Annotated in this window: 57 protein-coding genes and 4 pseudogenes (1 of these 61 cut by a window edge); 34 read left to right on the top strand and 27 right to left on the bottom strand. The window is 70.8% G+C overall.

The annotated features are described in order from the left end of the window. The 3 genes and pseudogenes from ACH4FX_RS36285 to ACH4FX_RS36275 form a co-directional block, all read right to left on the bottom strand. Positions 1-341 (bottom strand): annotated as a pseudogene (locus tag ACH4FX_RS36285) (DUF4255 domain-containing protein) (it extends 389 nt beyond the left edge of the window). A gap of 163 nt (positions 342-504) precedes the next feature. Beyond that, the gene (locus ACH4FX_RS36280) at positions 505-1,161 is read right to left on the bottom strand and encodes a LuxR C-terminal-related transcriptional regulator (protein ID WP_398485728.1); all 657 of its coding nucleotides are present in this window, start codon (positions 1,159-1,161) and stop codon (positions 505-507) included. Positions 1,162-1,580: 419 nt separating this feature from the next. Beyond that, positions 1,581-2,033: a winged helix-turn-helix transcriptional regulator gene (locus ACH4FX_RS36275; RefSeq protein WP_398485727.1), complete on the bottom strand. Its 453-nt coding sequence runs from the start codon at positions 2,031-2,033 to the stop codon at positions 1,581-1,583. 125 nt (positions 2,034-2,158) lie between these two features. On the opposite strand from ACH4FX_RS36275, the gene ACH4FX_RS36270 reads away from it, so the two are divergent. Continuing rightward, entirely contained in the window at positions 2,159-3,472 is a 1,314-nt protein-coding gene (locus ACH4FX_RS36270; RefSeq protein ID WP_398485726.1) for an MFS transporter, read from the top strand. On the opposite strand, the pseudogene ACH4FX_RS36265 reads toward ACH4FX_RS36270, so the two are convergent. Beyond that, positions 3,409-4,062, bottom strand: a pseudogene (locus ACH4FX_RS36265) (TetR/AcrR family transcriptional regulator); the annotation flags it as partial. The gene ACH4FX_RS36270 and the pseudogene ACH4FX_RS36265 sit on opposite strands and share 64 nt — an antisense overlap. Positions 4,063-4,176: 114 nt before the next feature. On the opposite strand from ACH4FX_RS36265, the gene ACH4FX_RS36260 reads away from it, so the two are divergent. Next, positions 4,177-5,133, top strand: coding sequence for an NAD(P)-dependent alcohol dehydrogenase (locus ACH4FX_RS36260; protein WP_398485725.1), 957 nt, complete (start codon positions 4,177-4,179; stop codon positions 5,131-5,133). Between the two features lie 243 nt (positions 5,134-5,376). Then, positions 5,377-5,643, top strand: coding sequence for a nuclear transport factor 2 family protein (locus ACH4FX_RS36255; protein WP_398485724.1), 267 nt, complete (start codon positions 5,377-5,379; stop codon positions 5,641-5,643). A gap of 499 nt (positions 5,644-6,142) precedes the next feature. Here the strand turns inward: ACH4FX_RS36255 and ACH4FX_RS36250 are convergent, their stop codons facing one another. Beyond that, entirely contained in the window at positions 6,143-6,901 is a 759-nt protein-coding gene (locus ACH4FX_RS36250; RefSeq protein ID WP_398485723.1) for an ANTAR domain-containing protein, read from the bottom strand. Positions 6,902-7,085: 184 nt separating this feature from the next. On the opposite strand from ACH4FX_RS36250, the gene ACH4FX_RS36245 reads away from it, so the two are divergent. Continuing rightward, positions 7,086-7,598, top strand: a complete 513-nt coding sequence (locus tag ACH4FX_RS36245; RefSeq protein WP_398485722.1) for a hypothetical protein — start codon at positions 7,086-7,088, stop codon at positions 7,596-7,598. A gap of 52 nt (positions 7,599-7,650) precedes the next feature. On the opposite strand, the gene ACH4FX_RS36240 is transcribed toward ACH4FX_RS36245, so the two are convergent. Then, positions 7,651-8,376 (bottom strand): ANTAR domain-containing protein, encoded by a 726-nt coding sequence (locus tag ACH4FX_RS36240; protein ID WP_398485721.1) that lies wholly within the window; start codon positions 8,374-8,376, stop codon positions 7,651-7,653. Positions 8,377-8,905: 529 nt separating this feature from the next. Further along, positions 8,906-9,583, bottom strand: coding sequence for a type III effector protein (locus ACH4FX_RS36235; RefSeq protein WP_398485720.1), 678 nt, complete (start codon positions 9,581-9,583; stop codon positions 8,906-8,908). Between the two features lie 141 nt (positions 9,584-9,724). On the opposite strand from ACH4FX_RS36235, the gene ACH4FX_RS36230 reads away from it, so the two are divergent. From ACH4FX_RS36230 to ACH4FX_RS36220, 3 genes are all read left to right on the top strand, one after another. After that, positions 9,725-10,168: an Hsp20/alpha crystallin family protein gene (locus ACH4FX_RS36230; RefSeq protein ID WP_398485719.1), complete on the top strand. Its 444-nt coding sequence runs from the start codon at positions 9,725-9,727 to the stop codon at positions 10,166-10,168. 228 nt (positions 10,169-10,396) lie between these two features. Further along, positions 10,397-10,792, top strand: a complete 396-nt coding sequence (locus ACH4FX_RS36225; RefSeq protein WP_398485718.1) for a DUF2267 domain-containing protein — start codon at positions 10,397-10,399, stop codon at positions 10,790-10,792. Positions 10,793-10,956: 164 nt separating this feature from the next. Then, positions 10,957-11,676 carry a GAF and ANTAR domain-containing protein gene (locus ACH4FX_RS36220; RefSeq protein ID WP_398485717.1) on the top strand — a complete coding sequence of 240 codons (720 nt, stop codon included), beginning with the start codon at positions 10,957-10,959 and terminating at the stop codon, positions 11,674-11,676. Between the two features lie 74 nt (positions 11,677-11,750). On the opposite strand, the gene ACH4FX_RS36215 is transcribed toward ACH4FX_RS36220, so the two are convergent. Next, a complete protein-coding gene (locus ACH4FX_RS36215) occupies positions 11,751-11,897 on the bottom strand; it encodes a hypothetical protein (protein ID WP_398485716.1) in 147 nt (48 codons plus the stop codon). A gap of 514 nt (positions 11,898-12,411) precedes the next feature. On the opposite strand from ACH4FX_RS36215, the gene ACH4FX_RS36210 reads away from it, so the two are divergent. From ACH4FX_RS36210 to ACH4FX_RS36190, 5 genes are all read left to right on the top strand, one after another. After that, positions 12,412-13,497, top strand: a complete 1,086-nt coding sequence (locus ACH4FX_RS36210) for a hypothetical protein (protein ID WP_398485715.1) — start codon at positions 12,412-12,414, stop codon at positions 13,495-13,497. 197 nt (positions 13,498-13,694) lie between these two features. Continuing rightward, entirely contained in the window at positions 13,695-14,783 is a 1,089-nt protein-coding gene (locus ACH4FX_RS36205; protein WP_398485714.1) for a hypothetical protein, read from the top strand. A 20-nt stretch (positions 14,784-14,803) separates the two neighbouring features. Next, positions 14,804-15,532, top strand: coding sequence for a hypothetical protein (locus ACH4FX_RS36200; RefSeq protein ID WP_398485713.1), 729 nt, complete (start codon positions 14,804-14,806; stop codon positions 15,530-15,532). 11 nt (positions 15,533-15,543) lie between these two features. Beyond that, positions 15,544-16,311 (top strand): hypothetical protein, encoded by a 768-nt coding sequence (locus ACH4FX_RS36195; protein ID WP_398485712.1) that lies wholly within the window; start codon positions 15,544-15,546, stop codon positions 16,309-16,311. Positions 16,312-16,411: 100 nt separating this feature from the next. Then, on the top strand, positions 16,412-17,515 hold the full coding sequence (locus ACH4FX_RS36190; protein WP_398485711.1) for a M14 family metallopeptidase: 1,104 nt from the start codon (positions 16,412-16,414) through the stop codon (positions 17,513-17,515). A gap of 75 nt (positions 17,516-17,590) precedes the next feature. Here the strand turns inward: ACH4FX_RS36190 and ACH4FX_RS36185 are convergent, their stop codons facing one another. Continuing rightward, positions 17,591-18,838 carry an ATP-grasp domain-containing protein gene (locus ACH4FX_RS36185; protein WP_398485710.1) on the bottom strand — a complete coding sequence of 416 codons (1,248 nt, stop codon included), beginning with the start codon at positions 18,836-18,838 and terminating at the stop codon, positions 17,591-17,593. A gap of 67 nt (positions 18,839-18,905) precedes the next feature. After that, positions 18,906-20,261, bottom strand: a complete 1,356-nt coding sequence (locus ACH4FX_RS36180; RefSeq protein WP_398485709.1) for an MDR family MFS transporter — start codon at positions 20,259-20,261, stop codon at positions 18,906-18,908. A 597-nt stretch (positions 20,262-20,858) separates the two neighbouring features. Between ACH4FX_RS36180 and ACH4FX_RS36175 the strand changes: the two genes are divergently transcribed. The 6 genes from ACH4FX_RS36175 to ACH4FX_RS36150 all read left to right on the top strand — a co-directional run bounded on the left by ACH4FX_RS36175 (position 20,859) and on the right by ACH4FX_RS36150 (position 27,652). Further along, positions 20,859-22,166 carry a hydroxyacid-oxoacid transhydrogenase gene (locus ACH4FX_RS36175; RefSeq protein ID WP_398485708.1) on the top strand — a complete coding sequence of 436 codons (1,308 nt, stop codon included), beginning with the start codon at positions 20,859-20,861 and terminating at the stop codon, positions 22,164-22,166. Positions 22,167-22,242: 76 nt separating this feature from the next. Next, positions 22,243-23,700, top strand: coding sequence for an aldehyde dehydrogenase family protein (locus tag ACH4FX_RS36170; protein WP_398485707.1), 1,458 nt, complete (start codon positions 22,243-22,245; stop codon positions 23,698-23,700). Between the two features lie 236 nt (positions 23,701-23,936). After that, positions 23,937-24,329 (top strand): LuxR C-terminal-related transcriptional regulator, encoded by a 393-nt coding sequence (locus ACH4FX_RS36165; protein WP_398485706.1) that lies wholly within the window; start codon positions 23,937-23,939, stop codon positions 24,327-24,329. A gap of 77 nt (positions 24,330-24,406) precedes the next feature. Next, the gene (locus ACH4FX_RS36160) at positions 24,407-25,381 is read left to right on the top strand and encodes a GlxA family transcriptional regulator (RefSeq protein ID WP_398485705.1); all 975 of its coding nucleotides are present in this window, start codon (positions 24,407-24,409) and stop codon (positions 25,379-25,381) included. 31 nt (positions 25,382-25,412) lie between these two features. Continuing rightward, the gene (locus tag ACH4FX_RS36155; protein ID WP_398485704.1) at positions 25,413-26,462 is read left to right on the top strand and encodes an aspartate-semialdehyde dehydrogenase; all 1,050 of its coding nucleotides are present in this window, start codon (positions 25,413-25,415) and stop codon (positions 26,460-26,462) included. Next, on the top strand, positions 26,459-27,652 hold the full coding sequence (locus ACH4FX_RS36150) for an aspartate kinase (RefSeq protein WP_398485703.1): 1,194 nt from the start codon (positions 26,459-26,461) through the stop codon (positions 27,650-27,652). The genes ACH4FX_RS36155 and ACH4FX_RS36150 overlap by 4 nt, the downstream gene beginning before the upstream one ends. 24 nt (positions 27,653-27,676) lie before the next feature. On the opposite strand, the gene ACH4FX_RS36145 is transcribed toward ACH4FX_RS36150, so the two are convergent. From ACH4FX_RS36145 to ACH4FX_RS36135, 3 genes are all read right to left on the bottom strand, one after another. After that, positions 27,677-28,342, bottom strand: a complete 666-nt coding sequence (locus ACH4FX_RS36145; protein ID WP_398485702.1) for a DUF1345 domain-containing protein — start codon at positions 28,340-28,342, stop codon at positions 27,677-27,679. A 217-nt stretch (positions 28,343-28,559) separates the two neighbouring features. Then, complete coding sequence (locus tag ACH4FX_RS36140; protein ID WP_398485701.1) at positions 28,560-28,997, bottom strand: RidA family protein; 438 nt, start codon at positions 28,995-28,997, stop codon at positions 28,560-28,562. A gap of 12 nt (positions 28,998-29,009) precedes the next feature. Continuing rightward, positions 29,010-29,840 (bottom strand): phytanoyl-CoA dioxygenase family protein, encoded by an 831-nt coding sequence (locus ACH4FX_RS36135; protein ID WP_398485700.1) that lies wholly within the window; start codon positions 29,838-29,840, stop codon positions 29,010-29,012. Positions 29,841-29,937: 97 nt separating this feature from the next. On the opposite strand from ACH4FX_RS36135, the gene ACH4FX_RS36130 reads away from it, so the two are divergent. Continuing rightward, on the top strand, positions 29,938-30,609 hold the full coding sequence (locus ACH4FX_RS36130; protein ID WP_398485699.1) for a TetR/AcrR family transcriptional regulator: 672 nt from the start codon (positions 29,938-29,940) through the stop codon (positions 30,607-30,609). Positions 30,610-30,736: 127 nt separating this feature from the next. Here ACH4FX_RS36130 and ACH4FX_RS36125 read toward each other — a convergent pair whose 3' ends face one another. After that, positions 30,737-32,026 carry a flavin monoamine oxidase family protein gene (locus ACH4FX_RS36125; RefSeq protein ID WP_398485698.1) on the bottom strand — a complete coding sequence of 430 codons (1,290 nt, stop codon included), beginning with the start codon at positions 32,024-32,026 and terminating at the stop codon, positions 30,737-30,739. Between the two features lie 145 nt (positions 32,027-32,171). Next, positions 32,172-32,912, bottom strand: a complete 741-nt coding sequence (locus ACH4FX_RS36120; RefSeq protein WP_398485697.1) for an ANTAR domain-containing protein — start codon at positions 32,910-32,912, stop codon at positions 32,172-32,174. A gap of 315 nt (positions 32,913-33,227) precedes the next feature. On the opposite strand from ACH4FX_RS36120, the gene ACH4FX_RS36115 reads away from it, so the two are divergent. The 3 genes from ACH4FX_RS36115 to ACH4FX_RS36105 all read left to right on the top strand — a co-directional run bounded on the left by ACH4FX_RS36115 (position 33,228) and on the right by ACH4FX_RS36105 (position 35,460). Next, positions 33,228-33,950, top strand: coding sequence for a GAF domain-containing protein (locus tag ACH4FX_RS36115; protein WP_398485696.1), 723 nt, complete (start codon positions 33,228-33,230; stop codon positions 33,948-33,950). Positions 33,951-33,966: 16 nt separating this feature from the next. Beyond that, complete coding sequence (locus ACH4FX_RS36110) at positions 33,967-34,695, top strand: ANTAR domain-containing protein (protein WP_398485695.1); 729 nt, start codon at positions 33,967-33,969, stop codon at positions 34,693-34,695. A gap of 75 nt (positions 34,696-34,770) precedes the next feature. Next, positions 34,771-35,460: a GAF and ANTAR domain-containing protein gene (locus ACH4FX_RS36105; protein WP_398485694.1), complete on the top strand. Its 690-nt coding sequence runs from the start codon at positions 34,771-34,773 to the stop codon at positions 35,458-35,460. A 368-nt stretch (positions 35,461-35,828) separates the two neighbouring features. On the opposite strand, the gene ACH4FX_RS36100 is transcribed toward ACH4FX_RS36105, so the two are convergent. After that, positions 35,829-36,116: an STAS domain-containing protein gene (locus tag ACH4FX_RS36100; RefSeq protein ID WP_398485693.1), complete on the bottom strand. Its 288-nt coding sequence runs from the start codon at positions 36,114-36,116 to the stop codon at positions 35,829-35,831. A gap of 512 nt (positions 36,117-36,628) precedes the next feature. Here ACH4FX_RS36100 and crcB (ACH4FX_RS36095) point away from each other — a divergent pair. The 3 genes from crcB (ACH4FX_RS36095) to crcB (ACH4FX_RS36085) are packed head-to-tail and all read left to right on the top strand — an operon-like array spanning position 36,629 to position 37,781. Then, positions 36,629-37,066: a fluoride efflux transporter CrcB gene (gene crcB, locus ACH4FX_RS36095; RefSeq protein ID WP_398485772.1), complete on the top strand. Its 438-nt coding sequence runs from the start codon at positions 36,629-36,631 to the stop codon at positions 37,064-37,066. Then, positions 37,063-37,410, top strand: coding sequence for a DUF190 domain-containing protein (locus tag ACH4FX_RS36090; protein ID WP_398485692.1), 348 nt, complete (start codon positions 37,063-37,065; stop codon positions 37,408-37,410). The genes crcB (ACH4FX_RS36095) and ACH4FX_RS36090 overlap by 4 nt, the downstream gene beginning before the upstream one ends. Beyond that, positions 37,407-37,781: a fluoride efflux transporter CrcB gene (gene crcB, locus ACH4FX_RS36085; RefSeq protein WP_398485691.1), complete on the top strand. Its 375-nt coding sequence runs from the start codon at positions 37,407-37,409 to the stop codon at positions 37,779-37,781. Before ACH4FX_RS36090 ends, crcB (ACH4FX_RS36085) begins: the two co-directional genes overlap by 4 nt. A 534-nt stretch (positions 37,782-38,315) precedes the next feature. On the opposite strand, the pseudogene ACH4FX_RS36080 reads toward crcB (ACH4FX_RS36085), so the two are convergent. After that, positions 38,316-39,313: pseudogene (locus ACH4FX_RS36080) on the bottom strand (SulP family inorganic anion transporter); the annotation flags it as partial. Between the two features lie 89 nt (positions 39,314-39,402). Here ACH4FX_RS36080 and ACH4FX_RS36075 point away from each other — a divergent pair. Further along, positions 39,403-39,612: a hypothetical protein gene (locus ACH4FX_RS36075; protein WP_398485690.1), complete on the top strand. Its 210-nt coding sequence runs from the start codon at positions 39,403-39,405 to the stop codon at positions 39,610-39,612. Between the two features lie 133 nt (positions 39,613-39,745). Here the strand turns inward: ACH4FX_RS36075 and ACH4FX_RS36070 are convergent, their stop codons facing one another. Beyond that, positions 39,746-40,432 carry a DUF4328 domain-containing protein gene (locus ACH4FX_RS36070; RefSeq protein WP_398485771.1) on the bottom strand — a complete coding sequence of 229 codons (687 nt, stop codon included), beginning with the start codon at positions 40,430-40,432 and terminating at the stop codon, positions 39,746-39,748. Positions 40,433-40,947: 515 nt separating this feature from the next. Between ACH4FX_RS36070 and ACH4FX_RS36065 the strand changes: the two genes are divergently transcribed. Next, positions 40,948-41,406: a DUF2867 domain-containing protein gene (locus ACH4FX_RS36065; protein WP_398485689.1), complete on the top strand. Its 459-nt coding sequence runs from the start codon at positions 40,948-40,950 to the stop codon at positions 41,404-41,406. A 700-nt stretch (positions 41,407-42,106) separates the two neighbouring features. Here the strand turns inward: ACH4FX_RS36065 and ACH4FX_RS36060 are convergent. Next, positions 42,107-43,348: a hypothetical protein gene (locus ACH4FX_RS36060; RefSeq protein ID WP_398485688.1), complete on the bottom strand. Its 1,242-nt coding sequence runs from the start codon at positions 43,346-43,348 to the stop codon at positions 42,107-42,109. An 843-nt stretch (positions 43,349-44,191) separates the two neighbouring features. Continuing rightward, a complete protein-coding gene (locus tag ACH4FX_RS36055) occupies positions 44,192-44,713 on the bottom strand; it encodes a hypothetical protein (protein WP_398485687.1) in 522 nt (173 codons plus the stop codon). Between the two features lie 415 nt (positions 44,714-45,128). Here ACH4FX_RS36055 and ACH4FX_RS36050 point away from each other — a divergent pair, with 415 nt between their 5' ends. Then, a complete protein-coding gene (locus ACH4FX_RS36050; protein WP_398485686.1) occupies positions 45,129-45,854 on the top strand; it encodes a DJ-1/PfpI family protein in 726 nt (241 codons plus the stop codon). Between the two features lie 160 nt (positions 45,855-46,014). Continuing rightward, positions 46,015-46,716, top strand: coding sequence for a DUF3159 domain-containing protein (locus ACH4FX_RS36045; protein WP_398485685.1), 702 nt, complete (start codon positions 46,015-46,017; stop codon positions 46,714-46,716). A gap of 111 nt (positions 46,717-46,827) precedes the next feature. On the opposite strand, the gene ACH4FX_RS36040 is transcribed toward ACH4FX_RS36045, so the two are convergent. Further along, positions 46,828-47,016, bottom strand: coding sequence for a DUF6355 family natural product biosynthesis protein (locus tag ACH4FX_RS36040; RefSeq protein WP_398485770.1), 189 nt, complete (start codon positions 47,014-47,016; stop codon positions 46,828-46,830). Positions 47,017-47,404: 388 nt separating this feature from the next. Here ACH4FX_RS36040 and ACH4FX_RS36035 point away from each other — a divergent pair, with 388 nt between their 5' ends. Both ACH4FX_RS36035 and ACH4FX_RS36030 read left to right on the top strand, forming a co-directional pair. Then, positions 47,405-47,554 carry a hypothetical protein gene (locus ACH4FX_RS36035; RefSeq protein ID WP_398485684.1) on the top strand — a complete coding sequence of 50 codons (150 nt, stop codon included), beginning with the start codon at positions 47,405-47,407 and terminating at the stop codon, positions 47,552-47,554. Positions 47,555-47,740: 186 nt separating this feature from the next. Beyond that, positions 47,741-48,013 carry a hypothetical protein gene (locus ACH4FX_RS36030; RefSeq protein ID WP_398485775.1) on the top strand — a complete coding sequence of 91 codons (273 nt, stop codon included), beginning with the start codon at positions 47,741-47,743 and terminating at the stop codon, positions 48,011-48,013. A 49-nt stretch (positions 48,014-48,062) separates the two neighbouring features. Here the strand turns inward: ACH4FX_RS36030 and ACH4FX_RS36025 are convergent. The 4 genes and pseudogenes from ACH4FX_RS36025 to ACH4FX_RS36010 form a co-directional block, all read right to left on the bottom strand. After that, positions 48,063-48,314: pseudogene (locus tag ACH4FX_RS36025) on the bottom strand (NUDIX domain-containing protein); the annotation flags it as partial. A 12-nt stretch (positions 48,315-48,326) separates the two neighbouring features. Next, a complete protein-coding gene (locus ACH4FX_RS36020) occupies positions 48,327-48,824 on the bottom strand; it encodes a nucleoside deaminase (RefSeq protein ID WP_398485683.1) in 498 nt (165 codons plus the stop codon). Between the two features lie 116 nt (positions 48,825-48,940). Then, entirely contained in the window at positions 48,941-49,411 is a 471-nt protein-coding gene (gene cynS / locus ACH4FX_RS36015; protein ID WP_398485682.1) for a cyanase, read from the bottom strand. A gap of 138 nt (positions 49,412-49,549) precedes the next feature. Continuing rightward, on the bottom strand, positions 49,550-50,146 hold the full coding sequence (locus ACH4FX_RS36010) for a carbonic anhydrase (protein ID WP_398485681.1): 597 nt from the start codon (positions 50,144-50,146) through the stop codon (positions 49,550-49,552). Positions 50,147-50,271: 125 nt separating this feature from the next. Here ACH4FX_RS36010 and cynR point away from each other — a divergent pair, with 125 nt between their 5' ends. The 3 genes from cynR to ACH4FX_RS35995 all read left to right on the top strand — a co-directional run bounded on the left by cynR (position 50,272) and on the right by ACH4FX_RS35995 (position 52,953). Then, positions 50,272-51,177, top strand: coding sequence for a transcriptional regulator CynR (gene cynR, locus ACH4FX_RS36005; protein WP_398485680.1), 906 nt, complete (start codon positions 50,272-50,274; stop codon positions 51,175-51,177). A gap of 274 nt (positions 51,178-51,451) precedes the next feature. Then, positions 51,452-52,447, top strand: coding sequence for an IS5 family transposase (locus ACH4FX_RS36000; RefSeq protein ID WP_398485679.1), 996 nt, complete (start codon positions 51,452-51,454; stop codon positions 52,445-52,447). A gap of 101 nt (positions 52,448-52,548) precedes the next feature. Further along, entirely contained in the window at positions 52,549-52,953 is a 405-nt protein-coding gene (locus tag ACH4FX_RS35995) for a DUF6896 domain-containing protein (RefSeq protein ID WP_398485678.1), read from the top strand. A gap of 5 nt (positions 52,954-52,958) precedes the next feature. On the opposite strand, the gene ACH4FX_RS35990 is transcribed toward ACH4FX_RS35995, so the two are convergent. Both ACH4FX_RS35990 and ACH4FX_RS35985 read right to left on the bottom strand, forming a co-directional pair. Further along, positions 52,959-53,767, bottom strand: a protein-coding gene (locus ACH4FX_RS35990; RefSeq protein ID WP_398485769.1) for an IS5 family transposase whose coding sequence is annotated in 2 segments (ribosomal slippage) — positions 52,959-53,428 and positions 53,428-53,767 — 810 coding nt in all. Because the reading frame shifts where the segments join, the coding sequence is not laid out codon by codon here. Between the two features lie 242 nt (positions 53,768-54,009). After that, a complete protein-coding gene (locus ACH4FX_RS35985; protein ID WP_398485677.1) occupies positions 54,010-54,597 on the bottom strand; it encodes a hypothetical protein in 588 nt (195 codons plus the stop codon). Positions 54,598-54,775 lie beyond the last annotated feature (178 nt).

Here is a 54,775-nt window from a genome sequence, read left to right as displayed (position 1 = left end):
GCAGTTCGTGGGGCAGCAGCGTGGCCAGCACCGCGGACAGCAGCCGGTGTTCGTCCTGCGGTGTCTTCGTCCAGGCCGTCACCAGATAGGAGAGCCGGGAACCAGCGCGGCGGGCGACGGCGGCGGACGACGATGTCCCGGTCGTCGCGCAGCGCCGTGCGTCCGCGCTGCCGCCGGGACACGTTCTCCTGGACGTCGTACAAGTAGGCGTTGACCACGGGCGCGTTGCGCCGGGCCGCCCAGTCACGGGCGGGCACCTCGAAGGACACCTCGATACCGGATCCGGCCAGGGCCCCGCCGCCGAGGAGGCCCTTGAGGACCTCGTCCACCTCATGAATCACTTACCCGCTCCCACCTGCGGGCCGCCCCGGCCGGCTTCCGGCGCCGGCGCTCCGCGGCCCTGTCGCCGATCGTGACCCCTGCGCCCTCCGGTGCGCACGCACACCGGGGACGGCGGCGGGGCAGCCCTCGTGCCTCAAGGGGCCGCCCCACCTGCCCGGCCGGTCAGATGTAGCCCTCACGGAGCGCGTAGGCCACCGCGTGCGAGCGGTTGCGCAGGTGCAGGCGGGTGGTGAGCCCGTGCATGACGTTCTTGACGGTGCGTTCGGAGTACGACAGCTTGGTGGCGATCTCCGAGGTGTCGAGCCCCTCGGCCACCAGCCGTACGACGTCCACCTCGCGTGACGTGAGGCCCGGGAAGGACCCCGGCCGGTCGGTGCCGCCCCGGTGCAGGCGCCCCACCTGGCCGATGAGCCGGCCCAGCAGGTCGGCGGGCAGGTCCCCGCCGCCCTCGGCCGCGGTCAGCACGGCCTGTACGAGCCGGTGTGCGGTGGCCTCGCGGCGCCAGACGATGGCTCCCGCGCCGCACTCGATCACGTCCAGGAGTTCGTTCTCCCGGATGGTTCCCACGATGAGCACCACCCGCGCTCCCTCACTGCGCACGGCCCGCCGCAGCCGGGCGAGCGCGGCCTCGTCGAGCACGTCCTCCACGAGCACGGCCACGGCGGCGGAACCGGAGTCCTCACGGAGATCGACCTCCGGATGGCGGCGCAGCTGGCTGAGGACACCTTCGCGGCTGATCGGATCGGACGCGGTGACCGCGACCCGCACCCGGCTCGCGGTGGGTACGGAAGCAGTGGCGGCCGGTTGCGAGCTGAGCAAGAGATTCCCCTGTTCTGTTCCCTGGCAGGTCCCCGGCGGGAGCGATCGGCCGGAGGGACGTGTTCCGTGCTCGTGCAACGGCCGCCTAGTGAGCACTCGTTGACGCCCACCGCGTCGCCGAATCCGCGCGGAGCCGGTAATGACTGCGGTACCGACGATGCCGACGGGAAGGGTGGGGCCGCGTCGGCGAGAACTACGTAGCCGGGGCGCTACGTAATCCGGCGTCGGGCGGGCGGGCCGCTTTTCGCGGGGCCACGACGAGGGGGACGCGCGGCTTCCCGGCCTGAGCGTACTCGCGTCCTGTCCGCCGGCGGGGAAGGGCTGGGGCTGGACGCGGAGACGGCCGTGACCGAAACCGGCCCGTGCCGGCTGCACCGCATTCGGGCGGACCGGGGGAGCCGGAGCAACGGGCCGTCCGCTCACTGAGCGGGGACTTTGTGGACGGTGGTGTCCTCGGGGGACAGCAGCCGTCCGTCCGCGGACCGCACTTCCAGTGCGCGCAGGCGCTCTCCCCGCCGGCGGTCGACCAACTCCGAGTGCGATTCGCCGGGGGTGAAGAAGTGCTGTTCGCCCCACTGCCGCAGCGCCACGATGACGGGGAAGAGCGCCTTGCCCTTCGGCGTCAGGACGTACTCGCGGTAGGCGCTGCCGTCCGAGGCCGGGACGGATTCCAGGACACCGCCGGCGACCAGGGCGCGCAGGCGTGCGGTGAGGATGTTCTTGGCGACGCCGAGGCTGCGCTGGAACTCCCCGAAGCGCCGGCTGCCGTCGAAGGCGTCCCGCACGATCAGCAGGGACCACCAGTCGCCGATCGCGTCCACCGACCGGGCGACGGGACAGTCGCTGTCGTCGAAGCGCGTCCTGGTCACCATGGCTCCCTCACTTTCACGCTCACTTGCACGACGGTTGCAACATGCTACCGCCGGAGGCTACCTTCACGCTGGTGGCAAGTTGAAACCGATTGAGATGTGTGAATGAGATGTGTGAAGGAGTGCCGATGACCGGCAACGGTGAGGCCGTGACGCGATCCGAAGCCCACGGCGGGGCAAGCTCCGCGTTCGCCCCGTCCCGCGGTCTCGTCGTCCTGTTCGCCGTCGCCTGCGGGGCCGCGGTGGCCAATGTCTACTTCTCCCAGCCGCTGCTGGTGACCATGGGTCATGACCTCGCCATGAGCCCGGCGCTCGTCGGCAGCGTGGTCACCCTCACCCACGTCGGGTACGGGCTGGGGCTCTTCTTCCTCGTGCCGCTGGGCGACGTGGCCGACCGCAGGCGGCTCGTCGTGGCCCAGTTACTGCTCCTGGTGGCGGCGCTGGCCGTGGTGGCCACCGCCCGCACGGCGGCGATCCTGCTCACGGGTATGGCCGCGACGGGTCTTCTCGCGGTCGTCACACAGACGCTGGTGGCCTTCGCGGCCTCACTGGCCCCGCCCGCCGGGCGCGGACGGGTCGTCGGACTGGTCACCAGCGGCGTGGTCATCGGAATCCTGCTCGCCCGCACCGCGTCCGGCCTCCTGGCCGACCTCGCGGGCTGGCGCTCGGTCTATCTCGCCTCGGCGTCGCTCACCACGCTGCTCGCCCTGATCCTGTACCGGGCGCTGCCACGCCATAACGGCACCCCGCCGCCGGCCCTGCGCTACGCCCAACTCCTGCGCTCCACCCTCACCTTGTTCGCGCGAGAACGACTGCTGCGGCTCCGGGCCCTGTTCGGCCTGCTGATCTTCGCGGCCTTCAGCACCCTGTGGAGCAGCGTCGCCCTGCCGCTCAGCGAGGCCCCGTACTTCCTGCCTCACCGTGCGATCGGGGCGCTGGGGCTGATCGGTGTCGTCGGCGCCCTGGCCGCGACCGTCGCGGGCCGTCTGAACGACCGCGGTCTCTCCCGGCGGACCACCGGCATCGCCCTGGCGCTGCTCGCCGTCTCCTGGCTGCCCCTGGCCTTGACGCGCAGTTCGCTCTGGGCCCTGGTCGCCGGGGTGTTCCTCCTCGACCTCGCCGTGCAGGCGGTCCATGTCACCAACCAGACCCTGATCTACGCACTGCACCCGGCCGCGGGCAGCCGGCTGATCGGCGGGTACATGGTCTTCTACGCGACCGGCAGCGCCACCGGCGCCATCGCCGCGACCTCCCTCTACGCGGTGGCCGGCTGGGGCGCCGTCTGCGTCCTGGGCGCCGCGTTCAGCTGCCTCGGGCTCGTGCTGTGGGCGTTCACCTCGTTCACCCGGCACAGCACCCCGGGCACCCCGGCGCGCGGCTCCATCGCCGCGGGCGGCGGGAGAGGGCCCGGACGCTCTGCCTGGAAGGCCTGGAAGAGGTAGGCGAGCAGGCGCCGGGAGGCGGCGAGGGCGGTTTCGCGCGGTTGTCCGGCGAGGCCGCTGTTGGCCAGGAGCAGCAGGGCGATGTCGGCGAGGTCGAAGTCGTCACGCAACTGCCCGGCGTCACGGGCGCGTTGCACCAGGCGCACCAGTTTCTCCTCGGCCCAGCGGTGTTCGTGGTCGTGATCGAGGGAATCGGGGAACCGGTCCATGAAGACGGTGGCGAAACCCCGGTCGGTGACCTGTGTGGTGCACACCTTCTCCAGCAGGACGTACAGGCCGTGCCCGGGATCGGGGTCGGCGAGGGCCTCGTCCAGCGCCGCCGCGCACAGGCCGAGCTGCTCGGCGAAGGCGGCGTCGGCGAGCGAAGCCCGCGTGGGGAAACGGCGGTAGAGGGTGGCCACACCGACGCCGGCGCGGCGGGCGACGGCGCTCATGGGGGCGTCGACGCCCCGGTCCGCGAACACCTCGCGCGCGGCTTCGAGGATGCGTTCCCGGTTGCGCCGGGCATCGGCGCGCAGGTCCGCCGGGTCCGCGCCACCGGGCGCCTCGCCGACGTGGTCGGACGGCTTGTGAGACGGCTGAGCAGGCAATGTCTCTCACTTCAACCTAAACGGACGATGGCATCCACTTATGGGCCTAGCGTGAGCGTACCAGCGGGCGTACCCAGCCCCTCCGCAGCTCCGGAACATGACAAAGGACCAGCAATGAGCGACATGCGCGCAGCCCTCTTCGACCGCTACGGCCCCCCGGAAGTCCTGTACGTGGGCAGGCGGCCGAGGCCGGTCAGCACGCCGGAGGAGGTGCTGGTCCGGGTGGACGTCGCCAGCCTCAACGGCGGCGAGCTGCTCGACCGGGCCGGGAAGACGCGCCTGGTGACCGGCCGCACCTTCCCCAAGGCGAGCGGCATCGACTTCGCCGGGGAGGTCGCCGAAGCCGGTTCGTCGGTCACCGGAGTACGGGCGGGGGACCGGGTGTGGGGGCTGTTGGGGCGCAAGCCGGGCAGCATGGCCGAGTACGTCGCCGTAAGCCCCCGCAGGATCGCCCCCGCGCCGGAGAACCTCACGCCGGTGCAGGCCGTGTCACTGCTCGCCGGCGGGACCACGGCGGTGACCGCCCTTCGCGAGAAGGCCGCCCTCGAACCCGGTGAGAGGCTCTTGGTGCGCGGGGGCAGCGGAGGCGTGGGCAGCGTCGCGGTGCAGATCGGCAAGCTCTTCGGGGCGTACGTCGTCGCTCTCGCGGGCGCGCGGAACCTCGACTTCGTCCGCGGCCTGGGCGCCGACGAAGTATGGGACTACCGGACGACCGCCCGCTCCGCGCTGGGGCGCTTCGACGTCATCCTCGACACCGTCGGCACACAGCAGTCCGGCTTCCGCCGCCTGCTGGCACCCGGCGGGCGCATGGTCGCCGTCACCATCGACTTCGACAAGCCGCTCGCCGGCCTCGCCGCCATTCTCGCCTCGACCGTCCACGGCACTGGGCGCATACGTTTCTTCAGCGGCAACCCCGACACCGAGCTGTTGACCGAGATCACCCGCTACGCGGAGCGAGGCGCCCTCGTCCCCGTCGTGGACACCGTCCACCCGCTCGACCGCATCGCCGACGCCCACCGGGCCCTGGAAGCCGGCGGCGTCCGCGGCAAGCACGTCATCCAGATCGGGTGAACGGAGAAACTCCACCGCGGCCCCCGTGAACCACTGCGTATACCAGGCCTCCGGCCCGGTGGCTCCCACTAGGCTGCTGCTCATGCCGGGGCTTCCGCAGCACACCCATGTCGAAACGGCTGTCCGCTACCACGAGGCGGTCGCCCGAGGAGCCGTGGGCGAGGAGCTGGCCCGCTTCTTCAACGAGGAGGTGGTGCAGCAGGAGTTCCCCAACCTCCTGTTCCCCGACGCAACCTGCCCGACGTGCTCCAGAGCGCTGAGCAGGGCCGGACGCTCCTCAGCCACCAGCAGTTCGACGTACACAACGCGATCGCGGCCGACGACCAGGTGGCGCTGGAGGTGACGTGGTCCGGGACGCTCGCCACTCCGGTGGGCGGCCTGTCCGCCGGCCATGTACTGCGCGCTCACATCGCGGTCTTCCTCGAATTCCGGGACGGCAGAATCCGTGCCCAGCGCAACTACGACTGCTACGAACGACTGGACCGGAACCCGAGCTCGGTGCAGCAGTGAAGGCTGCTCGCGGGCCGGTCGTCACCCACCCCGTGCGGGCGGGGGGCTTCGCTTCACTTCGCTCGCCGGCGAACACCGTATGGGCGGGCTCCCACCGGCCTGGAACCGATCCCCAGCCCGGCGTTCGCGTGCGGACCGCGGTGTGCGTCATGGGGAGACAGACCGCTCCGACCGCCGACGCCTTCTGATCGTCCGCTTCGCAGGGCTGCCGCTGTTCTGGCGGCCCGGCCTGGATGTCCGCACCGCCTCGGTCGCGGACGACCCGCACTACGGCGTGGGGAGCCCGGCGGCGTGTGCGCGTGAAGGTGAGTGGTCTCGGCCGGCCAGTACCCTGGCCAACCGGGGGGTCGGCCGGATCGGCGAGGATGACCGGGCCACCGGTGCCTGACGCGCGGAATCCCCGAACACTGGTCCTTCTTGGTGTGCCGGTCATCAGGACACGGCGGTTTACCGCTTCTTGTGCGCCGACAGGATGCCGCCCTCCGAGCGTCGGCCGGCTTCACACCCGCGGCCTGTCACTCGTGCGGGCCCGGCGGGGGAAAGGGCCCTGCTGCGGCGGACCCCAGACGATCGTGTGGGCCAGCAGGCGCAGCTTCATGCTCCGGGACCGTGCGTAGCGGCGCATCGACTCGAACGCCTCGTCGACCTGGCATTCCAGGCGTTCCGACACGATGCCCTTCGCCTGCTCGATGACGATACGGCTCTGCAACGCCTCGTTCAGGTGGTCCGCGTGCTTGCGTACGGCCCGCAGGGCTTCGACCTGGGCCCAGCCCTGGGCGGCCGCACGCGCCAGTACCTCCGCTGCCCGGACCTGCTCGCGGGCCAGCGCCCCGTACCGGTGGAAGATGCCCACGGCGCCCAGCGCGCCACCGTGGTGGCGCAGTGGCACCGCGGTGGCGGCCGTCAGACCCGCGGCCAGCGCCTGGGGTGCGATACGCGGCCAGCGGGCCCGCACCGGCAGCTGGGCCAGATCGATGTTCACCAGCGCTTCTCCGCTGCTGACGGCATCACGGCACGGCCCCTGGCCCGCCTCGGCCTGTGCCTGCTCCAGACGTTCGGTGTGCGGGCCGGAGGCGGCCGCACTCACCAGCGTGCCACCGGGCCCGCGCACCAGGACCGTGACCGCCTCCGCCCCCGGCAGACGCGCGATGTGCCCGGCCAGTTCCTTCGCCACCTGCGGCAGGTCGAGCCCACGCGCCGGCGCGTCCGTCAGCGCCAGCGCCATCTCGCTCAGCTCCTCGCCTTCCGCGTCCCACACGGTCTTCCCCTCTCCAGCTGGGCAGCCGGCCACCGTGCCCGGCTGCGTCCCTTCGGGTCTCCCGACCGGAGATCACTACGCTTCGTTTCCGTAGCGCGGCGCTGGCCGTGCGCCCCCCCCCGCTCCGCCGGGGACGGTCGTCACGTACCGGGTGTCGGCGACGATGCACCCGGGGAGCCCGGGCGTGGACGAGGCCGATGGTGGCGGCGTCGGCCAGGACCTGGGCCAGGCGTACGTCGGCATCCGGGGCGGGGGCCGACTGGGTGCGCAGGAGCAGCAGGCAGCCCAGGCTCTGGCGGCGCAGCCGCAGCGGCAGCACGTCGGCGAAGCGGAAACCGGCCGCCCGGGCCCGGGAAGAGAACGCCGGCCAGGGGCGCGTGTCGTGGTGCAGGTCGATGGCGAGCTGGGCGGTGGTGGTCCGGAAACAGGTGGCGGTGGGGCCGTCTGCGCCGACGGCGTCCAGCAGGCCCGCCAGGGCGGGGGAGGGAGTGCAGGGAGCGACGGGGTGCAGGGGCCGGCCGGGCGGTGCGAGCAGGACGGCGGCTGCGGAAACGTCCAGCAGCTGTTCGCAGCGGGTGCACAGGTGCTGGAGGAAGTCGATGACGCCGAAGTCGTCGACGACCGTGTCGGCGAGTTCCACGAAGGTCTCGGCCACCAGGCGTTCGCGGTCCATGGTGCGCATCCTCCAATCCGGTGAGATGTGGGCGCTGGTGTTCGAGGTGGCGTACGGATCTCGGCGGTTGCCCTGGTCAGGGTCGGGCGCGGTCGCGGGGGAGGACCAGCCGTCTGGCCAGGATGTCGCGGGCGACATCGGTGATCGGGCGGCCGATGGCGTAGGCGTGGGCGCGCAGCCGCATCAGGGCGGCGGCCAGCGTGACCTCCAGCTGGACGCTGAGCATGCCGGTGGCCTGGTGCACCTCCACGCGGTGCCACGCTTCCGGCCCCCACAGGCACGAGCGCGCGGGGCTGCGGTCTGCCGTATCCGGCGGTGGGCGGCGGAGCAGGAAGAGGGTCAGGTCGTCGCACAGGGCCAGCGCATCGTCGACCGTCTGTTGCCCCGGCTCATGGGCGCCGCGCCGATGGCAGGTCAGCGTCCCCACCCGCAAGGCCCCCAGTTGCAAGGGGAAGGCGAAGACCGCTCCCACACCCATGGCCTGGGCCTCGGCGGTGAACTGCGGCCACTGGGGGTGCGGGGCCCGCCCGGTGTCGGTGATCAGATTCAGCGATCCGCGCCGGACGGCGTCCAGGCCGGGGCCTTCGCCCAAGGTGAACTGGAGATCGTCCAGGTCCGCGCTGACCTGGTCGCTGAACCACACCAGCTCGGAAACGTCGAGCTCGGCAGCGTCGGCGCGCACGGAAATGGCAGCCCCGTCCGCGTCCAGCAGCTTCGCGCAGCCGGCGCACCACTGGGCCGAGGGACCGGGACCCCCGGGCTGTAGGTCCCGGCGCAACCCGTCGAAGTCGACGTCAACCATGGACGGCCCCCCGCGTCTCGCCTGCTGTCCTTCCCGTTGGCAAGTACGGTCTGTACGGAAATTATTGCCGCAGTGGCGGCGGGATGCACCGGGACTTGGCCAACTGCACGTGTCCGTCGGGCGGGCAGGGGACGGCGGACCGGACCGTGCCCGTACCGCTGCCGCGGCAAGGCCGTTGACCCGAGCGGGCGCCGGCGGCTTCTGCCGGTGGCCGTGTGCGTACAGCGGCACGCCGCGTCCCGGGGCGCGGCTCCTCTCCGCGCCCCGGGCGGGTCCGCGCCGACACAGCCGAGGTGTACGGGAGAGCCCCGGTGCGACGGACGGCGGACATGCCGGATCCGTGCGTCCGCTGCAAGGGCTGCGGATCCGGCGATCTGGGCTGCCGCTCGCATGCCACGGCAGGAGCGAGCGGTCGAAGCGGCTGACCTGGGTCCGGGGCGAGCCAGCCAACAGATTAGAACTGCCGCTCGGGCGGTTCAACAGAGAAGGCGGGCAGGGCCCGCCTGACGGTCCGGCCCGCGGACCGGGCTCACATGGTGCGGCGTTGATGGTGGGCGTCGTGGCGCAGCCGGTCGGTGTGGCTGGTGAGGGTGTGGATACGGTCGGCCAGTTCGGGGTGTGCGCCTCGCAGGTGGGGGCCGGTGGCGGCCAGGGGCGCGATGAGGCGGGCGGCGTCGTTGTCGGCGAGCGCGCGGTCGAGGCGGTCGACGGGGGTGCGGGCCGCTGCGGGGAGGTCGGTCAGAGCGGTGATCTGACCGGCCAGCCGGCGCAGCTCGGACGCGTGGTCGCGGGCCCAGGCGTTGACGGTGCGGTCGGCGGCACGCTGGTTGCGGGTGGCCTGGACGCGCTGTTCGCCGGTGGTGCCGGCGACACCGGGGCGCAGACGCAGGTAACGGCGTTCGGCGGCCTGGCGGCTGGCGACGCCCAGAGGGCGGGCGAGGTCGGCCCAGCTGGCCCCCGCCTCCCGTGCCGTCTCGATGAGGCCGGCCTCCCAGCCGGCGAGCTGTTCGCGTACCTCGCGCAGCAGCAGGAGGGAGGCCAGGGCGTGCTCCGAACGGTCGCTCACATGCGGGTCGGTGTCCGCGCCGGCGTCCGCGGTCTCGGCGGCGCGTACGGCGTCGCCGATGGCTTCCAGAGCCGCCGCGGCCGCGAGGAAGGAAGCCGGGCCGGACTTCGGGGGCGGTGTGGGCTGGTCGGCTGGGGGCACGTCGATCTCCCGCGGCAGTCACATCACTGTGTCGTCGCACTGACGACACGGGGTTTGTCATCGTTCCGACGACATGCTACAACGGTGCTCGCCGAAGCGCATCGGCAGTTCCCACTGTCTGGTTCCCGGAGGTGTTCCGCGATGTTGGTGCGCGCCGTCCCGATGAGTGAACTCGACCGTCTCGTCCAGCAGTGGGCGGGCATCACGGGTACGTGGTCGAGGCCGTCCCCGATCCCGGTCGACGCCTGGCGTGCGGGCGGGGACTACATGATCGCCTTCGACCTCCCCGGGGTGCGCCCGGAGGCCATCGACATCGGCATCGAACGGAACGAGCTGACGGTCACGGCCGAGCGCCGGCCTGCCGGACAGACCGACCAGGTGCGGATGGAGCACTCCGAGCGTCCGCTCGGCGTCTTCTCCCGTCGGCTCGTCCTGTCCGACGCGCTCGACACCGGGCGCATCGAGGCGGATTACGAGGACGGTGTGCTGACCCTGCGCGTCCCGTTCGCCGAGCGCGCCGAACCCCGCAAGATCGCTGTCGGCAGGCGGCCCCGGAGCGCGGAGACCGGCAGGACCGGCGACTGACCACGGCGCCCGGCCGTATCGGTGCCGGGCCGGCGTCCGACCGCCGTACACGGGGACCGCCCGGCGGCTCCGTCCCCGCACCGGCACACCCTGAACCCAGACCCCGCGACGCGGAAGAGACGCGGAAGGGCGGAAACCCCGCGGCGCGAAAACACGAACCCCGCGACGAGAAAGGCGGCACTCCGAGTCATGTCTCACCAGCCAGTTGCGCCCAGGCCGGTACCGGGGATGACGTACCACCAGATGCTGGAGAAGGTGCGGTACGAGGGTGCTTACCCGACCCGGGAGCGGGCCGAGGAGGTCGTCCGCGCCGTGCTGGGCGCACTGGGCCGGCAGGTGACCGGCGACGAACGCGTCGAGCTGGCCGCCCGGCTGCCCGTCGAGGCCGCCCGCGCTCTCACCGCCGAGGCCCCGGACGCCGAGCAGCTGACCGGCTGGGGTTTCGTGAAGGACCTCGCCACCCGCACCGGCGGCACCCCGGCCACCGCCCGCTGGGACGTCGGCGCCGTCCTCACCACCGTCGCCGCCATGATCGGCCCCGACCTCCTCACCCGTGTCCTCGCCCAGCTCCCCTCCGGCTACGCGCTGCTCTTCGGCCGCGCCGAACTCGTACCGGCCGCCTGACGGTCGGCGAACCCGGCCGGGCGGCTGCCGGTACCGGGCAGACCGGGCCCGGCCGGCGGCGCTCGGGCGCGGGCCGGTTCGGCGGAAGAGGCGGGAGAAAGTGTCGGCGCCACCAGACGGGGGACTCGCACCGGGTATGTCGCCGAGGCAGGGGTGGAGAGGGCATGGGATCCGGCTTCGACGTGGTGCGCCTGGTGCACGCGGCTGCTCGCCGGCGTGACCGGGCCCGGCTTCCCCAGCGAGTGTGCCTGGCGCTGTGCCGCGGCCTGCCGGTGGACGAGGTGTCCTTGTGCCTGTCGTCCACCGGCCCGGCCTGCCGGCAGCTGCTGGGGGCCTGCGGGCCAGCGGCACTGCGCCTGGAAGAGGTGCAGTTCGAAACCGGTGAAGGCCCCGGGCCCGACGCGGCAGCCACCGGCCGGCCGGTGCTCTACCCCGACCTGCGCACGCAGCCGATGCCCTACCCCTTCTTCGCCCCGCGCCTGCACGAAGAAGCCGCCCACGTCGCCGCCGTGTACGCCTTCCCCCTCACCCTCGGCACGCGCACCTTCGGCACCGCGCAATGCCTGCGCTTCGCCCCGCTGCGCCTGGACGCGATGGCCTTGGCCCACGCCGCCGCGGCCATGGACGCGGCGGCCGGTCTGGTCGCCGACTTCTGCCTCTCCCACCTCGCCGCCGACGGGGCGCCGCCTTCGGAGCCCGCCGGCACCCTGGACGCCCACTGGGACACCACCTACCGGGCCACCGGCCTGCTGGCCGACATGCTGGACACTTCCGTCACCGACGCCCTCGCACGCCTGCGTGCCCTGGCTTTCGCCACCGGCCGCCCGCTGCCCGCCCTGGCCCAGGACATCCTCCACAGCCGGCCTGCAACCCGACCGGAGTGAGTGCACCGAACGGTGCGCACCGGCCATCCACCGCCCTGTAGACGCCGACGGCGGCCTTCGGCGGCAGCCGCCGGTTACCGGGTCCGGTGGAATTCGGTGATGTGGGCGGTGGCCGCACCGCTGGTGACGAAGGGGCCGCCGGACACGGCGGCTTCCACCGCCGCCCGCAGGGCATGGAGTTGACCGACAGCGGCACGGCGCTGCTGCGAGGTGTCCGGCACGCCTTCGACGCGCTCCAGTGCGCCGTCACCGCCGCCCGCGGCACACCGCGCCCGGTCCGCCTCGGCGCCTGCCGCGGAGTACCGACGAGGTCCTCATCCGGGCCGGGACGCTGCTGACCGGCGCCGGTCTGGGATCGGTGGCGATCGAGCAGATCGACTCCGAGGAACAGGAACGGCAACTGCGCAGCGGCACACTGGATCTTGGGCTGCGGCGCCCCGCCGACGGGACCGCGCTGAGCCTCCACTTCCTGAGCGACCGGCCACTGGCGCGCTCTTGGACCCCGCGGCCGAGGTCCGCGCTCGGCGCGGGAACCGCCTGGCCTGGCGTCCGTACGGTCCTCGTCCGCCGTACGAACGCGTCACCCCGGTCGCGCGGCGTTCGAAGTGCTGCCGACAGTTCTCTCCGTCCCCGCGCCGAACGGGCCGGGCGCGGGTGCAGGGACCATTGTCCTATAGCGGGACGACTCCGCCGTCGGCCAAAGTGATGAGCGCGCCGAGGAAATACGCAGAGGCCATGACGGGAGTGATCGTGTCCGCACAGATAACCATTGATCCGGGCCGTTTCAGCCAGTTCGGTGAAGCCACCGGAAGCAGCTTCTGCCTGGTCACGAATTCCGAGCTGGTCGATCGGTTCGAAGTCGCCGAGACGGCTCCCTACCGGGAGTTCCTCACCATCACGCTGGACCGGGGGGACGATTTCACGGACCTCCTCGACAAGAAGATCCCGGAACCCGCGCATGTGCTGGTGATATCCCCCCACAGATTCTTCGAGTCACCGGACCCCGATCTGGTGGGGCAGCGGAAGATCATGGGTATGGCGTGCAACTCGACGCCCACCGGCCTGGACGAGATCCGGCACTTCCTCGGGGTGATGGAGCGGACCTCGGCGGCCGACCAGGCCGCGTTCTGCGACACGTTCTTCGAACTGGCCGAGGACTCCGACCACCTGGTGTACGCGGACCCGGCGCACGGCACCCGCGCCACCCTCGACCACCTGCGCGACGGCCTGGTCTGGAACCAGCAGGCCGGACCGCTGGACTGGGGCGACCAGCAGATCGTCCCGTCCGGTGAGATCAGCGTGCTGCCGGTCGAGATCAGGGAGTTCGACGAGGCCCTGAAGCTGCCGCTGGAGGGCGAGATCACGCTGCGCGGGTACCCGATCCTGCACAACGGCACGCCCTCCTTCTCCCGCACCGACCAGGCCCGCATCCACTCCCGGCTCTGGACGATGCGCGACAACGCGATCAAGGCCGTCGTCGAGGACGGCAGGATCACGCGGCTGGAGGCGCTGGACGCCGGAGCGGCGCCGGCGGTGGCCATGCTGGAGCAGATGTTCGCGATGGACTCCCGCTACCGGATCGTGTGGGAGATCGGCCACGCCCTGAACGTCTCACACGACATCCTGCCCGGGAACCACGCCATGAACGAGGTGTACGGCGGTACGGAAGGCTGCCTGCACTTCGGCCTCGGACTCACTCCGTACACCCAATACCACCTGGACATCATCGTGCCCGGCACCCGCGTGCTGACCAGCAAGGGCGTCGCGGTGATCGGCCACCCGGACCGCCCCACCGTGGAGCGGGTCGTTCCCGTCTCGTAGCGGAGAACGTGCCGCCCGACCCGGCGGGGTGCACGCAAGAAAACAAAACAAACAGGAGGTGACTTCCATGAAGAAGATCAAGGTGCAGAAGAACCGCAACTACCTGGGCACGCTCCTGGGCTGAGTACCGACCCACGGCGGGGCAGGAACCATGCCCCGCCGTGGGGTTCTCACTGTCTTTTCTAGGGAGTGCCCCCGTGCCACCGCTGGAATTCACGACAAGCGACTTCGGTCAGTTCGGCGAGCCGGCCGAGACATTCTGTCTGCTCACGAGCGAACAGTACGGCGAGCCGCTTTCCCTGCTTCCCGGTGCCGGATGTTCCCGCGTGCTCCCCCTGACGCTGCCGCCCGGCGCGCGCCTGGGCGAGACGATTGCGCGGAGCGTTCCCGCGGACGCGCACGTGCTGGCGGTCTGTCCCGGACGATTTCTCGACTCGCCGACCGAGCGGGAACTCGGCGGGCGCAAACTGGCCGTGCTGCCGGCCGGATCCACGCCGCTGACCGACGAGCACATCCGCTACTTCCTGGGCACCGCCGCCCGCACCGACGCCGGGCAACAGGCCCGGGTGGCCGAGGAGTTCTTCGACCTGGTGGGGGAGAGCGGCCGGCTCACGATCGTCGACGACGCCGCCGGCACCGAGGCCGAGTTCGACCACCGGCTCGGCGCGTGCGTATGGAACCAGCAGGCGGGCGTCCTGGAAGCGGGCGACCAGCAGATCTTCCCGCCGGGAAAGCTCAGCGTCACCGCCGCGGAGATCACCACCTTCGCGCCGGACGCCCGGCTGCTCGGCCTCAACGGCGACCTGACCCTGCGCGGCTGGCCCATCGTCCACCGCCACGAGGACCCGGCCGACGGCCCCGAGCAGCAGCGCCTGTTCGAAGCGCTCTCGCCGCTCGTCGCCAACGCCGTCACACTGCACGTCACCGCCGGACGCATCGAGGGCGTCACCCCGCAGACGACGGCGGCGGCCCCGGCCGCCGCAGAGCTGGACAAGCTCCTCACCGACGACCCGCGCTACCGCGTCATCTGGGAACTCGGCTTCGGGATCAACACCACCATGGAGGTCATACCGGCGAACTGCGGCCCCAACGAGGTGTACGGCGCGACCGGCGGCGTCGTCAACCTCGGGCTGGGCGTCACTCCGGCGACGCGCTTCGCCTTGGCCTTCCTCTGCCCCCGCAGCTCGCTGCTGACATCGGACGGGACCGCCGTGCTCGGCGCCCGCAAGGCGATGCGCCGCGGCCGGATGCAGCGTGTCTCCAGCGCCGGCTGCGGCTGCCACTGACCCAAGGAGGAATGCACGCCATGACCACCAACCCCGCACTGCGCGCGAAGGTCGACGCGGTCCTCGACACGTACATCAAAGACTTCTACGAGACGGTCCCGTACGCCCAGCACCAGAAGAACTCCGCCGAGCTGAACCTCGACTACTACAAGCGCCACAACATCGAGACGATCCTGCGGCTGCGCCGCAAGCGGACCGTGGACGCGCTGGCCATCAAGTACTTCACCAAGGTGGACCCGGTGCAGGCCAAGGCGTGGGCGCACTACACCGACGACGAGATGCTGCACGACCGGCTGTTCGCCGCCGACCTCGCCAAGGTCGGGGTCACCAAGGACCAGATCTACTCCACCGAGCCGATGCTCTCCACCAAGCTGCTCACCGGATACCTCCAGTACGGCATGGAGTTCGAGGACAGCCCGCTGGCGCTGATCACCAGCGTGTACTTCGTGGAGTACGTCACCACCCGCACCCAGCCCGAATGGCTGGACAACCTGGGCGAGGTGCTCGGCGAGGAGAACGTCAAGGGCGCCCGCGCCCACGTCAACACCGATCTCGACGACGACCACGACGACTTCGTGTGGCGGGTGCTGTCCACGCTCATCACGTCGGAGGCCGACGAGCAGAAGGTCATGGAGCACCTCGGCCACATCTACTGGCTGTGGAAGCTGTATTTCGTGGAGCTGCACCAGCTCACCGTGGCCGGCAGGAGCGACGCGCAGATCCCGCTGCCCACCGCGGCCGACGTCTGAGCGGGGGCGCGGTGGCCGACGACGACCGTGCGACGCGGCCGGACGGGCGGCGGGGGGTCGAGATACTGACCCTGCCGCCCGGCCGGGACCTGCCGAGTGAGACCGAGAAGCGGATCGTGGACGGCCTGGTCCTCGCCATGCCCGGACTGCGCACCCGCCAGCTCTTCACCCTCCGCCGCGACATGCTGACCAAGGCCGACTACGTCGTCGTCGGGGTGGACCGGGAGCGCGACCGGGTCGTCGCGCTGCTCACCTCGCGGTGGGCGGAGCTGCCGTCGGGGCGGAGCTGTCTGCACATCATGATCCAGTTCGTGGGCGACGCGTACCGCAACGGTGTGGTCTTCCGGCAGAGCTGGGCGGCGCACTTCGCCCGGCTGCTCGCCGACGGCCGCCCGTTCCCCGAGGTGATCGCGCTCAAGACGTACAACCCCGTGGTGCACTGCGCGATGGCGGCGTTCGGCGGTCATCCGGACATCGGCAGGTACCCGGACCTCACGGGCAAGGACGACAGCCTGGCGGCCCTGGCGGCCGAGGTCGCCGAGACACTTGCCCCCGGAGCGGCCTTCGACCCGGCTCGCGGAGTCGTCCCCGGCATCGGCCGCCCGCTCGACCTGTACCGGGAACGGCCGAGGAGCCATGTGCCGGACGCCAACCGGTACTTCGCCGAGCACGCGGAGCCGGGGGACCGGGTGCTGTGCCTGCTGCACGTCCCCACACCGGCGGGGGCCCACTCGATCCTCACGGCGCTCGGGGTGCCGCTGCCCGCGGCGCAGCGCTGAGCCGCACTCGGCCGACCGGGCCCGGCGTCCCCACGGGGCTCCGGGCCCGTCGGCCGTTCCCCATCACCAGGAACCCCAACCACCAGGAACGCGAGGCAGCATGTCTGACGAGACTCCCCTCGGCCTCGCCCTCGACTACTCGCGGGCGCGCGCGGACTTCCTGGCTGCGGCACGGGAAGCAGGCGCACGCCTGCGGACCTTCGTCCTGCCCGGGCACCGCGGGCCCGACGGCGGCGAACTCGGTGTCGACACCGCTTACCTGGGGCCGCCCGACCCGGCGAAGCTGCTGGTGACGGTCTCCGGGACACACGGCATCGAGGGATTCTGCGGTTCGGCCTGCCAGACCCGGGTCCTGCTGCGGGAAGGTGTCGCGCAGGCCGCCGCGGGGCCCGCCACCGGGGTGCTGCTGGTGCACGGCCTCAACCCGTACGGCTTCGCCTACCTGCGGCGCGTCAATGAGGACAACGTCGACCTCAACCGCAACTTCGTCGACCACGGCGCCCCGCCGCACAACGACGCCTACGACGCCGTGCACGGCACGCTGGTGCCGGCGGCGGGCGGCGAGTTCGTCCCCAGCGAACTGGTCGCGCACCTCACCGCACTGCGCGACCGGCTCGGCCCGCAGCGCCTCCAGGAGGCCGTGACCCGGGGCCAGTACCGCCACCCCGACGGCCTGTTCTACGGCGGGCAGGCGCCGGCCTGGTCCCGGCGGGTGTTCGAGACGGTGGTGGCCGAGCAGATGGCGGGCGCGGCCCACGTCGGTTACATCGACCTGCACACCGGGCTCGGCGCACGCGGTGTCGGCGAACCCATCTTCCGCGGCGGCCGTGACGCGGACGCCCACCAGCGGGCCCGACGCTGGTACGGCGAGGCGCTCACCGCCTCGGAACAGGGCACTTCCTCCTCCACACCGATCGTCGGCAACACCGCGACCGCCGTGGCGGACGGCCTCGGCGCGGACAGCCGGCTGACCGCGATCACCCTGGAGTTCGGCACCCAGCCGGGTCCCCAGGTGCTGCTGGCGCTGTGCGCCGACACCTGGCTGCACCGGTACCACGCACCGGCCGACGCCGTGCGCTCGGACCTCAAGCGGCTGATCCGCGATGCCTTCTGCCCCGACGACGCCGAGTGGCGCGGGCGGGTGCTCCAGCGGGCGTGGGAGGTTTTCGACCAGGCCATCGCCGGGCTCGCCGACGACAAGTAGACCGCCGGCCGGACGGCCCGGCCGGGCCGGATGAGCGTCCCACCCGACCCGACCGGGCCGTCCGGCCGTGGCACGTCAGGCCCGGCCGGGCGGATCGATCACCACCTTGGCCTCGATCTCCCGTACCCGCTTGGTGTCCTGGTCGAGGACGTCCTGGTCGGGGGTGGACAGCAGCACCCAGCCGAGCGTGGTGAAGAGGTCTTCGGTCTTGGGCACCCGCGAACCGTTGGGGTAGCGGCAGGCCAGCTTCTGAAACGAGGCCAGCTCGCGCGCCGCGTCGAGCACCTCCGCGTTGCTCATGGTGCCGCTGTTCGCGGCGGAGAGCCAGACCACCCGGGTGGGCTGCACGATCTCGAATCCGGGGGTGAAGGCGGAGTCCAGGTGGTGCCGCACGGCGCGGTCGATCTGGGAGTCCCCGGTCGCCAGCCGCGCGGCCTGCTGCGCGCAGCCCCCGTCGAGGCGCGCCGCGATCTCGATCAGCCGGGGGCCGTCGTCCGTCAGCATGATCTCGGTGTGGGTGCAGCCCGTACGGATGCCGACCGCGTCGGCGACCCGGCGCGTGTAGTCCTCCAGGACGCCGACCAGCGGATCGCCGGGCAGCAGGTAGTCCTCCGCGTCGTAGACCCCGATGCGGTTCCCCCTGGCCGACTTGCTGTACTGGACCACGGCCACCAGCCCCATCACACCGTCGACGGAGTAGGTGTCCACGACGAACTCGGTTCCCGAGGCGAACTCCTGGATCAGAATGCTGTCGTTGACCAGGTCGAACATGTTGACGGAGCCCAGCAGCCGCCGGAAGGAGGGCCGCCAGTCCTCGCCGGCCGCCACCCGGTGCACCCCGTCGGTCCCGCCGCTGCACCGGGGCTTGAGCACCAGCGCCTGTCCCTCCAGGCCGTTCTCCCGCAGCCAGTCGGCCGCCTCCTCCTCGCTCGCGGTGGCGAACGTGCGAAGGTACGGAACGCCCGCCCTCGCCACGGCCTGGGCCATGGGCCACTTGTCACGGCGTGCCGCGGACAGCTCGGGCACATTTCCCGTCCCCGGCGCCAGTTCCTCGACCAGCGCGTCCACGAGCCGGACCGCGGACTCATTGCCGGGGACGACGGCGACCGGATCATAGCCGCGCACGATTCCGGCGAGTTTCGCGAAGTCGCCGTCGTGGAAATGCGTCGCGCAGAAGACCTCCGGCTTCCAGCCGTGCAGATACGACCTCAAAGGCGCCGGTGTGCTGAGCACGGCCACCGGTTCGACTCCCCGCGCCCGAAAGGCGCGGGCGTATTCGGCGGCCTCGGAATAGGGGTCGACCAGGATTACGTGGCGTGGCATCTACTTCCCCTTCTGCGATGGTTCCCGCTGCGTGCACGGTCTTCCGTGGTGCGGATACGGCGCCGCCCTAAGTTCCCGTACGGATCTTCGCGTCGGCTGTTCCGGCATCGCCGAGTCCGCCCTTCTTGTCCACGCCCCCCTCGTCCTCGGCCTTGTCCTTGGGTCCGTCCGACGCGTCGGCCGGCGGACGGACCCCGCCCCATGCGGCGGCGCCGGCGATCAGACCCACGACTCCGCAGCCGATCCACAGCCCTTCCTGGAAGCGGTTCCAGATCATCACTCCGACGAACGGGCCGATCGCGCTGCCGAGTCCGTACAGGGCGTTGGAGGCTCCCAGATAGCGTCCGCGCAGTCCGGGCGGGCCCGCCTGCGCGGGGTAGGCGAAGAACAGGGACGGATAGCCGATGATCTCGCCGAGCGACCAGACGAGGGTGGCGATCACGAGTGCGGCCAGCCCCCACGGCAGGGCGTACATGCTCATGCCGACGCCGGTCAGCAGGACACCGATGATCACGGCGGTGCGGATCCGCCAGCGCTGCACCACCTTGGCGACCAGCAGCTCGCAGGCGATGACGAGGAAGCCGTTGAGTGCGATCATCGCCGCATAGGCCTCGACGCCCAGGTCGAGGTGTTGCACGGTCAGCGGCAGAGCCGAGATGTGCTGGATGTAGATCACGGAGCTGACGAACATCGCCAGCAGGAACAGCAGATAGCGGCGGTCGGCCAGCACCGCCAGGTACGAGGCCCTGGGCGCGTCCCCGCCGTCCCCGGCGCCCGCGTCCGCCGACCCGCTCGTCTCCGGCACGACCCGGTGCGGCAGGGTGGTCGCGGCGACCGCGGAGAAGATCACCACGGCCAGCGCCTCGCCCCAGAACAGGAAGTCCCAGGAGACTTTGACGAGTGCGGCGCCCAGCAGAGGCGCGGCCGTGGTGCCGAGGTTGATCGCCAACCGGCCCATGGCGAAGATCATGACGTGCCGCTCGGCCGGCGTGAGGGAGCTGATCACGCTGGTGGAGGCGGGCTGGTAGGCCATGCTGGCCGCGCCGCTGACGCCGATGACCGCGAGGATGGCCCAGTAGTTGTCCAGGTAGAGGACGCAGGGGAGCAGTACGGCCGACCCCAGCAAGGTGGACACGATCGTCAGCCGCGGCCCGAGCCTGTCGGACATCCAGCCCCCGACCAGCGTCCCGAGCACAGCTCCGCCGCCGTACACACCGAGCGCCGCGCCCGCCTGGGTGCCGGAGAAGCCGCGGTGCGTCAGGTACAGCACCATGAAGACCTGCACGAAGCCGCCCAGCCGGTTGATCATGGTGCCGGCCAGCAGGGACTTCACCGCTGCGGGGGACTCGCGCCAGACCTGCCGCACGCCCGCGTGCTGCTTCCCGGCCCCGTCCGGCGCTTTCGTCGCGTTGTTCTGTGCCATGCAGCTCACTGTGCGGAAGGAGCGCCGACCGCAACAGTGGCAGCACTGACGAGGAACCTCGAATTCCTGCCATGGCCGTACGGCGTGCCCGGCGGACACCGGGGGAGCGGGGCCGGGGCGTGCCGCCGTGCCCGGTCACGGGATTCCTGCCCCGGCGGATCTCCTCGGGAAGCGAACGGTCACGACGCTGATGTCGTCGTGCGGGGGAATGGCCGGGATCCGCCCCCACCGAAAACATCAGGGGGATGATTCCGGCGTTATGATCGCGGTCCCGGCAGCGTTCCCGCGGCCGTCCGAATCCCGTCGCGGAGTGGGCCGATACGGGGCATCCACGGCCGGGGGCGTACCGTCGGCCGGCCCCGCCGACCAGTTTTCCGCAAGATTGCTGGCTGTGCCACGAGGGCGATCCGGCCATAGGACCAGAGTCCTATGGCGTGACTGAAATCGACTGTCTACTATGGCCCTGATCCGGTCGAATTCAGTGTGCTCGGCACCGCTTTGACCAAGTCGCCCGAGTCACTCGGTCATGTGTCACCGTTCTCCATTTGTCCATGGACCGGAAATCCAAGTTCAGTGAATGAAGGCGGGGGTTGGACTGTGGCATCGTTCGGGTGGGGCGGAAATGCGCCGGAGCAGGAACGCATCATCAGCTGGCAGGCTCCGCCGCTGAAATTCGGTGTCGGCGCCACCCGGGAGATCGGCCACGCGTTGCGCACGTCCGGTATCACCTCGGTCCTGTTGGTGACCGACCCCGTCCTGGCCGGCCTCGGACTGCCCGCCCGCGTCGCCAAGCAGATCGAGCAGGAGGGCATCTCGGTCGCGCTGTTCGACCGGGCCCGGGTGGAACCCACCGACGAGAGCTGCGCCGAGGCCGCCCGTGAACTGGCGGACCTCCAGGTGGACGGCTACGTCGGCCTCGGCGGCGGCAGTTCGATCGACACCGCCAAGATGCTGAACCTGCTGCTGACTCACCCCGGCCGCCCGGTACGCGACTACCTGAACGCCCCGATCGGCGCCGGTGCCCCGATTCCCGGCCCGCTCAAGCCGCTCGTCGCGGTGCCCACCACGGCCGGCAGCGGCAGCGAGTGCACCGCCATGGTCGCCCTCGGCGTGGCCGGCCTGAACGTGAAGACCGGGATCAGCGACCTGCGGCTGCTGCCCTCCCTGGCGCTGGTCGACCCGGCGAACACCCTGACACTGCCCCCGGCGGTCACCGCCTCGTCCGGGTACGACGTCCTGACGCACGCCTGCGAGTCCTACACCGCGCGCGCCTACGACCGGCGTCCGCCGTACCCCACGCCGGCGGACCGCCCCCTGTACATCGGCGCCAACCCGATCAGCGACGTATGGGCGGAGCAGGCCCTGGAACTGGTGGGCCGTTACCTCAGGCGGGCCGTACTGAACCCCGCCGACCTGGAAGCCCGTACGGGAATGAGCCGGGCCGCGAGCTTCGCGGGCATGGGATTCGGCAACGCCGGAACCCACATCCCGCACGCCTGCGCCTATCCCATTGCCGGGCTGGTCCGCGACTACCGGCCGGACGGATATGAGGTCGACCACGCCATGGTGCCGCACGGTGCCGCGGTCGTCTCCACCGCGGCGGCGGCGTTCGAGTTCACGTACCCGACCGCGCCGGAACGCCACCTCCGCGCTGCGGAGTTGCTCGGCGCGAACCTCGACGGGGTGACGGCGGCCAACGGTTCGGACGTGCTTCCGGCGACGCTGCTGAGCCTCGTGGCGGACACCGGGGGCTCCGCCGGTCTGGGCGACTTCGGCTACAGCGCCAAGGACGTCCGTGCACTCGTCCAGGGCGCGCTCAAGCAGCAGCGACTGCTGGTGTGCTGCCCGCGCGACGTCGAGGCGCGCGATCTCGAAAGGGTCATCGTCGGCTCGATGACCCGCTGACGGCGAAGCAACGGAAGCGCCCCCACCCCCACCTCCCCTGCCCTCCCCCCCCCGCGTCAAGGAGCTGGATAAATCCGTGAGTCGAGCAGGTGTACCTGAGCACGCGGCTGTCATCGCGGGGAAAAGGATCTCCACCCAGCGGTGGATCGACGTCCTCGATCCGTCGAACGCCCGCCCCTTCGCCCGTGTCGCCCGCTGCGGTCCGGCCGAGGTCGGGTCGGCGGTGGAAGCGGCCCGGCAGGCGTACGAGATGGTCTGGCGGTTCACGACACCGGTGGAGCGCTCCCGGGTCTGCCGGCGCGTCGCCGACGCCCTGCGCGGCGAGCGCGAGGAACTGGCCCGGCTGGAGACCCTGGACACCGGCAAGCCGCTCAGCCAGTCGCTGACGGACGCCGACGTCGCCGCCCGGTACTTCGACTTCTACGCCAACGCGGTGGAGTCCCTCGGTGGTGAAACGATCCAGCAGCGGCCGGACCGGCTGGCCTTCACCCTGCGCGAACCGTACGGCGTGTGCGGGCACATCATCCCGTGGAACTACCCGCTGCAGATCGCCGCACGGACCCTGGCCCCGGCCCTCGCCGCGGGGAACTGCTGTGTCCTCAAGCCCGCCGAGGACGCGCCCCTGACCTCGCTCCGCCTGGCCGGCCTCGTCGAGGAGGCGGGGCTCCCGGCGGGCGTCCTGAACGTCGTGCCGGGCTACGGAGCGGAAGCGGGGGCCGCGCTCGCCGCGCACCCCGGCGTGGACCGCATCGCGTTCACCGGCTCGCGGGAGGTCGGCGAGGCCGTCATGGCCGCCGCCGCGCGGAACATCGTGCCGGTCACGCTCGAACTGGGCGGAAAGTCGCCGCAGGTGGTGCTCCCCGACTACGACGCCGTACGGGCGGTGCCGCAGATCGTGGAGGCGATCACGGAGCACGCCGGGCAGAACTGCAGCGCCGGAAGCCGCCTGCTCGTGCACCGGTCCGTGCACGACGACCTGGTGGCCGCCCTCGCGGAGCGGTTCCGCGCCCTGCGCCTCGGCCCGGGCATCGACGATCCCGACATGGGGCCGCTCATCTCCGCGAAACAGCGCGAGAGGGTCCTCGCCCACCTGGCCGAGGGCCGCCGGGACACCGAGGTCGTCGTCGGCGGCGGAGTGCCCGGCGGAGCGGCGTACGCGGACGGCTTCTACGTGGAGCCCACCCTCCTCGACCGGGTGTCCCCCCGGCACCGCGTCTTCAACGAGGAGATCTTCGGCCCGGTCCTGTGCGTGTCGGTCTTCGACACGCTGGACGAGGCGGTCGCCCTGGCGGAACACACCACGTACGGGCTGGCCGCCGGAGTCTGGACGTCCGACGTGACCACGGCCCACTGGCTCGCCGGGCGATTGCGGGTGGGCCAGGTTTTCGTGAACGACTACGGCGCGGCCGGGGGAGTGGAGTTGCCGTTCGGCGGCTACCGGCGTTCCGGAATCGGTGTGGAAAAGGGGCTGGAGGCGCTGCGCGAATACACGCGGTGCAAAACCGTGGCGATCCACACCCGTATTCCTTCCTGACCCGCTGCCCCGACCCGAAAGCACCGTCCCGGGCCCGGCGGACGAGCCCGAGTTCTGCGGAGGAGACCGAGTCTTACGGAGAAGTGCGATTCGACCCATCCATGTCGGCGGAGGGAATGCACAGAATGTCACGTGTTGCGCGAGGGCCCGTCGCGGAGTTGAGATATCAGCGGTGCTGCGAGTTCTGCGGAGCACCGTCGCGGCCCGTCGCGGCCCTGGTCAAAGCGGTCACCAACGTGTACAAGGCGCTCGGTGAGGCACAGGACGCGCTCGAAGCCCAGGAGCAGTTGATAGAGGACCTGCGGGCGGCCGCGGGACCGTCCCCCTCCGCGGGGGACCGCGCGGCCCGGGCGGCGCTCGACCTCCTGACGGCCCGCGAACGCCAGATTCTGGTGCTCATCTCCCAGGGCAATTCCAATCGCCGCGTCGCCAGGGCGCTCGGGATTTCCGAGAAGACGGTGAAGAACCACCTGTCCGCGGTCTTCACGAAGGCGGGGGTGTCCGACCGTACGCAAGCGGTCGTGCTGGGAATCCGCAGCGGGATCGTATCCCTCGACGAACCCTTCGGCGAGGTGTCGCCGCCCACGGGTTCGCGTGCCGGACTCCCTGCTGATTCAGGTCCACGCTGAGAGTATGCGGGCCGATCCGGCCAGGAAACAGTGTGAAGACTGTCAGAACCCCACGCTTTACTGCCACATTGGGTCCCATGCTGAAGAACGTAGCCGCGGTCCTGCTGGAGAACGTTCATCCATTCGAACTGGGTGTCATATGCGAAGTATTCGGGATCGATCGCAGGGAGGAGGGGCTGCCCGCGTACGACTTCGCACTCGTCGCCGCGGAGTCCCCTTCGGTGCGGGCGGTGCCCGGGTTCACCATCAGCACGCCGTACGGTCTCGACCGGCTGGAGGACGCCGACCTCATCGCCATCCCGGTCGGGGACGACTTCCACACCAGGGACTTCCCGCCCGCCCTGCTGGAAGCCCTGCGCCAAGCGGTGGCCCGCGGCGCCCGGGTGGTGAGTGTCTGCGTCGGCGCCTTCGTCCTGGGCGCCGCCGGACTGCTCGACGACCGGCGCTGCACCACACACTGGCGGTACGCGGAGGCGCTCGCCGAGCGCTACCCCAAGGCCCGGGTCGAACCGGGAGTGCTCTACGTGGACGAGGACCCGATCCTCACCTCGGCCGGTACGTCGGCGGGCATCGACGCCTGCCTCCATCTGGTGCGCAAGCTCCAGGGCAGCGACGTCGCCAACGCCATCGCCCGGCGCATGGTGGTGCCCCCGCACCGGGAAGGCGGCCAGGCCCAGTACATCGAGCGGCCGGTCGCCCACTGCGGGGAGGACGGCGTACGCGAGGTGCTGGTCTGGGCCGAGCAGCACCTGGACCAGGAGATCAGCGTCGAACAGCTGTCGGCGCGGGCCTGTATGTCACCGCGCACCTTCGCCCGCCGGTTCCGGGCGGAGACGGGGACCACCCCCTACCGCTGGCTGCTGGCGCAGCGGGTGCTGAGCGCCCAGCGGCAGCTGGAGAACACGGACGAGACGATGGAGGTGATCGCGGCCCGTACGGGATTCGCCAACGCGGCGGCCCTGCGGTACCAGTTCGTGCGGTCCCTCAACACCACCCCCCACGCGTACCGGCGTGCCTTCCGGGGGCGGTTGCCCGGCACCACCAGGAGATGAGCCCCGCGCGGGGCCCGACAGGAGGACGTGCATGCTGCGCATCGCGGTAGTGGGTGCCACCGGAGCGGTGGGCCGGGAGTGCCTGGCCCTGCTCGACGGCGGGATCGTACCGGTGGAACAGGTGGTGCCCGTCGGCTCGGCGCGCAGCCTCGGCCGGGACCTTGGCCGGGAGCTGGGACTGTCGCTGCCCATGGCGGAACTGGTGACGCTCGACGGCCTGGACCCCCGGGGCCTGGACGTCGCCGTCTTCTCCGCGGGCGCGGAGATCAGCGCCCGCGAGGCGGAGCGGCTGGCTTCGGCCGGGGTGCTGGTCGTCGACAACAGCTCCGCCTTCCGGATGCGCCCCGCCGTCCCCCTCGTCGTACCGCAGGTCAACCCCGGCGTGCTCGACGACCGGCCGGAACCGAACCTCGTGTCCAACCCCAACTGCTCGACCATCCAGCTGGTGCGCGCCCTGAAGCCGCTGCACGAACTGGCCGGCCTGGAGGACGTCGTGGTGGCCACCTACCAGGCGGCGTCCGGCGGCGGAGTGCGCGGCCTGCGGGAACTGGCCGAAGGGTCCAGGGCCGTCCTGGACGACCCCGGCGCGCAGGGCGCCCCCGGTGGGCGCTTCGGGCAGCCGCTGTCCTTCAATCTCGTACCGGAGATAGGACTTCAGGACGACACCGGGCGCACGCATGAGGAGCGCAAGCTCGTCCGCGAACCGCGCAAGATCCTCGGCCTGCCGGACCTGCGGGTGCGCGCCACCGCGGTACGGGTGCCGGTCTTCGACTGCCACTCCGAGGCCGTGCACGTCAGGCTGCGGGAGCCGGTCACGGCCGAGTCCGTAGAGGCGGCCCTGGCCGCGACACCCGGGTTACGGGTCCACGGCCGGTCGCAGAGCCCCTCGTACCCGATGCCCCGTACCGTCTTCGCCCGGCCGGAGGACCGTGCCCTGGTCCACGTCGGGCGCATCCGCGTCGAGCCGGAGGACGACCGGGCGGCGGCGCTCTGGGTGGTCGCCGACAACCTGTGGGTGGGGGCGGCGCTCAACGCGTTGCAGATCGTGGAACTCGCCCTGAAGAACGGGTGGCTCGGATGACGGACCGCCGTACGCCCGGCGGGCGTCCGCTGGTGCTGAAGTTCGGTGGCTCGGCCTTCGCCGACCTCGACGGTTACCACCGGGTGGCCCGGTACGCGGTGCGCCGCGTCACCGAGGAGAAGCGCCCGCTGGTCGTCGTGGCGAGCGCGATGTCCGGGACCACCGGCAGGCTCCAGCAGACCTTGGACGCCCTGGTCGACGCCCCGCCCGCGGACGCCGCCGCGATGCTGCTGACCACCGGCGAGACGGTGAGCGTCGCCCTGCTGGCCGCCGCGTTCGACGCCGAGGGCGTGACCGCCCGCCCGCTCCAGGCGGCGGACACCGGGCTCCTCGCCGCGGGGCCGGGCGACCGGGCGAGACTCGTCTCGGCCGGACCCGAAACGCTGGCCGGGGCCCTGGCCGGCTGCCCGGTCGCGGTCGTCCCCGGCGGCCAGGCGGTCGACGCGGCCGGCCGGACGGTCATGCTGGGCCGCAACAGCTCCGACCTCTCGGCGGTCGCGGTGGCCGCCGCGCTGGGCGCCGGCACCTGCGAACTCTTCTCCGACGTGCCCGGAGTGTGCACCGCTGACCCCTACCTGGTCCCGGAGGCCCGCACCCTCTTCCGGATCAGCTACGAGGGAGCGCGCCGGATGTCCCGGCACGGGGCCAAGGTCGTCCACGAGGGCGCCGTGGACTGGGCGGAGCGCGGAGGAGTGCGGCTGCTGTGCCGTCCCTTTCCGTGGTGCGGGGCCCCGGAGGGCGGGACCGTCGTGGGGACGGGCCCGGAGGCGGCCGCGGTCGTCGTACACCGGAACAGCGACGTGTGGTGCTTCAGGTCCGGGCGGGAACGCCGGGCGGTGGGGGAACGGCTGCGGGGCGAGGGCCTGGCCGTAGCGGAGTTCGACACCGCGGGCGAGGCGTGCCTGACGGTGCCGGCCGGGGCGCGCGACGTGGCCCGGCACCTGCGGGCCGCACGCCGCCTCGACGGCCTGTGCCTGATCACCACGCTGTGGCCGGACGGCAGGACGGAGCACACCGTGGTGCCGTGCGCGGAGGCCGCGGCCGAAGCCCGCCGGTGCCACGCGCTGCTGTATCCGGACTCCGGGGGCACCCCTGGCCCGGCCGTCCCCCCGCCGGCCAAGGCCCGCTCCCCGCACAGCGACGTCCTGGTCGGCCCGGCCCGGCCGTTGCCCACCGAGAACAGGCGGTGAACAGCAGCTCTTCGTCGCAGCGTGCTATCTGCTGCCCAGTGTGGAAACCAGAATCGCCACCGTGACGGTGTTGAAGACGAAGGCGATGACCGTGTTCGCCGCCACCGTCCGCCGTATTTCCCGTGAGGTCACATTGACGTCGGTGGTGCCGAACGTCGTCATCGCCGACAAGGCGAAGTAGACGTAATCGGCCCAGGCCGGGGAATCTTCCCCGGGGAATTCGAGACCCTCCTCGTTCTCCACGAGGTTGTCGGCCTGGAAGGTGACCGCGAAGGCCACGACCACACAGATCCAGGCGACGACGACCAGAGCGAGAGCCACCAGCGTGCGGGGGAGGGCGGAGAACATGGTGCTGATGTGGCCGGGCAGCCACAACACCGCCACCACCAGCGCGGCAGCCGCGATAGAAAGCGAGACCCCTGGCCCGGGGGCGGTCCCGAGGACATAGCGCTGCATGAACGTGCCACGGGCTTCGCGATGCGCCCAGGAGCGAACCTGCTCCGGAGGAGTGGTCAGGAAGGTGACCAAGGTGATCGCGAGATAGGGGACCAGGTAGGCGAAGAACACGAGCACGCCGACATCCATGGACGAAATCCGCGCCACACTGTCGATGGGGAGGACGGCGGCCGCGCACACCGCGCCGGCCAGGCCCACCGCCGTTCGGCGTCGTTCGGAAAGCCAACGATGCACGGACGGGCCTTTCTGAGGGGTCGTCGTGTGACGGAGTGGCGCTGAATGGGGCATTCCCGACCGATGGTACGAGCGCTCCGACGTCGAGCGGGCGGCCTTCGGGGCGTGTCTCGGGTGGTGACCGGAGTGGGAACCGGAGCCGGAACCCGAGCGGGTGCCTGGGGCCAGGGGTGAGCGCGCCGGCGCGCGGCCGATACGTCCGCGGTCGGCCACGTCCCTAGCCGGTCGGCGAGCGGTCCTGCCGGCCGCAGCCGGCCACGGCGACGGCGCGGATCTCGACCAGCAGCTCGGGAAGGGCCGGCTGGGCCACCCCGATCGCGGTCCAGGACGGGTACCGGCCGGTGATGTACTCGTCCTTGACCCGGCTGAATACCGGCATGTCGCCACGGAGATCGGTGTGGAACGTGGTCAGCTCGACGATGTCCTCCAGGCCCGCCCCGGCGGCTTCGAGGACGGTGCGTACGCCTTCGAAAGCGAGCCGGGCCTGGGCGTCCATGCCGACGGCGGGCGCCATGGTGGTGGTGTCGACCCCGACCTGGCCCGACACCCAGATCATGTCGCCGACGCGCGTGGCCTGCGAGAAGTGCAGCCTGTCGTACAGCGCGTCGGTGGGGGGCGGGTTGACCGATCGACGCTGCGTGTCGTGGGTCCTCATCGCGGGGCCCGGTCAGACGAGCTGCCGGAAGACGGGCGAGCGGAACGGGTCTCCCGGGTTCAGCTTCGCCATCTCCTCCACGAAGAGAACGCCGTTGCGGGCGAAGTGCTTGTGCACCTCCGGGAGGGGCCGGAACGTCGCGTCGTCGCCGAAGAAGCGCAGGACCAGCGTGTGGCGCTCCGGGCATGTCGCGTCGACGTGCGCGCCACCGTGCAGTGCGCCGGGATGGAGCACGACGACATCGCCGGGCGTGGTCGCCCAGGAGAGCACTTCGTAGGCGTCGGGATCGCGCGCGAGCTCGGCGTCGATGTCCGGCAGGCGGGGCAGGGCACCGACACCGTGCAGGGGTTCGGTCGGATCGTCGGGGTTCGCGAAGGTGGTCCCGTCGTACTGGGGGCCGTGGTGGGAGCCGCGGATGATTTCCAGCGAGTTCGCCTTCGGGAGCGCCTGGAAGCTGATCCACGCGTTGGCCCAGTGCTCGCCGGCCCAGGGCAGGTACGCGGTGTCCTGGTGCCAGGCCGTGCGGGCGCCTCGTCCACCGGCCTTGAGGAATATCTCCTCGGCGAAGTACCAGACGTGCTCCGAGCCCCAGAGGCCGGCGAAGAGCCGGCCGAACGGCAACGACGACACCAGGGCGTCCAGCCGGGGCTTGGCGAGCGGGTTGGCGTTGTCGACGTGCGATTGCCGCTCGGTGCCGTCGAACATCCGGGTGGCGTGCGGGCCGTGGTTCTCGACGGCCCAGTGGTACGCCTCGTGGCACCGCGCCAACTGCGCCGCGTCGAGGCAGCCCGCAAGGAGGACGGCGCCGTCGTTGCGGAATGCGTTCCTCACTGACTCCTGCATGGGTGTTCCTCCCGTATGTCAGGTGGTGGCAGCACCGTAACGAGCGTCAGACATTTACACAACGGGTGTTACGTTAATTCTGTGGCAGAATCGTGGGATGCCTGAGAACCCCACCCGACCCGTGAGCGGCGACAGCGGAACCGGAGCGGTCGTACGGCGTGGCCGCCCGGTGGGCGACCGCGAGGCGAAGCGGGCCGAGCTGCTGAAGGCGGCTGCCTCGGTGATCGCGCAGGAGGGCTACGCCCAGACCTCCCTGCGCAAGGTGGCCCAACGCGCGGGGTGCACGACCGGGGCGGTGACGTACTACTTCGCGAACAAGGAGGAGCTGGTCACCGCGGTGGCCGAGAGCCGCTTCGACAGCTTCGACGCCATGCTCGCGACCGGCCGGACCCGGCCCGACATCAGGGCGATCCTGGAGCGGTGGCTGTTCCGGACCGCCGACGACCCCGAGTTCTGGCCCGTGATGTCCCAGCTGCTCGCCCACGCACGGTACGAACCGGCCTTCGCCGCCGTCATCGAGCGGCGTTACGCCCGCCACCGCGACGTGCTCGCCTCGCTCCTCGCAACCGGACAGGCGCAGGGATCCGTCCGCGACGACATCCCCGCCGACCTGCTCGCCGACCAGCTCGGCGCCATCGGTGACGGCTGGACGATGATGTTCCCCATCGAGCCCGGGCGATTCACGGCGAGCCGGGTCCAGGCGCTCCTCGATGCCGCGGTCACGCTGATCGCGCCGCCCTCGGGTGCACATCGCACGTCCGGCTCGTGAGCGCCCTCGCCGTGTGGGCGTGACATGCCGTCGGCCCGTGCCGTCATCGCATGCGCCGTCACCGCCGTCGTGCGGGCACGGGCGCTCCCGTATCCGCACGGGCGCTCCCGTACCCGCACGGGAGCGGTCAGACCTCCTCGGCCGGCGTGCGGGCGATGTCCCGGGCCGCCTGGGCTCCGGTCTCGATCGCGCCGTCGATGCCGCCGACACCGATCGCCGCGATGTCGCCGCCGGCGAAGCGGATGCGCCCGTGGGGCTCGCGCATCCGGGGTACGGCCCGGGTCAGGTTCCCCGGCCGGTGGTGCGCCCAAGTGCCCTGCGAGAACGGGTCGGTCGCCCAGTCGTGCCAGGCGGTGCCGACCACTTCGAGGCCGGGGGCGAAGGTCCGCAGCGCGCGTTGCACCGCCTCCCGGTCGGCCCTGTCGAGCGCCGAGGCGTCGGAGCACATGCACATGACGAGCGTGTCGCCGTCGTGGCGGTATTCCGTCCGGGCGGCGTTGACGGGGTGCTTGCCGACCGGGGCGCCGGCGGCGAAAGGTTCGATCTCCCCCTTGACCCGCGCCCAGATCTTGCTCGTCTTCATCGGATGGCGCTCTTCGATCAGGGTGCGCACCGGCTGGGCGACCGGAGGCGTGACGGTCACGTCGCTCAGGACGTTGAGCGGCAGCGCCACGACGGCGTGCCGTGCTCGGACGCGGCCGTTCCCCCGGGTGGTCACGACGACCCCGGTCCCGTCGTCCTCGACCGCCGTCACCGGCGTGGACAGGCGCAGCTCGGCTTCCGACTCGCCGGCGATCGCGTCGAGCAGCCGCTTGGTCCCGCCCCCGATGGGCCACGTACCGGCGGTTTCGAGGAACGCGCCCCAGTCGCCGAAGGTGGTCGCGGCCCACAGCAGGAACTGGGCGACGCCCTGCTCGTCGTAGCGGTGGACCAGCGGTGCCAGCATGCCGTCGAGCACGTCCCGGTCGTATGCGGACAGGTGTAGCGAGTCGAGCCGGTCCCCGAGCGTCTCCTTCTCGATCGCACTGGTGCCGGCGGCGGCGAGGTCGGACGGCTGCGGGAACCTCGCCCGCGCGTCGGCCACGTAACGATCTGTCAGCGGGCCGGCGATGCCGGCGTACTCGGCCGCGGTTCCCGAGTGCACGGCACCGTCGGCGAGCCAGTAGGTCTGCTCGGCCTCCAGCGGCGCGGACAGGCCGATGCCGTAGCGCCTGAGTTCACGCCAGACGTGCGGCTGGGTCCAGTGTGCGTACGCGCCGCCGAACTCCACCGAGCGGCCGAACGCCTTCCCCGTGTACGTCCGGCCGCCGATCCTGTCCCGCGCTTCGCACAGCACCACCGAGTGGCCCGCGATGCTGAGATCCCGGGCGGCGACCACACCGGCGAAGCCGGCTCCGAGCACTGCGACGTCATACATGGTGGACACGGCTCCCCATCGTGAGTACCAGGCGGTGGCGGCACCGTACCGAGCCATGGGAATTCACACAACGCCCGTTATGCAAAAAGGGCCGTCCGCTTGTCTGCGGTCGTCACACGGGCGCGGGGGACCCGCGTCGGCCGGGTCAGCGCTGGTCGGGAGCGGGCGGCTGGGGCGGGTCGGGCAGGCCCAGGCCGTCGTGCACGACGGCCTGGGCCAAGTCGGCCAGGCTGATGCCGTGGGTGTGGGCGTGGGCGCGCAGCAGGGCCAGGGCCTGGTCGACGGTGAGGGCGTGGCGGTAGCTGATCTTGCCGACGGCCTGGTGGATCACCGCGTCGGACGGCAGGAACCAGGCGTCGGTGGTCTCGCCCTCCGCCGAGGCGAGGGCGGTCAGCAGGAGAAGGTCGGCGGCGTGGGCGTGGGTGCGGGCGGTGCCCAACTCGGCACCGGACAGCGGGCCGGGGTGGTCGTGGTAGAGGGTAAGGACGAGGCCGGCCCGGCTGGTGCCGGGGAGCCCGTGCACGACCGGGAGGGAGAAGACGGCACAGATGCCGCAGGCGAGGGCATGTTCGGCGTAGACGGGCCACCGGCGGGTGGTTTCGGTGTCGTGCAGGTCGGCGGCGAGGACGGGCGTGTGCTGCTCCAGGGCCTGGATGCACGGCCCTTCCCCGAGGTCGATCTGGAGGGTCTCGCCCGGTGCGGCCAGCGGTCCGGCGGCGGCCAGGGAGACCTGCTGGGCCCGGGCGACGTCCACGGCCAGGGTCAGCCCCACCGAGTACGGCCGGCTGAGTGCGGTGCGGCACGCCGCGATGAGGCTGCGGGCCGGGGCCGGGTCGTGCAGATGGCGGGCGGCGAGGACGACGGCTTCGGCCCGGAGAACTGTCACGGCAGACTCACTACGGATGAAGGGCTCCATGCCCTGTGTGCGCACATGAGGGAGACCCGATTCTGTGGGCGTGCACCGGTGCCGCCCGGGCGGGTCTGGGCCAGGTGTCGTGCAGGACGACCCGAAGACTGTGTTCGGGCGGCCTGGCTCTACCAGCGTACGCCTCCTCGTGTGCCCTGGAAGTGCAGGACCCGCTGAATTCCCCCGCCGCCCCCGGACGCCGCCGTGCAGGTCACCGGGTGGATGGTGTGTGCAGACGGTGGGAGCACTAAGCTGGACGGGCCGTGGGCCGGAACGGTACGGGAGGTGACGGGCATGGCATCCAAGGGCGACTTGGCTGCTGTGCTGGGGGATCTCCGCGCTTCGTCCGGCGGCAAGGAGCTGATCGGCGTCGACGCGGCACGGTGCGCCCAGGCGCTCGGTGTCGACGGGGTCGCCGTCTCGCTGCCGGTCACCGGCGAACCGGGGGAGCTGGTGTGGTCGACCCCCGGGACGAGTGCCCGGCTGGAGGACCTGCAGTACACCCTCGGCCAGGGCCCCGCCCTGGAGACGGCCGCCATGTGTGCGCCGGTGATCGAGCCCGATCTGGTGCACGTCGCGGCAGGCCGGTGGCCGGCGCTGCTGCCCGAGGCCATCGGACTGGGCGTGGGGGCGGTGTTCTGTTTCCCGTTGCTGCTCGGCGGTGCCTGCCTGGGCACCTTGACCCTGCAGCGTGCGGCACCCGGCCCGCTGAAGGAGGCGGAGCACACCGATGCGTGGCTGGTGGCGGGGGCGCTGACCGCCGTACTGGCGGACGGCGCGCAGCAGTGGGCCGCCTCCGACGCCAAGGGCGATTCGGTGCTGTACCGGGCGGCGGTGCACCAGGCCGCCGGGATGGTCAGCGTCCAGGCGGAGACCACCTTGGCCCAGGCACTGGTGCGGCTGCGGGCCTACGCCTTCGCCCGTGGCCGGCCGGTCGTGGACGTCGCCGAGGACGTGGTGGCCCGGCGGGTGCACTTCCGCAAGGATCAAGACGGGCCGGGCGTGTCCGACCGGTGAAGGGATGAAAAGAGTCATGACTCGAGAGGAACGCCTGCTGGCGGCTGTCCTCGACGCCGTCGATACGCTGGTCGACGACTTCGACCTGATCGATTTCCTGCACACGCTGTGCGGCCGCTGCGTCGAGCTGCTCGATGTGTCGGCGGTCGGCGTCATGCTCGTCGACCCGGGAGGCCGGCTGCAGCTGATCGCCGCCTCGGACGAGCACGCCCGCCTGCTGGAACTCTTCGCGCTCCAGCACGAGGAGGGGCCCTGTGTGGAGTGCCACCGGGACGGCGCCGCCCGGCTCAACGTCGACCTCGGCTCGCCCGCGCAGACCGACGGCTTCCCGCGCTTCGCCGAGCAGGCCCGTCAGAGCGGTTTCGCCGTCACCCACGCGCTGCCGATGCGCCTGCGGGAGCGGTCCGTCGGAGCGATGAACCTCTTCCACACCCGCAGGCAGGACCTGTCCGGTGCCGACGCGCGCGTGGCACAGGCACTGGCGGACGTGGCGACCATCGCCATCCTCCAGCACCGCACCATCGCCCACGGCAACCAGGAACGTGCCCAGTTGCAGGCCGCCCTGTCCAGCCGCATCGTCATCGAACAGGCCAAGGGCATCCTCGCCGAACGCTGGAACACCAGCCTCGACGACGCCTTCGACGCGGTGCGCCGGCACGCCCGCAGGAACCATCTGCGGCTGTCCGAGCTGTGCCGCCAGGTGATCGCCGGAGACATCGACACCGGTGAGATCCCGCCGCCCTGACCGCATCGGTCACCAGGCCGCGCCGGGCCACCGGTGCGGCAGTCCCGCGCCATCCCCGACCCGTTGGGATGTCCCATGCATGACGACGACCAAGCCGCCGCCTGGCGCCGCATCACCGCCACCGCAGGCGGTGACATCACCCTGGCCACCGCCTGCCGGGCATGTGCCGAGGACCTGAACGCCGACTGCCTGGGGATCACGCTGGTCGCCGCCGACGACCTGCGCCTACTCGGCTATGCCGGCGACGAGCGCGCCGAACTCATGGAGGACGCCCAGCTCGTCTCCGGAGAAGGCCCCTGCACCGAGGCCTACGTCACCGGCGCCCTCGTCGAAGAAGCCGACCTGCACCAGGCCTTCGAACGGTGGCCCGCCTTCTCCCAGGCCGCGGCCGAACAGCACGTGCGCAGCGTCACCGCGCTTCCCCTGACCATCGGCGCGCTGCGCTGCGGTGCCGTCGATCTCTACCGCACCACACCCGGCCTCCTCAGCCCTCGGCACAAGGCCCGCGCCCGCGCCTACGCCCGCATCCTGGCCCTGCTCACCCTCGACGAACACCCCCACCTGCTCACCGCCGAACCCCGCCGCTCCCGGACCGGCCCGCAGGGCTACCCGGCCAACGTCCACGTGGCCGCCGGCATCCTCGCCGAGAAGCACCGCCTCAGCACCGACGACGCCCTGGCCCGCCTGCGGGCGCACGCCTTCCGCCACAACCAGCCGCTCCAACAGGCCGCCGACCACGTGCTGAGCAACCACAGCCTCGACTGAAGGCGCCACCACGTCGGCCCGTACGCCGCGTTCGGCGAGGTGGGGGCGATGGACGCTGGTGAACGTGATGACCGCGGCCTTGGGTGCCGCGTAGTCGATCATGGTCGTGCTGCCCTTGAGCGCTTCCTCCGTCGCGCTGGCGTTGAGCGCGTCCCGGCCCGCGGATGCGGCAGGGCCGCCACGTACCGGCGGCCGTGGGCTTCGATGAGCTGCTGGGTCTCTTCGGCATCCGGTGTTCACAGGGCAGGTAGACGATGGTGACGCCGACGCCCTCGCGCGCGTACAGCAGGGCCACGGCCAGGCCGATACCCGAGTCGCCACCGGTGACCAGGGCCTTCTCCCCCTCCGGATTCCCCGCCACCTCGACGTCACTGCTGCGGTGACGGGTCGGTGAAGAGCGAGCTCTGATCGGTGGCCAGCTCCACACGGCGCCAGGTGCGGCCGTCCTCGGCCAGGGCGCGGACCGCGGCGGCGCTGTCGGGAAAGCCGGGCAGCAGCAGACCGGTTCCCGTCCGCTCGATGACCTTGCGTACGGCGGGGCAGGGCCCGGCGAGCAGCAGCTCGCCCTCGACGGAGTGGAGCCGCATCGCCTTGCGGACCAGTACCGACAAGGCGTCGATCGTCAGCCGGTCCACCGCCGACACATCGAGGATCACGCTCGGTACGGTGGCGCGGCACCGGATGACGGAAGCCAGGCAACTCACCGTCTCCCACGATCCGTCCGGCAGGGGCAGCAAGTGGTACTGGGCAGGTCGGGACAAGGGGATCGGAGCCTCCGGCACACAAGTCGACGCGCCCGGCCACGGGAGCGCGGACTCCCGACGGCGCAACACGCTTACCGTGCCGCTGGCATACCCCCCTCCCACCTGAACCATCCCGTCCGACCGGTGCGAAATACCCTGCGCCCAGCCGCAGCGGCGACCGGCCCGTGGGCGCTGCGGGAGGCCGGACGCGGCGTAGCACCGTTGGGGAGGTTAGGCTGGGCACTGCGGTGACCATGGGTCCCGCACGGCGGTGGGGCCCGCCGTACCCGAACCGTGGCATGGCTGCCGCCAACGGTCCCTACCTTGCGATGACGTGTGCCCGGGTGCGGGTGCCTGCAGGTAGGAGACGAGCGGTGAGAGAAGTCCAGACGTCCCGGGAGGCGGGTGAACCCACCGATCCCGGTGTGGAGGTGTCCGAGCGCGCGCGACGGCACAGGCCGGCGCGCGGGCTCGCCCCGGTGGTGGCGGTGGTGGCACTCGGCGGGATGATCGGGGCGTCCGCCCGCTACGGTGCCTCGCTCCTGTGGCCCGTCGGGGCAGACGGGTTCCCGTGGACGACGCTGGCCGTGAATGCCGTCGGGTGTGCGGTGATCGGCGTGTTCATGGTGCTGATCACGGATGTGTGGGCGGCCCACCGGCTGGTGCGGCCGTTCTTCGGTACCGGTGTGCTCGGCGGCTTCACCACGTTTTCGACGTACGCCGTCGACACCGAGAAGCTCGTGTCCGCCGGACAGGCGCGGACCGCTCTGGTCTATCTGGCGTTGACGCTGCTGGTGGCACTGGCGGCGGTATGGACCGCGGTGTGGACGGCACGCCGCGTACTGGCGTGGAGGCAACGATGACCCGACTGACCGGCACCGCCCTGCGCGTGACGATCTTCATCGGTGAGACCGACCTGTGGCACCACAAGCCCGTGTACACGGAGATCGTGCGCCGTGCCCACGCGGCGGGGCTCGCCGGTGCCAGCGTGTTCCGCGGTATCGAGGGCTTCGGCGCGTCGTCGCTGATCCACACCCAGCGGCTGCTGTCGCTCAGCGAGAACCTGCCGGTGGCCGTGGTGATCGTGGACAGCGAAGAGCGCATTCGTGCGTTCCTGCCGCACCTGGACGAATTGGTCACGGAGGGCTTGGTCATCCTGGACGACTGCGAGGTCATCCGGTACGTCGGACGGGAGGATGCCCGGTGAACTGGCTGTTCGTTGCCCTGGGGGCGGCGATCGGCGCACCCCTGCGGTTCCTGACCGACCTGGCGGTCCAGAAGCGGCACGACACCGTCTTCCCGTGGGGCACGTTCACCGTGAACGTGGTGGGCTGCCTGGTGCTGGGGCTGGTGACCGGCGCAGCGACGGCCGGGGCCGCGCCCTCGTCGGTGCAGCTGTTCGTCGGGACCGGGCTGTGCGGGGCGCTGACGACCTACTCGACGTTCAGCTACGAGACGCTGCGGCTGGCCGAGGACGGCGCGAAGTTCTACGCGGCGGCCAATGCCGTCGTCAGCGTGATCGCCGGCCTCGGCGCGGCCTTCATGGGCGTCGCCCTCGCCGAGGCCCTGTGGGCCTGAAGCACCGGGGGAGGCCGGTTGCCGGCGTGAGGCCGTGGCGGTTCGTGGTCTGGTTCGGCACGGACAGCCGGGTGCCGGTTTTCGTGCACGAGGGGGCGTGTTCGGTCACCGGGCCGTCCTTGCCTCGCTGGAGGACTCGGCCCTGGCGACCAGGGCGGGGGCGCCCCTCCTCACCTGCCGACGGCGGCAGTACGCTGCCCGCAGCCCCCTCATCCGGGTCACTCCGCCGGCCGCCTTCGGCCGGTCAGGCGCCCAGGTGGCACCCACGGGGCGGGCAGGGGGCGACTGATGCTGCACAGCACCATGGCCGTCCGCCTCACGATCGCCAGGGCCCATAGGGCCGAAATGTCGATCACTCGCCGGGCGGCGAAGAGCGCATTCCGGCGAGCGCGGTGAGGGGAGGGCCGAGGCCCCCGGCCGCCCGCCGGGGATCGCTCGGTGGGCCGGATATGGGTCAGTGGCCGCCGGTGAGCCCGCCGGTGAGCCCGCCGGTGAGCTTGCCGTGGAGGGTGGCGCTGGGGTCGTTCAGGCCGGTGATCTCGCCGGCTGGCATCCGCCTGAGGGTCTTCGGTGCGATGGAGTGCCAGTCGAAGGTGCCGAAGGCGACCATGACCATGACGGCGACCAGGGCGGCCATCGGGATGTCGGAGACGACCGGGCCGAAGACGATGCACAGCACCATCAGGAACGAGCCCGCCAGGAACGTCGACAGCCGGGTGCGGGCGCCCGACACCTTCACGTTGATCATCGTCTGACCGATCATGGCGCAGCCGCCCATGCCGCCCATGCCGCCCATGCCGCCCATGCCGCCCATGCCGCCGAGGAAGCCGGTGACGATGTTGGCGATGCCCTGGCCGATCGACTCGCGGGTCTTGGAGGAGTGGGTGTCGGTGATGTCGTCGACGAGCTTGGCGGTCATCAGCGACTCCATCAGCCCGACCAGCGCCATGGCCAGGGCGTAGGGGGCGATGGTGGTCAGGGTGTCCATCGTGAACGGCACGTCCGGCAGGCCCGGCACGGGCAGGGAGGACGGCAGCTCGCCCTTGTCGCCGACGGTGGGTACGGCGATGCCTGCGGCGACGGTGATGACGGTGAGGATGACGATGGACACCAGCGGCGCCGGGATCACCCTGGTGACCTTCGGGAAGAACACCATGAGCGCGAGCCCGGCGACGATCAGCGGGTAGACCGGCCAGGGCACGCCGGTCATCTCGGGGACCTGGGCCATGAAGAATGGCGAGGATGACCGTGGCGACCAGATGGCCCAGCCCGTGTTCGCGGTTCAGCGGTCCGATGACCAGGGCGACGGCCCCCGTCGCGGCGGAGATCATCGCGCGGCGGCCGCCCACGAGGGAGATGGTCACGGCCATGGTGAAGGACGCGAACAGGCCGATCGCGGGGTCGACCCCGGCGATGATCGAGAACGAGATCGCCTCGGGGATCAGGGCCGGCGCGACCACCAGGCCGGCCAGCACCTCGGTGCGCCAGACCTTCGGATCACGGAGCCAGTCGGGCTTCAGACCGCGCAGCAGGGCGGCGGGGGACGCGGCGGAGGCAGAAGAAGACCAGAAGGGACCTGTCGTGCTCGGGCACACCCATGATCAGCGGAACTCTGGGGCAGATGCGGGATCTGCTGGAGGTCACCGATCACCTCGACGGTCCCGGCGGGCTGAAGGAGGGCGAGCGAGAGTCCCTGCTGGAGCGGGTACGGGAGTACGAGACCGCAGCCGCCCAGAAGATCGAGGACCTGCGGGTGCAACTGTCCCGCGCCGAGGAGTTCGCCGCCACGCTGCAAAGCCGCCTGGAGCAGGCCGAGGCGGCCCGCGCCTGACACGTTCGGCGCCGACCGTCGGCATACCGGGAGATCGGCATACGCGTCGCCCCGGACCACTGCAAACTGGCTCACGTCATCGGCCGCCATGCCTCGAAGCGGTCGGGGCGGCCGGAGTGGCCGGGGTGCCGGGTCAACGACGTACCGCGAGGCTTTCCCCTTGCGTTCCAGCTGTACGACCGCGCTGCTGCTGCGCCGCGGTCAGCGCGCGGACGACGAGGATTCCGGCCACGGCCGCGCCCACGACGGCTGCGTCGGTCACCACCAGGAACTGCACGTTCGTATAGGCGCGCGCGATGGTGTCGTCCGTGGAGCCGGTGTACATCAGCCCCACCCCGCTCAGCATCCCAGCCAGCCACAGACCCCACCACCAGTTCACGGCGCGCGGCAGCCGTTCTCCCGGGGCGCTCTTCTGGTGGACGTCCGCGATGATTCCGCGGGGTACCCACAGATTCATGACCGGCACGATCCAGCCCGCGTAGACCCAAGGCCAGGCGTAGCGCGGTGCCTGACCCGAGAGGACACGCGCGTTGTCCCGCACGCGCAACAGCCATACAAGGAAGGCGGCTGCGCACAGCACCGTGGCCGCATCCCCCAGGGCGCTGACGGCGTGATAGGCATCCTCCAGCCTGGTCAGCGGGCGGTGCCGGCCGTCGCCTTGGTCCGGGGGGCCGGAAGGCGGCTGCCCCGCCGTGGCCAGCCGGACCTGCCACACGGCCCGGGCCACCCAGGCAGCGCCGACGAGGACGAGACCGGCGATGGCGTAACGGGCCGCGCCCCGGACAGGACGCAGAGCAGGTTGTGGTATGTCATCGTTCACCCGGCCATCCTGGCTCACGGCAAGCCCCGAATGCCAAACCATGATCGTCATACCGCACGGTGATGGGCGAACGCAGATCGCCCGCCACGAACCTCAGGCCCCAGGGCAGTAAGGCGCGAGCAGGGCGAGCATCCCAGCTACTGCACTTCGCCGCCTGACGCCGTTCCCCGCGGATCCACGGCCGTTGCTCAGAGGACCCCGGATGGTTCAGCGTGTCCTCGACCCGTCCCGTGTCCGGCAGCACGACATTGGGCCCGGTCTCGCCTACGTAACGACCCGTCTCATAGACGATCAGCTTTCGGTGGGGGCGTCGAAGCGCAGATAGGTGTTGGCGTGAAGCAGATAGACCTTGGACTGCCCGGCCCAGACCAACAGCTGCTGGGTGCGGCGCGGTGAGCAGATCGCGGACGTCGCTCCAGGTGAAGCTGCGCCGCGATCTGCTCGGCATCGCCGTGCCTTGGCAGCGTTTTCGCGATGCCGGAGAGATCAACAACTCGTCTTCTTACACTCAGTCCATGCCAATCTCGCGTTCACTGCCCGTACGCCGCATCGCAGTCCCTCTCGCTGACGCCCACTACGCGTCGGCTTTCACGGCACCGGTCGCCGGCCTGCCGCCCCTGTCGCCCGAGGACTGGACCCGGGCCGTCTTCGAGGAGGCGCCCGCCGCCCTCCAGCGATGCCTGTACGCCGGCTGGCGCGGCGGACTCGGCCTGCGGCTGAGCCCGCGCTCTGCACCGAAGCACGTACTGGGCTGGCCCATCACGGAATCCGGCTCGGGTACGGTCACGCTGGAGGCGCACTCGCCGTTCCTCACCGCACGCAACATCGTCTCCTTGAACGGCACTTCACTCACCTGGTCCACCGTCGTGCACTTCAAGAACCGCACTGGCAGAGCCATATGGGCCTCAGCAGCCCCCTTGCACCACCAGGTCGTCCCCCTCCTGCTCAGACGAGCGATCCGTGAGGCGGCATAGCGCGCTGCTGCCCGCGCGAAGCGGCCTCGGGACCTCGACGAGGGCGTGTGGACGCAGCCTGGGCAGCCTCGCCGCGCTGATCGCGGCGCCGGCGGTACTGCGGCAGATCACGCACGGCCGACCCGCGCGGTGGGGATGAGTGAGGCTTCGAAGACGGCCCTGGGGGCCGACTCCCGGGTCGCCTTCGTTCCGTTCCAGATACTGAGGATCGGCTATGACCGGCTGGCGCAGTTTCGCGGTGATTTTCGGGGGGTGCAGCCGGGTATACACGTCCAGCAGCAGCGCTCCGGAGTGCCGTAATGCGGTATGGGGTTCGCGCAGCACAAAAGCGGTGAACTCGCGAGCCAGGGGAGCCATGCTGACGACGCGGTCGAGGGGGAAGCCCAGGTTGCGATAATGGCTTGCGCGGCGTTCGTGCCTTCGCACGTCTGAGCTCCCACGCTCCTCCGTCGTGTGCACCGGGCTGGTAATCGACGACGGGGAAGGCCGCGTGCTGTACATGCGGGGTACGAACACCGGATTCGCCGATGGGCTGTGGTTGCTGCCCGGTGTTCATCAGGCAAGTGCGTGGTCGGGCAACGAGTTATCGGCTGTTCCACTGGTCCCCAGGGCCGGGCCCCGGAGTAGAGACGTGAAGGGCCCCGCACGCACCCGGGAGGTCGGGGGTTCGCGTGCGGGGCCGCTCACGGGGTGTGGGCTGTCAGACTCCGATCAGGGTGTACGTACCCGTACCGTCCTGCCTGCCGCTGGAGTACTGGCGTATGAACTCCCCGTCCGCGTACCGGTCGTGGCCCATCATGGAACCGGTGTACTTGTTCTGCACACCGATCTTCGAGCTGCCCGGTACGTCGCGGTAGATGTAGAACCGCTGGAGGTCGTCCTCCGCACAGGTGGCCGTCTGCAGGACCGCCCGATCGGTGGCCGCGTTCTCCGAGGCGATGGTTGCGCACCCGCCGTTGCCCCAGTTCCACAGGGACGCCTCAAGGACCCCGTTGCGCTCCGTCACGTTGCACAGGCGCCAGTTGTCCAGGTGGGCGCTGAAGATCGTCGAGGGCCGCAGGCGGACACCGTCGGCCGCCAGGAGCGGCGCGCCCCAGGACAGGGGCTTGCCGGGTACGGCGATCTTGTAGACGCTGGCCTGGCAGTCGAGAGCGGTCCGCGCGCTGCGCCCGGTCGCCTTGGGCTGTTCGGCGGACGTGCCGCTGGCGAGAGCCGGTCGCTGCGCGAGGCGGTCCTGCTTCTGCTTCGCCGTCGGCGCCACCGCACCCGCCGGGTGCTCGGCCTTCGCGGCGGCCGAGCCGCAGTCGAGGAGGGCCTGCGCCTTGGCCATGATGCTGCCTGCGGGCACCTTGTCCTGGCAGCGCACCGCGCCTTCCTCAAGGGTGGTGTAGGTGGTGAAGTTGCCGCCGTCGGGCCCCTCGATCCACTTCAACGCCCAACTGCTGCCGCTTTGTTGGACGCGGTTGCAGTTGAGGCTTGCGTACGTACCGGTGACCTTCTTGGTGCCCTTGTAGGCGCCGTAGTAGCCGGGCTGGTTGAAGTTCCACGTGACCGCGTTCGACTCGGTGCTGGTGGAGGTGTAGTCGACCTTTACGTTCAGGCCCAGGCTCGCGCCGACCTTGCCGAGGGCCTCGGTGCCGAAACCGCCCTCGACGTTGCCGTTGAGGCCGACGGAGACCGTGATGGTCGTCTGGGTGGTGGTGGTGACGGTCTGGGTGCCGGTTGTGCCCTCGGTGACGTACCAGCCCTTGAAGTGGGTGATCGTCGGGGACACTTCGGTGGTCTTGATGTACGGGTGGCGTGTGCCGAGGTCGGCCGCCGTACAGGAGTCGCCGGGCGCGGGCGTCTGCGCCGTCGTGGTGGTAGGTGCTGCGGCAGCCGGTGCGGCGGCAAGGCCCACGGCGGTGACCGCCCAGGCGGCCGCCGTAGCAGTCACCGCCATAAGTGATCTGCCGGTGCGGCTGACGGGTCCTATGGAGCGCATCATTGCCTGATTCCCCCTGGTTATGTGTCCGGCTGGCTGTGTGTCCGGTCGGGGTGAATGTAGCGGCCACAGGGGGTGGGCGTGAGGCCGGAACTGGACACAAATGATCACGGAGGGGCTTATTCCGCCCTGGCATAGACCGTTGCCGGGCCGGTTCGTCCCCCGGTGCACCCGTACGCCAATGAACATGGCACCCTTCGAAACGTGCCAGACACCTGCTCGCGGCAGTAGCCGCACTCGCCCCGACCGCAGCCCTCCTCGCCCTGGGCGCCCCGTCGGCCCGCCGCCCCGCCGCCCCGTCGGCGGGCCAGTCGGGCGGTTCCCAAGGGCCACGGCACGTGCATGGCCACCGCCCCGGATCCGGGCCCGCGCGCCAGGGCGCAGCGTGGACCTGTACCAAACAGGGCCCGTCTCCGCCCGGGGCCGGCCCGCATCCGCCCCCGCCTCACCGCTGCCCCCGAGTTCGACCTCAACAAACCGGTCAGTCACAGCGCGAGCTCGACGTCACCGACACTCTTCAGTAGATCGCAGCGGACGCAGATCTTCTTGCGGAGTTCGGCGAGGCGCATGGGGGGGCAAGTGGGACCAGGCAGCGGACCTGGTCCAGCCCCTCAGGCGCCGCCGGCATGCCACCCGCAGCAGCCGACCGTCTCGGTCGGCACGTTCGCCCGGTCAAGCTGTGCGCAAGACGTAGACGATTCCGGACAGAGCCGCACGGTCATCCGCTGGCAGCTGGCCTGCATACGGCAGTGTCGCGGCGGACGGGGAGGGAACAGCGGGGCGACGCGTTCCCACACATCCTCAGCCAGCCGACGTGAGCGTGGTGACGGATTCGATACTCAGCGTGGCTCGTGCGGCCTGGCGGAACTCGTCACGAGCGCTCCACAGGTCCTGCTGGGCCACGGCCCAGGTGCCGGCGTCGGCCTCCTGCCTGCCGCGGGCCATCGCCTCCAGGCGCCAGACAGCTTCGGTCATGGACCGCGCGGCGGCATTGGTGCGTGGATCTCCGAGCAGCCACAGATTTTCCACCAGCACCGAGCGTCGGTCATCGTCGTTCGAGAGCTCGGCCGATACCTCCGCGGTCAGCTCCAGTGGCGGAATGCCCGTGACAAGCCCGCGTGTGGCGGCGATCCGGTGGTAGGCACGGGAGAGCTTTTTGACGATGTGCGCAAACTCCACATAAGCGTTCAGGCGGGCTTCGTCCCACCGCACGGCCTGCTCACGTTTCCATCGTCGGCGCTCATTCATCGCGCCCACCAGGAATGAGGTGCCGGCACCCAGAACGACGCCCACCAGCGGGAGTAACTGACCGATGAGATTCACGCGCCCCCCTTATGCTCCCCTACTGATCCTGTCCGACAGTGCCTCAACTGGTCCAGGTCCAGGGCGCTTCTGACGGCCATTGGAACCATCCGACGCTGTCACTCGTGTGCCCGGAAGGGCAGTCGGCACATCACGAGGTGGCTCGCGTTGCGCCGACGATCAGCCCAACGCCCGACCAAGAGCCATCAGAAACGGCCTAGCCGAAGCCCACGACAAGGCCGCCGCTGCGCTCGGCGCCACCCTCCACGGCCTCCCGACGTGGCAACGTCGGTCAGCAGGAAGAACCCGCAGCTCACAGCGTTGGCGAGATCCCGTTGGAGACTGTCGATCCAGCCCATGGCCCGCCCCTGCCGGGCTGCTTAGCGTGAGGGGCACGGTCAAGAGACCGGCGGTCCCGGAAGAAATGAGAAGCGCCATGCTCGCCCAGTTCGTCCTCTTCGACGGCTTCGACCCGCTGGATGTCATCGCCCCGTACGAGGTTTTCAGCGCCGCCGGGAACTTCACCGATCAGGTGCGGGTCGAACTGGTCAGCGCCGAGGGGGCGAGGAAGGTTCCCAGTGGGATTCCCGGCATTTCCCTGACGGCCGCTGCCGCGCTGGACCCGGGCCGCGCGGACCTGATCGTCGTACCCGGCGCGGCGGGCACGCTGCCCGCGGGGACGGACGACCCCACCGGGGAACCGTCCGGCGCGACCATCCCCGTTCTCATCGGCAACTCCCTCACCACCGAGCTCCCGGGGCTGCTGGCCAAGGCCCTCGCCACGCCCGGCACCGCGGTGGCCACGGTCTGCGGGGGTTCGCTGGTTCTGGCGATGGCCGGGCTCATCAAAGGCCGTAACGCGATGACCCACCATCAGGGCGTGGACGTGCTCGCCCGGAGCGGCGTCACCGTCGTCCGCGCCCGCGTCGTGGACGACGGTGACCTGGTGACCGCCGGAGGCGTCACTTCCGGTCTCGACCTGGCCCTGCACCTGCTGGACCGGGAGATCGGCCCGAAGATCGCCTTGGCCGTCGAGTACCTCTTCGCGCACGAACGCCGGGGCGTGGTGTGGCGTGACCAGGGGGCGGTCCCGCAGCCCAGCCCCTTCGACACGGCGCAGGGCGCCGCCGGCATGCCGTCGTCCGCGTCCGCTTCGGCCTGACATCTCGCACGCATACGCGTCCCGCCGTACGTTGCCTGCCACGGCGGGAACGGCTGGTACGGCGGGGCGCGCCATCCTCCGGCGCGGACCGGGAACCGAGCGCGTGCCGTCCCCGGCGGCCCGGGCTGCCCGCCGCAACTGTGGCGAACGGAAGGAAGCCATGGACACACCACACAGCGAGGTCTCGACGGGTGGCGCCCTCCACAGCCCCCTCCCGGGCTCCGGCCTCAGCCCTGGGAAGGCGGTGATCAAACGGTTCGGCGGCGCCTCGGGACTGGTGGCCACCGCGGCTCCCACCCTCGTGTTCGTCGTCGCCGACCGCCTCGGCGGCCTGCGGCTCGCCCTGCTGTCCACCACGGTGACGGTGATCGTCGTCCTCGCCTGGCGTCTGCGCGCCAAGGAGCAGGTACGGCACGCCGTCATCGGCGCGCTGGTGGCGGTGGCCTGTGCGGCCGTGGCGGCCGGCACCGGGGAGGCCAAAGGATTCTTCCTGCTGCCGATCCTGATACCGGCCGTGGCGACGGTGGTCTGTGTCGCGTCGGTGGCCGCCGGCCGCCCGCTGGCCGGTCTGGTCGCGAACCGGCTGGTCGGCGGCCCGCCGCGGTGGCGCTCGTACCGGCCCCTCCGGCGCTTCTACGGTGTGACGACACTGCTCATCTCGGTGGTGAGCCTCGCGAGCCTGGTGGCGCAGGTGATTCTCTACCGCCAGGCCGAGATCGCCTGGCTCGGAGTCCTGCACATCCTCATGGGGCCGCTGTGGCTCGCCGTCACGGCCGCCTCCATCCTCCTGTCCCGCATGGCCGTGACCCGCTACCGCAAGGCGACCACACAGGAGTCGGAGTACGCGGGGGCCGAGGCGTGACGACGCGGAAGAGGCGTTACGGAGCGAGATCCACGGTGCCGCCCGTCGGCCGCTGAGCCGCGCCCCGCCGCGGTCTCGGGCGCAGCCACCCGGGGCCGCGGTCTCGGGGCGTCAGCAGGTACGTCCGACGTAACGCGCACCGTCGATCTTCCCGGCGGACCCCAGCCACGTCACTCCAGGGCCCACACAGCGCTCGTAGTCCGCATGGGATGGCGGTCGCGCTGGGGGCGGCGGCGCTGGGGGCGGCCGCGATGGACATGCCGAGGGTGAGGGCCGCGGCGCCGAGGACCGCCGAGAGATTTGGCCCTCGTGGAACGTACCTTCCTCTCCGCGCGACCACGCCTGGTGGCCGAGCCGACCTCTGCGGGAACCGGATCGAGGACACCTGGAGGCCGTCGAGCCTTACACCGACCGCGAGGTGCTGCTCGCGCAGCACGCTGCCGAGGAGCCGCAGCGCCGCCCGTTCGGAGCGTGGGCCGAACAAAGGGCCGCCTTCCGTCGGCACGGCGAGCCCCAGCAGCAGACCGCCCCCACCCCCTACCCCGGAACACCTGCTGCGTCTCATGCGTTCGACTCGCGGTCGTTGGCGTCGCAGGAGAACCTCTCTGTACCTCCTGCACGCAAGCAAGTTGGCATGTACCGTCCGATCCATGGTGCTGATCTCCTTTTCCCGCAAGGGGTAGGAGCAGTGGGGCTGGACTACGAGCCGCTGATCCCCGAGCGCGTGCCGGTTCTGATCGACAATGACCTTCGCTTCGAGGACGAGGCCGGGCTGCGGGCAACCGTGGTCGCCAGTGCATGGCTGCGCGAGTTGCCGGTCAACAAAGTGCCCACATAGCGGCCTTGGTGGCCGTACGCGCATGCACTGCCGGCCTGGCTGGAGCTCCTCCAGCGGCACGGCGCGGATCCGTACGGCGACCGTGACGAACTCCGTGCTGCACTCGGCGGCCTGGTCAAGTTCCGGCTGGCCGGGCCGCTCAAGGAGCGGTGGGGTGTCGAGAACTGGAACCAGTGCGTGAATGCGATGTCCCGCTTCTACGGCTGGTGCGTTGACAACGAGCACTGCATGAACGTGCCGTTCACCTACTCGTGGGCCCGGCATTTGACCGAGACCGGTGGACAGCACCTGGTGCAGCGCAACAGCGCCACCCTCCGCCGGGCGAAGCCGCACGTGACGATGAAGTACCTGGGGGAGGAGTTCGCGGAGCACGAGGGCGATCCCGTGCGGCGCCTGACCACGTCGTACAGGCGGGTGGTGCCGGAGGTGCCAAGGCGGCCCGCCGCGCGATCTCGCTGACATCCCCGCAGGGTGCCGGCTCGCCCGCGCCGTCGGCGGTGAAGCAGACGGTGCGCACCAGCGTGCCGGCGGGTTGGCTGTCGGCGAGGGCTTCCACGATCAGCACCGGTGTGAGAGTGGTCGCGTCGAGACTGACGGCCAGTTCCTCGGCGACCTCGCGGATGAGTGCTTGTTCGTGGGTTTCGCCGGGTTCGGGTTTGCCGCTGGGCAGGTAGAGCAGGTCACGGCCGTGGGTGCGGGTGGCGAGGAGTCGGCCCTCGTCCAACCGGATCCACGCCACCTTCTCGATCACATGGGGCATGGGCGCGGGCCGTCAGGCGGTGGGAGTGTCGGCCACGCGGCGCTCGCCGCCGTTGCGCTCCTGCCAGAGTCTGTAGACGTCGACCGCGGCGTCGCGCTCGTCGTAGCGCATGGGCAGGCGGCGCTCGGTGAAGTCCTTGGCGAACTCGTCGTAGAAAGTGGCGAGTTCGAAGTACTTGCGGTCGTCCACGTAGTGCGGTTCGTAGGCGTCGCGGGTGGTGAGGAAGACGACCTCGTCCGGGGAGCAGTAATACAGCGCCCCGAGGCACATGGGGCAGGGGTGGGCCAGGACGTAGATGGTGGTGCCGGTCAGGTGCTCGGTGCCCAGCTTGGTGCACGCGTCGCGGATGGCGAGGATCTCCGCGTGCGCGGTCGGGTCGTTGGTCTGGGCGACCTTGTTCGGGGACTCGGCGATGATCTCGCCGTGCTTCACGATGACGGTCGCGAACGGGCGGCCGCCCTCCTCGACGTTGCGGCGGGCGAGGTTGAGCGTGCGTTGCACGAAGTCCATGAGAAGTCCTTCCAAAGGGAGCGGACAGGCAGGCCGTCCGGCGGGGTGAAGAAGGGGGATGGGGCGGGCCGACGCACCGATGCGGGCCCGCCCTGGGCTCTACGGTTCAGCCGGGATCAGAAGGGCTTGGTCGGCAGGTACTTGCCGTCCAGGGTGATGACGGCGCGCTCGCCGCCCTCGGGGTCGGCGACCTTCTTCACGTCCAGCTTGAAGTTGATCGCGCTGATGATGCCGTCGCCGAACTGCTCGTGGACCAGGGCCTTCAGCGTGGTGCCGTAGACCTGGAGCATCTCGTAGAAGCGGTAGATGGTCGGGTCGGTGGGGATACCGCCGGGGATGGAGCCGCGGGTGGGGATGGTCTGCAGGAACATCCTGTCGTCGCTGTCGAGGTCCAAGAGCTCGGCGACGGCCATGGCAGATGCCTCCGGCAGGGCGTGCTGGCCGAGGACGGCGGCGGTGACGAACGCGACCGACAGGCCGGCGGCGTCGGCGATCTGCTGCCAGGACAGGTCCTTGCGGACCTTGGCCTCGACGGCCTTGGCGGCCAGCGCCTGACGGGCCGCGTTGTCGAACTGGGCGTGCATCATGAGATGGGCTTCCTTTCGTGCGTGCCGCTCACCAGGGAAGACGCTCACCAGGGAAGAAAGGCGGGAGCGACGAGTGCGGGTTCGGGGAGTGATCCCGGACGGCCACGGAGCGGTAGGGATCAGGCTTGTGGGCCGGTGTCAGGCCGCGAGGGCGGCCGGCCGGCCGGTGGTGTCGAGGTCCTCGACGGTGCCGGTGGGGATGTCGTAGACCCAGCCGCGCAGGGTGATCGTCTTGGCGGCGAGGGCGCGGGCCACCGAGGGGTGGGTGGCCAGGTTCGCCAGCTGAGCGCGTACGTTCTCGCGTACCAGGACATCCACGTTCTCGGCCTCGGCGGCGGTGCGGGCGACGGAGGCGTCCGCGTGGCGCAGCCAGTCAGCGATCGCCGGGGCGGTGCTGAGGTCGTGGCGTTCGGCGAGGGCGGTCATCGCGCCGCAGGCGGAGTGCCCGCATACCACGATCTCCTTCACGCCGAGGACAGCGACGGCGTACTCAATGCCGGCCGCCACGCCGTCCGGCCCGGGGGTGTGGGCGGGTACGAGGTTTCCGGCGGTGCGAATGACGAACAGCTCGCCCGGCTCGCTGCTGGTGATCAGCTCGGGCACCACCCGGGCGTCCGAGCAGCTGATGAACAGCGTCGACGGCCGGTGGGTGCCGGCCAGGTGGGCGAAGAGCGCCGCCTTGGCCGGATAGACGTCCCGCTGGAATCGCGCGACGCCCTCAGTGAGGTCGTGCATGGTCACTCCCTTTCGGTGGCTGCCGGCCCCGTGGGGCTGGTGGAATCAACCATGCACGACCTGCAACTATAGAGTCCAAGAGCGAATAGCAATGCCTTCTATCGATGCCATCTATAGTTTGCGGTATGGCCCTGGAACTCCGTCACCTCCGCTACCTGCTCGCCGTGGCCGAGCATGCCAACTTCACCCGCGCCGCCGAAGAGCTGCACATCTCCCAGCCCACCTTGTCCCAGCAGATCAGGCAGCTGGAGCGCACGGTCGGCGCCCAGCTGCTGGACCGCAGCGGCCGCGCCGTACGACTCACCGACGCCGGCGCAACCTACGTCCACTACGCCGGCCGGGCCCTGCGCGACCTGGCCGCCGCCGAGCGCGCCCTGCACGACGTCCGGGACCTCTCCCGCGGCCACCTGCGCCTGGCCGTCACCCCCACCTTCACCGCCTATCTCGTCGGCCCGCTCGTCGCCGAGCTCCACACCCGTCATCCGGGCATCACCGTGGACGTCAAGGAGATGACGCAGGACCGCATCGAAGCCGGTCTGCTGGCCGACGACCTCGACCTCGGCATCGCCTTCCACGGCCCCCACCTGCACGGCATCGCCGCGACCGCCCTGTTCACCGAAACCCTCAGCCTTGTCACCGCCCCACACGTGTACGACACCGGCCGCTCCGGGCCACTGCCCGTCCGGGAACTCGCCGACCAGCCTCTGGCCCTGCTCAGCGGCGACTTCGCCACCCGCGGCCACATCGACACCTACTTCGCCACCCACCAGGTCCGGACGCACATGGTGGTGGAAGCCAATTCCATCCAGGCCCTCACCGAAATCGTCCAACGCACCCACCTGGCCACCGTCCTGCCCGACGCCCTCACCCACGACCACCCCCGTCTGACCCCCGTCCCTCTCGCCCCGGCCCTCCCCGCCCGCACCGTGTGCCTCCTCCGACGCGACAGCGCCTACCAAAGCGCCACGACCCGCGCCTTCACCCACCTCACCCAGAACTACGTCAGCACCTGCGGCTACACACTCGCCTGACCGGTGCCTTTCTGACGCTGCGCCAGGAGGTGCCGCCGCGGTAAGGAGCCCCCCATGTGGGAGGCATGTTGGACAAGACGAACGGCGCGGAGCCTCACCCACCGCAGAGGGAAGCGGGCGACATTCCGGAGCCCGAGGACCAGACAGGCGCTTGGAGGTCGTTTTCTCAGCTAAGGCCCGTTTGGCCCGGAAACGGCCTCATGCGGAGATTTATCTTCTGAGGCGTCGAGGCGTGAAGGCGACCGGTGGGATGGACGGGGGGACTGTATTGCCGGTGTTGTCTGCCAAGGCCTGTCTCACTCCAAGACACCCCGTTCCGTGCTGTGCTCCCACGGCCGGTGGCGCGCGCCTGGGCGCACCGGCCTTCGCGCGGTACGTTCTGCTCCTGCAGCAGCCACGCCGCGCGTATCCAAGCGACCTGTCCGCCCCCCGCTGGGCGCTGATCGAGTCGACGCTGCCCGCCTGGCGGGTCGAGCGCCGCAGCAGGGCCCCGGCGTTCGCCCGCCCACCCGAATATGACCTGCGGGAGATCGTGAATGCGATCTTGTACGTGGACCGCACCGGCGTGCAGTGGCGCTGCCTGCCCCACGGCTTCCCGCCCTGGGAGACGGTCTACGGGTACTTCGCCAAGTGGCAGAAGGACGGGGTGCTCGCCCAAGCTCACGGGGTTGCTGCGGGGATTGGTGCGGCAGCGGGAGGGCCGGCCGGCGGAGCCGTCGGCCTGTGTGATCGACGCGCAGAGCGTCAAGACGTCCACCAGCATCCCCGTCACGAGCAAGGCACGGATGCGGGCAAGAAGATCGTGGGCCGCAAGCGGAGCCTCGTGACCGACACGCTCGGCCTGCTCCTCGCGGTTCTGGCCACTGCGGCCGACGTCCAGGATCCCGCGGCCGGCACCCAGTTGCTCGACCAGGTGGCCGCGGCCCACCCCTGCCTGCGCAAGGTCTGGGTCGACGGCGGCTGCCGCCGGCACCTCGTCGAGCACGCCGCCAGCCTCGGCATAGATATGGAAAACGTGGCCCGCACCCCCGGGATCAGGGGCTTCACTCCGATACCCAAACGATGGACGGTTGAGCGGACCTACGGCCGGCTCATGTTCCATCGCCGCCTGGCCCGCGACTACGAGACCCTGCCCGCCCGCTCCGAAGCCGTGATCCATCTGGCCATGGCCGACCTGCTGGCCCGCCGCCTGGCCGCGAGACCGCCGTGTCCTGGCGCGAACCGGCCAAACACTGCGAACCGGGCAGACAGGGGTGAAACAACAGGATGAAGCGACCTCTAACTGATCGTTTCAGAATGCCGCCCTGCGGAGACGCTTGCGGCCCATGGAACAACCCCCTTCAGCCACAGCCGCAGGGGGGATGACGCCGTATGGAACGGGTTGGGGATGCACGGGGGCTCGTGCTTGGTTACGTCGACGCTCTGAACGCGGTTGACGAGGCCATGAGGGCGGCGATCCCCCCGCTTGAGCGACTCGCAGATGTCCTCGGCTTGGCCCGTTCGCACCGGCTCATCAATCGGAGTGGGCAGGTCGGCACCTACTCCTACACCATTCATGGGGCCGGGTGCTGCTTCGTCAGCGACAACGGCACCGAGGTCGATGTCGACTTCGCGCCCGACGGGAGCGAAATCTTCGACCTCTGGCGGCTGCGCCGGTACGGGCTGAGCCTGCCCGAGCCTCTTGACGTCACGGATCAAGAGCTGCGGACCGCCGTGCGGTCCCTGCAACCGCTACTGACCGAGGTGCGTCCGGGGTGGTTCAGCATCGCCAGCTGATCGCTTCAGGATGAGGTTCGCAGGCGGCGCAGACATATGAGGCTGCAGGCCAGTTCGAGCAGGCCCTGGTGGAGATCGGCGCGTCGTTCGTAGCGGGTGCGGAGCCGTTTGAACTGGTGCAGCCAGGCGAAGGCACGCTCGACGACCCAGCGCACCTTGCCCAGTCCGGAGCCGTGGGCCACACCACGTCGGGCGATCACGGGTTTGATGCCGCGCTTCCACAGCAGGCGGCGGTACTTGTCGAAATCATAGCCCCGATCGGCATACAGACGCCGGGGCTTGCGGCGGGGACGCCCCCGCAGACCCCGGATCGACGGAACGACGTCGAGCAGGGGCAAGAGCTGGGTGACGTCGTGCCGGTTGCCACCGGTGAGCGTGACGGCGAGCGGGGTTCCGTGCCGGTCGACGATCAGGTGGTGCTTCGAGCCAGAGCGGGCCCGATCGACGGGCGAGGGTCCGACGTGGTCCCCCCTTTGAGCGCCCGGACATGCGATCCGTCCACGGAGCAGTCGTCCAGGCCCAGCAGGCTGGCGCGACGAAGCTCGGTCAGCAGGGCGGCGTGCAGGCGAGGCCAGACGCCGGCCTCGGTCCAGTCCCGCAGTCGGCGCCAGGCCGTCACACCGGAACAGCCCACCGCCTCCGCGGGGACGTCACGCCACGCGACACCGGTCCGCAGCACGTACATGACGCCGGCGAGCGCCACTCGATCGGGAACACGCAGCCGCCCCGGGTGGCGATGGCGCCGTTCGGGGGCGGGCGGCAGCAGCGGGGCCACCCGCTCCCACAGCTCGTCAGGAACAAGATCAGCACGCACGCCGGACACCCTGCCGACCAAGATCGTCGAGCGCAAGACCCACGGCTCAACTCATTCTGAAACGATCAGTAAGTACGGATGGAACCGATGCGCTGACCCTGGGCTCCTCGTTGCCGCCACACGCCGGAGTGCCTACCTCGCGTTCTGTCCCAAGTAAGCGTAGGACGCCACTGGCACTCCGGGCCCGTGCGCGTCGTCGGTCCGGTCGTTGCGCTGCGTGCTCAACGGCGCGCCACGCAGAGTTACCGCACAAAGGGCCTGTTGCTGCCGCGGTCGATGGTGACTGTGCCGTGCTGCCCCAGGCACGACCAATCCAGTTCCAGCCGCCACTCTGTTACGGCAAAGGCTGTGGGTTTGATTACGAAGTACTCCGGATCGCTCGCAGTGACGTAGAACGGGAAGTCGGCCTCGCCGATGGGGCGCGCCTGGTTCGGGTGGAGGTCCTGCCGCGCAAGATCAGCGGTGTAATTCGTGGCCGGTAGGTCGAGGTCCACGGCGAACTTGCGCCGGTATGCCAACGCGGCGCGGCTCACGGTGTATTCGGGGATCTGTCGCACAACGATGGGGCGAAGCCGGTGCAGGATCACGGCTTGGGGAGTGAACGCCTCCACGAACAGGTGCACCTTACGAACCGGGTGTTCTCTCCGGCCTTCGTAGTGATACGTCGTGCTGTCGATGCGCGACGTGGTGACTGAGACCAGCAGTGCTTCATCGGACCGGCGAGGGCCTGAGTGGATTGTCAAGCCCCCGTGCAGGACCCCAACCTGGACGACGGAGCCAGCGGTTATGCCCGAGGCGTCGTTGGAGATATCCGGCGTTCCCTCTGCCATACCTGCCGCCGCCTTCAGTCCGCACAGCCTGAAACGAAGTGCCCGGCAGTGTACTGGTCCTGGGGGTGTGGCCTGCTCGGGGGGGCTGAAGGAGTTGTTTTGTGTGGTGTCGTGTCTGTCCGCATGGGCTGGGCTGAATCGGTCTCCGCTCGCGGTGCGGCCGGCGGGGTTCGCTGCA

It is taken from the genome of Streptomyces sp. NPDC018019 (genome assembly GCF_044327805.1).
In the GTDB taxonomy this organism is placed as follows: Bacteria; Actinomycetota; Actinomycetes; order Streptomycetales; family Streptomycetaceae; genus Streptomyces.
The sequence above is the reverse complement of the archived record's forward strand: the minus strand, read 5'-3'. Positions and strand labels throughout refer to the sequence as shown.

Excerpts from the sequence above, each read along its gene's own strand:
- ACH4FX_RS36020 (WP_398485683.1), bottom strand. The coding sequence starts at position 48,824 with ATGGACTTCGTGCAACGCACGCTCAACCTCGCCCGCCGCAACGTCGAG.
- ACH4FX_RS36200 (WP_398485713.1), top strand. The coding sequence starts at position 14,804 with ATGACCACCAACCCCGCACTGCGCGCGAAGGTCGACGCGGTCCTCGAC.
- ACH4FX_RS36275 (WP_398485727.1), bottom strand. The coding sequence starts at position 2,033 with ATGGTGACCAGGACGCGCTTCGACGACAGCGACTGTCCCGTCGCCCGG.
- ACH4FX_RS36190 (WP_398485711.1), top strand. The coding sequence starts at position 16,412 with ATGTCTGACGAGACTCCCCTCGGCCTCGCCCTCGACTACTCGCGGGCG.
- ACH4FX_RS36210 (WP_398485715.1), top strand. The coding sequence starts at position 12,412 with ATGACGGGAGTGATCGTGTCCGCACAGATAACCATTGATCCGGGCCGT.
- ACH4FX_RS36240 (WP_398485721.1), bottom strand. The coding sequence starts at position 8,376 with ATGGTTGACGTCGACTTCGACGGGTTGCGCCGGGACCTACAGCCCGGG.
- ACH4FX_RS36115 (WP_398485696.1), top strand. The coding sequence starts at position 33,228 with ATGGCATCCAAGGGCGACTTGGCTGCTGTGCTGGGGGATCTCCGCGCT.
- ACH4FX_RS36075 (WP_398485690.1), top strand. The coding sequence starts at position 39,403 with ATGCGGGATCTGCTGGAGGTCACCGATCACCTCGACGGTCCCGGCGGG.
- ACH4FX_RS36225 (WP_398485718.1), top strand. The coding sequence starts at position 10,397 with ATGACGTACCACCAGATGCTGGAGAAGGTGCGGTACGAGGGTGCTTAC.
- ACH4FX_RS36125 (WP_398485698.1), bottom strand. The coding sequence starts at position 32,026 with ATGTATGACGTCGCAGTGCTCGGAGCCGGCTTCGCCGGTGTGGTCGCC.
- ACH4FX_RS36220 (WP_398485717.1), top strand. The coding sequence starts at position 10,957 with ATGGGATCCGGCTTCGACGTGGTGCGCCTGGTGCACGCGGCTGCTCGC.
- ACH4FX_RS36090 (WP_398485692.1), top strand. The coding sequence starts at position 37,063 with ATGACCCGACTGACCGGCACCGCCCTGCGCGTGACGATCTTCATCGGT.
- ACH4FX_RS36010 (WP_398485681.1), bottom strand. The coding sequence starts at position 50,146 with ATGCACGACCTCACTGAGGGCGTCGCGCGATTCCAGCGGGACGTCTAT.
- ACH4FX_RS36270 (WP_398485726.1), top strand. The coding sequence starts at position 2,159 with ATGACCGGCAACGGTGAGGCCGTGACGCGATCCGAAGCCCACGGCGGG.
- ACH4FX_RS36050 (WP_398485686.1), top strand. The coding sequence starts at position 45,129 with ATGCTCGCCCAGTTCGTCCTCTTCGACGGCTTCGACCCGCTGGATGTC.
- ACH4FX_RS36030 (WP_398485775.1), top strand. The coding sequence starts at position 47,741 with ATGTCCCGCTTCTACGGCTGGTGCGTTGACAACGAGCACTGCATGAAC.
- ACH4FX_RS36140 (WP_398485701.1), bottom strand. The coding sequence starts at position 28,997 with ATGAGGACCCACGACACGCAGCGTCGATCGGTCAACCCGCCCCCCACC.
- ACH4FX_RS36065 (WP_398485689.1), top strand. The coding sequence starts at position 40,948 with ATGCCAATCTCGCGTTCACTGCCCGTACGCCGCATCGCAGTCCCTCTC.
- ACH4FX_RS36045 (WP_398485685.1), top strand. The coding sequence starts at position 46,015 with ATGGACACACCACACAGCGAGGTCTCGACGGGTGGCGCCCTCCACAGC.
- cynS (WP_398485682.1), bottom strand. The coding sequence starts at position 49,411 with ATGATGCACGCCCAGTTCGACAACGCGGCCCGTCAGGCGCTGGCCGCC.
- ACH4FX_RS36260 (WP_398485725.1), top strand. The coding sequence starts at position 4,177 with ATGAGCGACATGCGCGCAGCCCTCTTCGACCGCTACGGCCCCCCGGAA.
- ACH4FX_RS36105 (WP_398485694.1), top strand. The coding sequence starts at position 34,771 with ATGCATGACGACGACCAAGCCGCCGCCTGGCGCCGCATCACCGCCACC.
- ACH4FX_RS36160 (WP_398485705.1), top strand. The coding sequence starts at position 24,407 with ATGCTGAAGAACGTAGCCGCGGTCCTGCTGGAGAACGTTCATCCATTC.
- ACH4FX_RS36230 (WP_398485719.1), top strand. The coding sequence starts at position 9,725 with ATGTTGGTGCGCGCCGTCCCGATGAGTGAACTCGACCGTCTCGTCCAG.
- ACH4FX_RS35985 (WP_398485677.1), bottom strand. The coding sequence starts at position 54,597 with ATGGCAGAGGGAACGCCGGATATCTCCAACGACGCCTCGGGCATAACC.
- ACH4FX_RS36180 (WP_398485709.1), bottom strand. The coding sequence starts at position 20,261 with ATGGCACAGAACAACGCGACGAAAGCGCCGGACGGGGCCGGGAAGCAG.
- ACH4FX_RS36155 (WP_398485704.1), top strand. The coding sequence starts at position 25,413 with ATGCTGCGCATCGCGGTAGTGGGTGCCACCGGAGCGGTGGGCCGGGAG.
- ACH4FX_RS36110 (WP_398485695.1), top strand. The coding sequence starts at position 33,967 with ATGACTCGAGAGGAACGCCTGCTGGCGGCTGTCCTCGACGCCGTCGAT.
- ACH4FX_RS36060 (WP_398485688.1), bottom strand. The coding sequence starts at position 43,348 with ATGGCGGTGACTGCTACGGCGGCCGCCTGGGCGGTCACCGCCGTGGGC.
- ACH4FX_RS36130 (WP_398485699.1), top strand. The coding sequence starts at position 29,938 with ATGCCTGAGAACCCCACCCGACCCGTGAGCGGCGACAGCGGAACCGGA.
- ACH4FX_RS36135 (WP_398485700.1), bottom strand. The coding sequence starts at position 29,840 with ATGCAGGAGTCAGTGAGGAACGCATTCCGCAACGACGGCGCCGTCCTC.
- cynR (WP_398485680.1), top strand. The coding sequence starts at position 50,272 with ATGGCCCTGGAACTCCGTCACCTCCGCTACCTGCTCGCCGTGGCCGAG.
- ACH4FX_RS35995 (WP_398485678.1), top strand. The coding sequence starts at position 52,549 with ATGGAACGGGTTGGGGATGCACGGGGGCTCGTGCTTGGTTACGTCGAC.
- ACH4FX_RS36150 (WP_398485703.1), top strand. The coding sequence starts at position 26,459 with ATGACGGACCGCCGTACGCCCGGCGGGCGTCCGCTGGTGCTGAAGTTC.
- ACH4FX_RS36185 (WP_398485710.1), bottom strand. The coding sequence starts at position 18,838 with ATGCCACGCCACGTAATCCTGGTCGACCCCTATTCCGAGGCCGCCGAA.